Here is a 57,671-nt window from a genome sequence, read left to right as displayed (position 1 = left end):
GGACCGTCCCCGTCGACCTGCCAACTCCCGCCTAGACGGCCCGCATACAACGACTTGACCCGATGGGTGATCGAACTTGCGTTAGCCCACACCTGCGCGGCTTGGGCGGGTGTCTGGCCTTCTTCCCAGAGCATCGCGGCCAAGGCGCTGTCGAGCATCAGCTCGCACGTGATGGCGAGACTCAGTACCGACGCTCGGCGGTCGCCCGCAGAGTGCTCTGCATACGCGCGAGCAAAGTGATCGTTGATCAGCGCGCTGATACTGCCGCGAGTGAGTTGCACGAAAATCCTGCCAACCCCTGCCGGGTCGATTGACGGCACTGACGCCAGCCTTGCAGGCAGGTGATCCAGCAAGATAGCGGTCTGCGCCGGGTCGAAGCTGATCTGCCCGCCGCCTACCATCTCACCGAACGAGGCAGGCACGATCGGGTTCAGTGCCCGATAGTGCAGCTCGGGAATCGGGGCCCGGGAGAGTATCCGCGAAGATCGCACAGAGTCGGCGATCAGCCAGTGAGCAAGCGTCAGCGGATCCACCTTGCCGTCGTGCGGCGGGGTGAGGGCCGCGGCGCGGTTCTTGACCGGGATCAGGACAACCACAGCCGAGCGCTTGCGACCGTAGTCATCACTGGGCCGTGGAGCCGGCTGCGGCTCCCCGCCGGTGATGTGGGCTAGCGCAGCGGATGCAACCGTCGTGTCCTGGATGACAGGGTCAGTCTTTTCGGCCGCCACCGACCACACCGTCAAGCATCTGAGCGGCAGCTGCATCCACGCGTCGTCGAACTCGGCTGGCGCTACCCCGCGGATTCGCAAGTACTCGGCGTCGACGCCGATTGGTATGGCCTGGGGTTCCAGCGGAAGCAGGAACGGCAGCACGAACGAGAACGCGACAACCCCCTTGAACCGCCGGTGTGGGTTATCCCGATCCGCGTTAATCGATTGTTCCGGTGCAGCGGCGCCGTCGGTCACAATCGCAATCGTCGCACGGGTCGGCGACACCACCGGCTGTCTTCCGACGCTGCAGGACCGTACATAAAGATTGCGCAGGAATCCAGTCGGTGCGTGAACAGTGGGAAGCAGCGGCATCGACTAGCCGACAAGAAATTTGTGAACGGAATTGTGAACGAAACCGGGCGAAACCGCCGGGATCCGGCCGAATGATGCTCTGCGCGTGAGACCTTCAGTGCGCTCTGAGCCGCAGATTTGAGACTGATCGACCGCCTCGAACGACCGAGCGATGAGGTCATAACCCAGAGGTTTCGCGACCTGGACGACGGCCGAGGAAAATACCGGAAGTCGGTGACCCCGGCGAGTCTTACAGTTATGTGATCCAGCCTCGCTGCGGATTGAAGGGGAATAACCGCCATGGAGGAAATCGACGAGGACAAGTGGCTCACCCGCCAAGAACTCGCAGACCGGTACGGGCTGCCGGTCAAAACCCCAGCCGAATGGGCGACGAAAGGCACCGGGCCACGTTTCGCCAAAATCGGACGACACGTGCGACGTAATTGATTGGGAAAGAACGCGATTCAACGAGAACGAGCGCCCTTCGGCTTAACTACGATAGGTCCATGTTCGACATATCTGTGCGGCCGGTGGAGACGGCTGCAGCTGCCCTACTAGCCCAACGCTGATGGCTGGCAGGCCTTCGCTGCGGATCGGGCAGCACGGCAAGGTGAAACGCATCTATGTCGGCGGGGGAGTGTGGCTGGCGAGGTGTCGCTACCGCGACACCGACGGCGTGACGCGGATCGTCCAGCGCGTCGGCCCCGCAGACGAATTCGACAAATACGGAAAGCTCGCCGAGGACGCCCTGACCGAGGCCATCGCGGAACGGCGCCCGCCGAGCGGCCCGGACGCGATCGGGCTCGACACGCGAATCATGGCTTTGATCGAGCAACACATCACGCGCCTGGCCGAAGACGGCCGGTCGGTACGAACGCTAGACACCTACCGCTACGACGCAACCAAGCTCGCCAAGTTCATCGCCGGCGTGCGTGTCGGCGGAGCGACCCCGGCACGCATTGACGCCGCCCTCAGGTCGATGCGCAACGCTCACGGCCCCACGATGGCGCGCCGTGCGCGCACCCTCTTGCGGGGCGCGCTTCAACTCGCGGTGCTGAACAACGTCCTCGGCACCAATCCGGTGCGCGATGTGCAGTCGATCAGATCCAAGGCGGCTCCCAAAGGCGCCTCGGCGCTCACGGCCGACCAAGTACGGGATTTGCTGACGAAGGTGCGAGCATCCGAAGAATGCCAACGGCGCGACTTGGTCGACCCGATCACCCTGTTGCTCGCGACCGGCCCCCGCCGCTCCGAGCTCCTGGCGTTGCGGTGGAGCGATTTTGACGCCGATGCCGGCACCGTCGCCGTAACCGGCAAGGTGGTGCGCCAGAGCGGTGTCGGCCTGACGCGCATCGACGAGACCAAGACCGCCGCCGGGCGCCGGACCATTCCGTTGCCGTCGTTCGCCGTGATGGTTCTCAACGACCGCCGCAAGCGCCCGTTCATCGGCCAGCAGGAGACGATCTTTGCGTCCAGCAGCGGAACGCTTCGTGACCCGGAAAACTTCAACACCGCGTAGCGCATGGTGCGCGAGGGGCTTGGGATGCCGAACGTGACGTCGCACAGCTTCCGCAAGACCGTGGCAACGCTCATCGATGACGCGGGCCTTTCGGCGCGGATCGGTGGGGACCACCCCGGCCACGCCAGGGTGTCCATGACCCAGGACCGGTACATGTCCCGCGGGCGCGTCCACAACCAGGTCGCCGACCTGCTGGATCGCGCCGTCACGGACATAAACGATGAATAAACGATGACCGCCATTCTCAGAGGCCTCAAAATCACCTCTGACCAGTGCCCCCGGCACGACTCGAACGTGCGACCTAGGGATTAGAAGGCCCTTGCTCTATCCACCTGAGCTACGGAGGCAATGTGCAGGTCAGTCTATCGAACGCGACACGCCGAAAGACTGGCTGAACGCGACGCGCCCGAAAAGTCTTCCGCCGCCGCACTTATCGGTTATGGTGTGAAACCTCGACACACGCACAACACCGGTTGATCATCAGCCGTTAACCGCAACGAAGCGTGTGCATAGCCGTCGAGGGGTGCGTTGTTATGAGCGTGGCCTTGAACCTGACTTCGCGGTGCTCGGAGGCCGGCGCGCAGGCGCTGCGACTGGCGGCTGACGCCAGGGACACGTACCGCGCAGGTGCGCTGTTGCTGCGCGGCTCGCCGTTTGCGGTCGGCTGGTTTGCCGGCTGGCTCTCCGCCGAATTTCCCCCGCACGTGGTGACCGGGCACGCGTTGTCCCGGGTATCGCCGCCCGCCATCGGCCGTGTCGGTGCCTCGTGGGCCGCGCAAAAAGCCGACCAAGCCCTCACCGCGGCGTTGGTCGACTGCTTCGGGCCGGACTTTCGTGATCTTGTTCGCCACCCGGCCTATGTCCAGTCCGAGGGTGCGCCGCGCGGCGGGCTGCTGCGCAGGCCCGGGCCACACCGCCGGTACGCCGCGGAGACGTCCGACATCTCCTACGGTCCCGGCGGCAGCGAACACCTGCTGGACATCTGGCGGCGTCACGACCTGGCGCCCGGCCGGCGCGCACCGGTGCTGATTCAGGTCCCCGGCGGGGCGTGGTCGGTCAACGGCAAACGCCATCAGGCCTACACGCTGATGAGCCACATGGTCGAGCTCGGCTGGATCTGCGTCTCGATCAACTACAGCAAGAGCCCACGCTGCACATTTCCCACGCACCTCATCGACGTGAAGAGGGCGATCGCGTGGGTCCGCGAGAACATCGCCGACTACGGCGGTGATCCTGACTTCATCGCAATCACCGGTGGGTCGGCGGGCGGTCACCTGGCGTCGCTGGCCGCGCTCACCCCGAACAATCCGACGTTCCAGCCCGGCTTCGAGGACGCGGACACCACCGTCCAGGCCGTCGCGCCCTATTACGGCGTCTACGACTTCACCGACTTCGAGAACATGCACGAGATGATGCTGCCGTTCCTCGAGCACTTCGTACTCAAATCCCGCTACAGCGAGAACCCTGAGCGCTTCAGGGCGGCGTCGCCGATCACCTACGCGCACAGCGACGCTCCGCCGTTCTTCGTGCTGCACGGCGAGAAAGACGAACTGGTTCCCACCGGCCAGGCTCGGGTCTTCTGCGCGGCGCTACGGGATGCCGGGGCCGCCACGGTGGGCTACGCCGAACTCGCCAACGCGCACCACGCGTTCGACATCACCCCGACGGTGCGGTCGCGGTTGGCCGCCGGGGCCGTCGCCGACTTCCTGGGCATCGTCTACGGCGGCCGCGCCGGCTCGCTGGCGCGTTCGTTGCCGCTGTCGGCGACTTCGGCCAGCTGAGCAGGGGCCGCTTTGCTGCCTTGATGCCGACTGGATCGCGCCTTTCACCAGCGCGGCAAGCCGACTAGCGTGGGTTGGGCAATCCGGTTTGCGGGTCCCAGACAGGAGGCTTGGTCAGCGGTGACAACGTTGGCGCGTCGAGTTCGCGATCATGGCTGAGTCGGGCGACGAGATTCGATTGTCCGACGAGCTCGGGCCGGTGGACTATCTGATGCATCGGGGGGAGGCGAACCCCCGGACCCGGTCCGGGATCATGGCGCTCGAACTCCTCGACACCACACCGGACTGGGATCGGTTCCGGACCCGATTCGAAAACGCGTCCCGGCGGGTGCGCCGGTTGCGCCAGAAGGTCGTCGTACCGACGTTGCCGACGGCGTCACCGCGCTGGGTCGTCGATCCGGACTTCAACCTCGACTTCCACGTGCGACGGGTGCGGGTGTCCGGGTCAGGCACGCTGCGCGAGGTGTTCGACCTAGCCGAGGTGATCCTGCAATCGCCGATGGACATCTCGCGGCCGCTGTGGACCGCCACCCTGGTGGAGGGCCTGGCCGACGGCCGGGCGGCGACGCTGCTGCACGTCAGCCACGCGGTCACCGACGGTGTCGGCGGCGTCGAGATGTTCGCTGAAATATATGACCTCGAGCGCGAGCCGCCGGCCAGGCCGACGCCGCCGCAACCCGTTCCGCAGGACTTGACGCCCAATGACCTGATGCGCCAAGGCATCAACCGCCTGCCCCTGGCGATCGTCAACGGTGTCGTGGGCGCCGTGTCCGGGGCGGTGTCGGCGGCCGGCAAGGCGGTGCTGGACCCGGTTTCCACGGTCGGCGGAGTGGTCGGCTACGCCGTGTCGGGCATGCGGGTGATGAACCGCGCCGCCGAGCCGTCGCCGCTGCTGCGCCGCCGCAGCCTCGCCACCCGCACCGAAGCGATCGACATTCCGCTTTCCGACCTGCACCGGGCCGCGAAAGCCGGTGGGGGATCGATCAACGACGCCTACCTGGCCGGCCTGTCGGGCGCCCTGCGCCGCTACCATGTGGCGCTCGGCGTGCCCATCAGCACGCTGCCTATGGCGGTGCCGGTGAGCCTGCGTGCCGACGCCGACACGGCCGGCGGCAACCGCTTCACCGGCGTCAACCTGGCTGCGCCGCTGGGCACCGCCGATCCGGTCGCCCGGATGAAGAAGATCCGCGCCCAGATGACGCAGCGCCGCGACGAGCCCGCGATGAACATCATCGGCTCCATCGCCCCGGTGCTCAGCGTGCTGCCTACGCCGGTGCTGGAGGGGATCACCGGCTCGGTGATCGGCTCCGACGTGCAGGCCAGCAACGTCCCGGTCTATCCCGGCGACACGTACATCGCCGGCGCAAAGGTCTTGCGGCAGTACGGCATCGGCCCGCTGCCTGGGGTGGCGATGATGGTGGTGCTGATTTCCCGGGGCGGCTGGTGCACGATCACCGTGCGTTACGACCGGGCCTCGGTGCGAAACGAGCCGCTGTTCGCCCAGTGCCTGCTGGAGGGCTTCGACGAGATCCTGGCGCTGGCGGGTGATCCGGCGCCGCGCGCGGTGCCCGCCTCCTTCGCCGAGCCGGCCGTCTCCGCGCGATCGGTGGCGAGTTCATGAGCCCCTCGCAAGGGCAGGCCAAAAACGGTGGCGCGCAAAAGCAAACGGCGGGCGACATGCGGTTGCCCGGCTCGGTCGCCGAGATCATGGCCAGCCCGCCCGGGCCGAAGATCGGCGCGTTTTTCGACCTGGACGGCACGCTGGTCGCCGGGTTCACCGCCGTCATCCTGACCCAGGAGCGGTTGCTGCGCCGCGACATGGGGGTGGGCGAGCTGCTGAGCATGGTTCAGGCCGGCCTGAGCCACACCCTGGGGCGCATCGAGTTCGAAGACCTCATCGGCAAGGCCGCCGCGGCGCTGGCCGGGCGGCTGCTGGACGACCTGGAGGAAATCGGCGAGCGGCTCTTCGTGCAACGGATCGAGTCGCGGATCTACCCCGAGATGCGCGAGTTGGTGCGCGCGCACGTGGCCCGCGGCCACACCGTGGTGCTGAGCTCGTCGGCGCTGACCATTCAGGTCAACCCGGTGGCGCGCTTCCTCGGGATATCCAACATGCTCACCAACAAGTTCGAGACCAACGAGGACGGGATACTCACCGGCGGTGTGCAGAAGCCGATCCTGTGGGGGCCGGGCAAAGCCGCTGCCGTGCAACGGTTTGCCGCCGAGCACGGCATCGACCTGAAGGACAGCTACTTCTACGCCGACGGCGACGAGGACGTCGCCCTGATGTATCTGGTCGGCAATCCTCGGCCGACCAACCCCGAGGGAAAGATGGCCGCGGTGGCCAAGCGCCGCGGCTGGCCGATCCTGAGATTCGAGAGCCGGGGTCGGCTCGGTCTGCAGCGGCAGTTGCGAACGCTCGCCGGCTTCAGTTCGATGTTCCCGGTCGCCGCCGGCGCCGTCGGCATCGGAGTGCTGACCCGCAGCCGTCGGCGCGGCGTGAACTTCTTCACCTCCACCTTCTCCCAGTTGTCGCTGGCGATCGCCGGGGTGCAGCTCAACGTCATCGGCCAGGAGAACCTGACCGCGCAGCGTCCGGCGGTCTTTATCTTCAACCACCGCAACCAGGTTGACCCCGTCATCGCGGGCGCGCTGGTGCGCGACAACTGGGTCGGCGTCGGTAAGAAGGAACTGCAAAAAGACCCGATCATGGGAACGCTCGGCAAGCTGGTCGACACCGTGTTCATCGACCGGGACGATCCGGTCGCCGCGGTCGAGACGATGCACACGGTCGAGGACCGGGCCCGCAACGGGCTCTCCATCGTGATCGCGCCGGAGGGCACCCGGGTCGATACCACCGAAGTGGGGCCGTTCAAGAAGGGGCCCTTCCGCATCGCGATGGCGGTGGGAATCCCGATCGTCCCGATCGTCATCCGCAACGCCGAGATCGTCGCCGCGCGAAACTCCACCGTCATCAACCCCGGCACGGTCGACGTCGCGGTGTTCCCGCCAATTCCCGTCGACGACTGGACCGTGGAGACGCTGCCCGACCACATCGCCGAGGTGCGTCAGCTCTATCTGGACACGCTGGCCAACTGGCCCGTCGATGAACTGCCCGAGGTCGATCTGTACGCCGAGAAGAAGGCGGCGAAAAAGGCCCAGGCGCCGGCGAAGAAGGCGGCCGCCAAGAAGGCTGCCGCGAAAAAGGCGCCCGCCAAGAAGGCCGCCGCGAAAAAGGCTGTCGCGAAAAAGGCTGCGCCCAAGGCAAAGCCGGCGAAGGCGAACCCGAACGAGTCTCAGGTGGCGCTCAAAGACGGTGAGGCGCAACGGCCCAGCGGGCAGGGAACCGTCAGCGGGGAGTCGCCGGGTGCCGCGCCGAGAGGGCGGCAGTGACCAAACCGGCCGCGGATATCAGCGCCGTCGTCGCCGCACAAGACTCGCTGATATTGGCGTCCATGGCCTCTCCGGTTGAGCGGGAGCTGGTCATGGCGTGGGTGGGTCAGGAGCGTGCCGGCAACCCCGACGCGACGTTCGAGGTGTTGGCGCTGCCCGAAGAAAACGCGCCGCCCACGGCGCTACCCGCGCTGGTTGAGCGGCTCGAATCCGAATCCAACGACGACCGCTCGGTCGTTCCCGTGCGGGTGTTCTGGCTGCCGCCCGCCAATCGCGGTCGGATCGCCAAGCTCGCTGGGCTGCTCCCGGGCCAGGATCCCTACCACCCCAACCCACGTCAGCAGCGGCACATCATTCGCAATGACCCGCTACGCGCGCGGGTGGTGGCCGGCGAGCCGGCGAAGGTTTCCGAATTGCGCCAGCAGTGGCGCGACACCACCGTCGGCGAAGACAGACACGACTTCGCGCACTTCGTCACCCGTCGGGCCATCTTGGCGCTGGAACGCGCCGAATACCGGATCCTGGGGCCGCAGTACAAGTCGCCGCGCCTGGTCAAGCCAGAGATCTTGGCCTCCACGCGTTTTCGTGCCGGCCTGAAAAAGATCCCGGGGGCCACCGTCGAGGAAGCCGGCAAGATGCTCGACGAACTGTCCACCGGGTGGAGCCGGGTGTCCGTCGACCTGGTCGGCGTCCTGGGCAGGGCGCTCAGCCGCGGATTCGACCCCCAGATCGACTATGACGAGTACCAGGTGGCCGCCATGCGCACCGCGCTGGAAACCCATCCCGCCGTGTTGCTGTTTTCGCACCGGTCCTACATCGACGGCGCGGTGGTGCCGGTGGCGATGCAGGAGAACCGGTTACCGCCGGTGCACGTGTTCGCCGGCATCAACCTGTCCTTCGGGGTGATGGGTCCGCTGCTGCGCCGTGCCGGGACGATCTTCATCCGCCGCAACATCGGCGACGACCCGCTCTACAAGTACGTCCTGCGCGAATACGTCGGCTACATCGTCGAGAAGCGGTTCAACCTGAGCTGGTCGATCGAGGGCACCCGCTCGCGCACCGGAAAGATGTTGCCGCCCAAGCTCGGTCTGCTCTCGTACGTCGCCGACGCGTACCTGGACGGCCGCAGCGAAGACATCCTGTTGCAGCCGGTGTCGATCGGCTTCGACCAGCTGCACGAAACCGCCGAGTACGCCGCCTACGCCCGCGGCGGCGAGAAGACACCGGAGGGCGTCGTCTGGCTCTACAACTTCATCAAGGCGCAGGGCGAGCGCAACTACGGCAAGATCTACGTGCGCTTCCCCGAAGCGGTCTCGATGCGGCAGTACCTCGGTCCGCCGCACGGGGCACGGGCGCTGGATGAGGACGCCAAAAGGCTTGCGCTGCAGAAGATGTCTTTCCAGGTTGCGTGGCGGATCCTGCAGGCGACCCCGGTGACGGCGACGGGCTTGGTGTGCGCGCTGCTGCTGACCACCCGCGGCGCGGCGTTGACGCTCGGCCAACTGCACCACACCCTGCAGGACTCGCTGGATTATCTGGAGCGCAAGCAGACCCCGATGTCCACGAGCGCCCTGCGGCTGCGCCGGCGCGACGGAGTGCTCGCCGCGGTCGACACGCTGTCCAACGGACACCCGATCACCCGCGTCGACGGCGGCAGGGAACCGGTGTGGCGCATCGCACCCGAGCAGCAACACGCCGCCGCGTTCTACCGAAACTCGTTGATCCACGCCTTTTTAGAGACCTCGATCGTCGAGCTGGCGCTGGCGCACGCGCGGCGCGTCACCGATCCTGATGGCGACCGCGTCGCCGCGTTCTGGGCGCAGGCGATGCGGTTGCGGGATCTGCTGAAGTTCGATTTCTATTTCGCCGACTCGGCGGCGTTCCGGGACCACATCGCCGAAGAGATGGCGTGGCACGACGACTGGGAAGCGCACGTCACCGCCGGCGGCGACGAAATCCGCGCGATGCTGTTCGCCAAGCGTCCGTTGATGGCGGAAGCCATGTTGCGGGTGTTCTTCGAGGCGTACGAGATCGTCGCCGACGTGTTGCGCGACGCGCCGCCCGACGTCGGGCCCAAGGAGCTGAGCGAGTCGGCGCTCGGGGTGGGCCGGCAATATGTGGCGCAGACCAGGGTCCGCAGCAGCGAATCGGTATCGACGCTGCTGTTCGCCACCGCGTATCAGGTCGTCGTCGACCAGGATCTGGTCGCGCCGGCCCCCGACCTCGCCGAAAGGCGGACCGCTTTCCGCCAAGAGCTGCGCGACATCCTCGAGGATTCCGAGTACGTCGGCCGGATCGCCCGCGAGCAGTTCATCGCCCGCGAGGCTCGCGCGCGACGGGAGCGGCTGGACGGCCAAGCTCGGTAGTTGGCCGCGCCCAATACGCTGGGTGCATGAGCGTTGACCGGCCGGTGGCCACCCGCGCGGCGCGGGTGTGGCCGGTGTTGATCGGCGTCGCGGTGCTTGCGGGCTGCACGGCCGCGGGAATCGGGGCGCTCTCGTTGGCCGGCGCGCTGACCGCCACGGGATTGCCCGACCCCGGCCCGGCGACCACGCTGGGGCTGCCATTCGTCCGCGCGGTGGGGGAGATCGCCGCGGTGCTGGCCGTCGGGTCGTTCCTGTTCGCGGCGTTTCTGGTGCCGCCCCAGGGCAGCGGCGTCCTCGATGTCGGTGGCTATCGCGCGCTTCGCCTCGGGACTGTCGCGTCGGGGGTTTGGGCGGTGTGCGCCGCCCTGCTCGTCCCGCTGACCATCTCCGACGTGTCCGGTCACCGCGTAGCCGACCTCAACCCGGGCACTATCTGGTCGCTGGCCGGCTTGGTCAACACCGCCTCGGCCTGGCGCTGGACCGCGATCCTGGCCGCGGTCGTCACCCTGGCGAGCCTGTCGGTGCTGCGCTGGTCGTGGACGCCGCTGCTGCTGGCCGGATCGCTGGTGACGCTGGTTCCGCTCGGGCTGACCGGTCATTCGTCGGCCGGCGGTTCGCACGACTTTGCCACCAACAGCCTGCTGATCCACCTCGTCGCCGCCTGTGTGTGGGCCGGCGGACTGCTCGCCCTGCTCGCCCACGGGCTGCGCGACGGTGACCACCTGGGCCTGGCGGCACGCCGGTTCTCGACACTCGCGCTGTGGTGCTGGGTGGCGATGGCGCTCAGCGGAGTGGTCAACGCCCTGGTGCGGGTGCTGCCGTCCGACCTGTTGACGACCGGGTACGGGCGGCTGGTCGTCGCCAAATTCGTCGCACTGTGCGCGCTGGGCGCACTCGGCTGGCGCCAGCGGCGCTCGGGAGTGGTTGCGCTGCAAGGAAATTCGAGTCGGTCCCAAGCGCGCCGACTCCTGATCAAGCTCGCCCTGATCGAGGCCGCGGTGTTCGGCCTGACGTTCGGCATCGCCGTCGGGCTGGGTCGCACCGCGCCGCCACCGCCCCCGGCCCGGCTGCCCACCATCCCGGAAGCCGAGATCGGCTACGACTTCGACGGACCACCCACCGCGGCGCGCATCCTGCTCGACTGGCGCTTCGACCTCATCTTCGGCACCGCCGCGATCGTGTTCGCCGCGCTGTACGTGGCCGCCGTGCTGAGGTTGCGCCGCCGCGGCGATCACTGGCCGCCGGGGCGGACCGTGTCCTGGCTGCTGGGCTGCCTGACCTTGCTGTTCGTGACCTCGTCGGGCGTCGGTCGCTACATGCCGGCGATGTTCAGCATGCACATGGTCGCGCACATGGGCCTGTCGATGCTGGTCCCGATCTTGCTCGTGTTGGGCGCCCCGGTCACCCTGGCGTTGCGGGCGCTGCCCGCCGCCGGGCGCGACGGCCCGCCCGGCCTGCGCGAGTGGCTGCTGGCCGCGCTGCACAGCCACGTGTCGCGGTTCCTCACCAACCCCGTGGTCGCGACGGTGCTGTTCGTCGCCGGTTTCTACGGGCTGTATCTGTCGAACCTTTTCGACACCACGGTGAGCAGTCACGCGGGGCACCTGGCGATGAACGTCCACTTCCTGCTCAGCGGCTACCTGTTTTATTGGGTCGTCATCGGGGTGGACCCGACGCCGCGTCCCATCCCGCCGCTGGCCAAGGTCGGCGTGGTGTTCGCATCCCTGCCGCTGCACGCGTTCTTCGGGGTGGTGCTGATGGGCTGGCGGAAGGTGCTCGGCGCCGACTACTACCGCTCACTCGGCCTGAGCTGGCACACCGATTTGCTGGGAGACCAACGATTGGGCGGTGGAATCGCCTGGGCCGCAGGCGAAGTACCGCTGGTGATCGTCATGATCGCGCTGCTCGTGCAGTGGGCGCGCAGCGACAGGCGCACCGCCCGGCGCCTGGACCGCGCGGCCGACATGGACGACGACGCCGACCTGGCCGCCTACAACGCGATGCTGGCCGAGCTGGCGCGGGGGGAAACGCCCGGGCGTAGTGGGAGTCCGCGAGCGTAACCACACTGCGAAATACCGGGCAAATTTTCGCAGGGACGTTACGCTCGCGGGGCCTCGCCGCGATCGCGTGGCATCCGCCCCGCCTAGGTGTAGCGGTACCGGGTGCCTGGCGGCTCTGCAGGTCATCGCGACGACGCGGTAGACGAGGCGATGCTCCTGGGTAATCCGCCGAGACCAAGCGCCGGTGGCGATCACAGCGAGCGAGGCGCGTAAGAACCTCTTTCGTCTGATTGAAAAGGTGAACGCCGACCGGATGCCGGTCGAGATCACGTCGGAACAGGTACGCCGTCTCCTGCCACGCTTCCCAGTCGTCCGCGGACATCAGCATGGCGCGACCTGCCCGACAGTTGTTGACCCCGTTCCCTTAGTCGGTGAAGTCAACTCGCGGGTCATGGCCTCGGTCGAGAGCGAAGACTTGCACAGCGGCTGACTTTCCTTTCAGGGCATGGAAGCCACGGTCGATGAGCCCGGGCGGTCGAGACTCCAATGCGTCGACGCATTGCTGGGTGAGAAGAATTGCGTCTCCAGTGGTTTTTGTGAGCTGTTCGACGCGGGCAGCGACGTTGACGGTGTCACCGATCAGGGTGAACTCGAGCTTGCCGCCGCCGCCAATAGTGCCAGCGATCACCGCGCCGGTGTTGATCCCGATGCCGATCTCCAGGGTCCCGCCGAATCGCTCAGCGACAAGACGGTGAATCAGGACAGCGGCGCTCACGGCGGCGTCGGCGTGATCTGCGAGGTCATTGGGGGCGGCGAAGACCGCCAGAGCCCCATCACCGAGGAACTTGTTGACATGCCCCCCTGCGTCCATGACAGCCGGCACCATGATCTCGAACAGCGCGTTGAGGCGAGAGACAGCGTTTTCGGGGGTGTTCGCCTCGGCGAACGGGGTGAAGTCGCGAACGTCAACGAACATCACTGTCACCTCGCGCCGCTCGCCGGTGAACACGTCGTCACCCTGTTCGAGCAGCCGCGCCGCAAGGGCGGGGCCAACGTAGGTGCCAAATGCGGCCTGAAGGCGTTGCCGCTCAGCCAAACCGGCCTGCATGCGGTTGAACGATGCCGCCAGCGCACCGAGGTCGTCATCCTGCACCACCGGCACCCGTTGGCGGTAGTCGCCGGCCGCGACACGTTTGGTTGCTTCGGTGAGCTCACGAATGGGTCGCAAGGACGGTGAGAAGGAGGCGCCGACGGTCATCGGCACCCCGAAGACAAGGGTTAGCGCGCATCCGATCACCACGGATGCTACGGGGACCTCACTAACCCGATTGAATACAGCCGCCACCATCGCCCCCCCAACCGTGAAGACGAACGCGACCGCGACCACAAGCATGTCCGACCAAACGGCGAACGTCGGGCGGGAGCGCGGCAGCGAATCACCGATGCTCATGTCACCGGCGATGGCGATCCTGGCAGGTCGTAGTGCGGCTTCCGCGAAGCTGTGCACGGCTATCACCTGTATGCCCGCGCCGTAGGCGGCGCCGAGAATTCCGTATTGGACCAACCGTGACCATGTCGCCCCCACAGCCGCACCGACAACAACCAATATCACCGTTAGCGCAACGGCATTGCTCACCAAGGCTCGGGCAACCGTCCGCCGAGCCCAGGTATACGTGGCCTCCAGTGCCTTCGCTCGATCGACCTCAACGCCCGCTGCGCACTGCTCCGCAAGGCGGATGTCTCCAAGGCCGGGAAGTAACGTCACATACACCGGCAGCAGCAGGCCGACAGCCGTGATGGCCGCCGCTTCGAGGTAGCGATCCGACTTCTCTAACGCAACAACGACAAACGACGGAACAAGGTAGACCGGCAGCAAGAATTGGAAGACGATCGCCCAAAGCGCCCATGAGTACCGCGACCCATACCTGTCCCACACAAACTGCCACAAGCGACCCATGCCAGCGAGATTAAACGTCCGCCAAGTTAACGACTTCAGTAAACCTGGAAGTGTTGACGATTCCGCGGACAGCGCCAAAGACGATCTGAGATGTGCGCGCAGATGTTGGGTGCGGTGGGCGGAACCTATCGCTGCTTTCAATCTCAGGAAACGACACAACATTTCGGACGCCCGGCTCGGTCAAGTGATCCCAGCCAAGCAGCCTGGTAGTTGGTCTTGAAATCCCCAATCCGGACAAAACGGGGAACTATCCACAGTCACGGTTTTTTTCACACGGGCAGCGGGTGCGAGCGGTATTGCGCCGGGTCCGTCGGTAGTGCCGGGGTCAATGGTCACCACAGAGCGAAATGCAATCGAGAAAGGGAATTGAGCCCATGTTTGAAACACCGCTTACGGTCGTCGGCCACATCGTCAACAACCCCGAACGCCGACAGGTCGGTACCCAGGAGGTCATCAAGTTCCGCGTCGCCAGCAACTCCCGGCGGCGCACGGCCGACGGCGGCTGGGAGCCGGGCAACTCACTGTTCATCAACGTCAATTGCTGGGGCAAGTTGGTCACCGGCGTGGGTGCCGCCTTGGGCAAGGGCGCGCCGGTGATCGTGGTGGGCCACGTGTACACCAGCGAGTACGAGGACCGCGACGGCAATCGCCGCTCATCGCTCGAGATGCGCGCAACGTCGGTCGGGCCGGACGTGTCGCGCGCGATCGTGCGCATCGAGAGACCGGGCTACACCGGTCCGACGACCGCGGACGCGGCGCCGTCCACCGCAGCAGCGGCCGATGGCGCCGCTGAGGACACCGATGCCGAGGACAGCGTCGAGTCCGACGATTCGGCAGCGCTGCCGCTGACGGCTTAGCTGCGGGATCGGCGCCGCGGCGCGATGCCTAGGATGGGCGGCGAGATCTCTCTCAAAGACCAGAAAGGCAAAACCGCGGCATGGCTGAGTTCATCTACACGATGAAGAAGGTCCGCAAGGCGCACGGCGACAAGGTGATCCTGGACGACGTCACGTTGAGCTTCTTCCCGGGCGCCAAGATCGGTGTCGTCGGCCCCAACGGCGCCGGCAAGTCGAGCGTCTTGCGGATCATGGCCGGCCTGGACAAGCCCAACAACGGCGAGGCGTTCCTGGCCACCGGCGCCAGCGTCGGCATCCTGCAGCAGGAGCCGCCGCTGAACGAGGAGAAGACGGTCCGCGGGAACGTCGAAGAGGGCCTGGGCGACATCAAGGTCAAGCTCGACCGCTTCAACGAGGTGGCCGAACTGATGGCCACCGACTACTCCGACGAGCTGATGGAGGAGATGGGCCGGCTGCAGGAGGAGCTGGACCACGCCGACGCGTGGGACCTCGACTCCCAGCTCGAGCAGGCGATGGATGCGCTGCGCTGCCCGCCGCCCGACGAGCCGGTCACCAACCTGTCCGGCGGGGAGCGGCGCCGCGTCGCGCTGTGCAAGCTGCTGCTGTCCAAACCGGACCTGCTGCTGCTCGACGAGCCGACCAACCACCTGGACGCCGAGAGCGTGCAGTGGCTCGAACAGCACCTGGCCGCGTACGCGGGGGCGATCCTGGCGGTGACCCACGACCGCTACTTCCTGGATAACGTCGCCGAGTGGATCCTCGAGCTCGACCGCGGCCGCGCGTATCCCTACGAGGGCAACTACTCGACCTATCTGGAGAAGAAGGCCGAGCGGATCGCCGTGCAGGGCCGCAAGGACGCCAAGCTGCAGAAGCGGCTGACCGAGGAGCTGGCCTGGGTCCGCTCCGGCGCCAAGGCGCGCCAGGCCAAGAGCAAGGCGCGCCTGCAGCGCTACGAAGAGATGGCCGCCGAGGCGGAGAAGACGCGCAAGCTCGACTTCGAGGAGATCCAGATCCCGGTGGGGCCGCGGCTGGGCAACGTGGTCGTCGAGGTCGACCATCTCGACAAGGGCTACGACGGGCGCACCCTGATCAAGGACTTGTCGTTCACGCTGCCGCGCAACGGCATCGTCGGCGTCATCGGCCCCAACGGGGTCGGCAAGACCACGCTGTTCAAGACCATCGTCGGCCTCGAGCAGCCGGACAGCGGCACGGTCAAGGTCGGTGAGACCGTCAAGCTCAGCTACGTGGACCAGACCCGCGCCGGCATCGATCCCAAGAAGACGGTGTGGGAAGTGGTCTCCGACGGGCTGGACTACATCGAGGTCGGCCAGAACGAGATCCCGTCCCGGGCCTACGTGTCGGCGTTCGGTTTCAAGGGGCCCGACCAGCAGAAGCCGGCGGGCGTGCTGTCCGGCGGTGAGCGCAACCGGCTGAACCTGGCGCTCACGTTGAAGGAGGGCGGCAACCTCATCCTGCTGGACGAGCCGACCAACGACCTCGATGTCGAGACGCTGAGCTCGCTGGAGAACGCGCTGGAGAAGTTCCCCGGCTGCGCGGTGGTGATCAGCCACGACCGCTGGTTCCTCGACCGTACGTGCACGCACATCCTGGCGTGGGAAGGCGACGAGGACAACGAGGCCAAGTGGTTCTGGTTCGAGGGCAACTTCGGCGCGTACGAGGAAAACAAGGTGGAACGCCTCGGAGTCGACGCCGCCAGGCCGCACCGAGTGACCCACCGCAAGCTGACGCGCGACTAGTGTCAGGGCTGCCCCGCTGAGAAGTGGGGCAATCGGGCGCGGGCCCCGCGACGATGCGGCCGGGACGGCGGCTGAGGAGTGGGGCGATGGGCAGAGTGGCATCCGTCGCGAGTTGGGAGCAATCGGCATGACGATCGATCCCGGTGCTAGGCAGGATCTCAAGCCGTGGACCACGTTCACCACGAGTGACGACATCCCCGACTGGATCGCGAACGCCTACATCGAGAGCTATCGCGGTCCCCGCGGCGACGAACCGGGCGCGGCTGAACCCGGTCCCGTCGACCCCGCGGCCATGGTGACCCCCGCCATGCTGCGCGCGCACTATCGCCTGGCCGAGTGCCGATCGCAGGGCAGGAGCTGCGTCTGTGTGCACCCGGCCGACGATCCCGACGGATTCGGGCCCGCCCTGCAGGTCGTCACCGATCACGGCAGCATGCTGTTGGACTCCGTCACGGTGCTGCTGCACCGGCTGGGAGTCGCCTACGCCGGCATTATGACCCCGGTGTTCGACGTGCACCGCGACTCGGTCGGCGACCTGCTCAGCGTCGAACCGAAACCGCCCGGCAAATCGCAATACGACGGCGAGGCGTGGATCTACGTCCCGCTGTCGCCGACCGTCGACAGCAAGGTCCTCGCCGAGGTCGAACGGCTGCTGCCCAAGGTGCTGGCCGACGTCGAGCAGGTCGCCACCGACGCCGCCTCGATGATCAGTGCCCTGAGCGAGCTCGCCGAGGCCGTCCACATCAACGCCGACGACCGATTCTCGGCGCCCGACCGCGAGGACGTCGCCCAGCTGCTGCGCTGGCTGGGCAACGGAAACTTCCTGCTGCTCGGTTATCAACGCGCCCGGGTGCACGACAACGTGGTCTCCGCCGACGGCGCGACCGGCCTCGGGGTCCTGCGCACCCGCACCGGTTCGCGCCCGCGACTGACCGACGAAGACCACTTGCTGGTCCTGGCCCAATCCGTGGTCGGCAGCTACCTGCGCTACGGCGCCTACCCGTACGCGATCGCGGTTCGCGAATACGCGGACGACGGCCAGGGCGGCAGAGCGGTCTTCGAGCACCGCTTCGTCGGACTCTTCACGGTCGCCGCCATGAACGCCGACGTCCTGGACATCCCGACCGTTTCGAGCCGGGTCCGCGAGGCGCTCGCGATGGCCGACGGCGACCCCATCCACCCCGGCCAGTTGCTGCTCGACGTCATCCAGACCGTCCCGCGCTCGGAGCTGTTCACGCTCAGCGCCGAACGGCTCCTGACGATGGCCAAAGCGGTGGTGGACCTGGGATCGCAGCGGCGCGCCTTGCTGTTCCTGCGCGCCGACCGGCTGCAGTACTTCGTCTCGTGCCTGGTCTATGTGCCCCGCGATCGCTACACCACCCCGGTGCGCCTGCAGATCGAGGACATCCTGGTCCACGAATTCGGCGGCACACGACTGGAATTCACCGCGCGCGTCAGCGAATCACCGTGGGCGCTGATGCATTTCATGGTCCGGCTGCCCGAGAACGCGACGGCCGTCGACGTCTCGGAAGCCAACCGCATCCGGATCCAGGGGCTGCTCAGCGAAGCCGCGCGAACGTGGGGCGACCGCCTGATCGCCGCCGCGGCCGAGGTCTCCGACGGACCCGTCTCGCACGCCGACGCCGAGCACTACGCCGCCGCCTTCTCCGAGGTCTACAAGCAGGCCGTCACGCCCGACGACGCCATCGAGCACATCGCGATCATCGAAGAGCTGTCCGATGATTCGGTCAAGCTGGTGCTCTCCGACCGCGGCGAGGACGCGGCCGCCCAGCTGACCTGGTTCGTGGGTGGTCACACCGCCTCGTTGAGCCAGCTGTTGCCGATGCTGCAGAGCATGGGCGTCGTGGTCCTCGAGGAGCGCCCGTTCACCGTCACCCGGCGGGACGGGCTGGCCGTGTGGATCTACCAGTTCAAGATCCAGCCGCACCCGACGATCCCGCTGGCGACGACGGCGGCCGAACGGCAGTCCACCGCGGAGCGATTCGCCGACGCGGTCACCGCCATCTGGCAGGGACGCGTCGAGATCGACCGCTTCAACGAGCTGGTGATGCGCGCGCGGCTGACCTGGCAGCAGGTCGTGCTGCTGCGCGCCTACGCGAAATACCTTCGGCAGGCCGGCTTTCCGTACAGCCAGTCCCACATCGAATCGGTGCTGAGCGAGCATCCGTCGACCGTGCGGTCCCTCGTCACCTTGTTCGAGGCGCTCTTCGATCCGAGGGCGTCCGCTGCCAAGGGGTCGCCGACCGGTCGCGACGCACAAGCGGCCGCCGCCGCGGTTGCAGCGGACATCGACGCCGTGGTGGGCCTGGACACCGACCGCATCCTGCGCGCGTTCGCGTCGCTGGTGCAGGCCACGCTGCGGACCAACTACTTCGTGACCCGCGAGGGATCCGCCCGCGCCCGTAATGTGTTGGCGCTCAAGCTGGATGCGCAGCTGATCGACGAACTTCCGCTGCCGCGGCCAAAGTTCGAGATCTTCGTGTACTCGCCGCGAGTGGAGGGCGTGCACCTGCGGTTCGGCCCGGTGGCGCGCGGGGGCCTGCGCTGGTCCGACCGCCGCGACGACTTCCGCACCGAGATCCTGGGTTTGGTCAAGGCGCAGGCGGTGAAGAACGCCGTCATCGTGCCGGTCGGGGCGAAGGGCGGATTCGTCGTCAAGCGGCCACCACTGCCGTCGGGTGAGGCCGCCGCCGACCGCGACGCCACCCGCGCCGAGGGCGTCGCCTGCTATCAGCTGTTCATCTCCGGCCTGCTCGACGTCACCGACAACGTCGATCACGCAACGAAAAAGGTCAGCCCGCCGCCCGAGGTGATCCGCCGCGACGGCGACGACGCCTACCTAGTGGTGGCCGCCGACAAGGGCACCGCCACGTTCTCCGACATCGCCAACGACGTCGCCAAGTCCTACGGGTTCTGGCTGGGCGACGCGTTCGCGTCCGGCGGGTCGGTCGGCTACGACCACAAGGCCATGGGCATCACCGCCAAGGGCGCCTGGGAGGCCGTCAAACGCCATTTCCGTGAGATGGGCGTCGACACCCAGACCGAGGACTTCACTGTCGTCGGCGTCGGCGACATGAGCGGCGACGTGTTCGGCAACGGCATGCTGCTTTCCAAGCACATCAAGCTGCTCGCCGCCTTCGATCACCGGCACGTCTTCTTGGACCCGGACCCCGACCCGGCGGCGTCGTGGCAGGAACGGCGGCGGATGTTCGACCTGCCGCGGTCCAGCTGGGACGACTACGACAAGTCGCTGATCAGCGAGGGCGGTGGGGTATACAACCGCGACCAGAAGGCCATCCCCATCAGCCCGCAGGTCCGCGAGGCGCTGGGCATCGACAGCGACGACGTCACCGAGATGTCCCCGCCCAACCTGATCAGAGCGATCCTGCAGGCGCCCGTCGACCTGTTGTTCAACGGCGGCATCGGCACCTACATCAAGGCCGAATCCGAGTCCGACGCCGACGTGGGCGACCGCGCCAACGATCCGGTGCGCGTCAACGCAAACCAGGTGCGCGCCAAGGTCATTGGCGAGGGCGGCAACCTGGGGGTGACCGCGCTGGGCCGCGTCGAATTCGACCTGTCGGGCGGGCGGATCAACACCGACGCGATGGACAACTCCGCCGGCGTGGACTGTTCGGACCACGAGGTCAACATCAAGATCCTGATCGACTCGCTGGTCACCGCCGGCAAGGTCAAGGCCGAGGAGCGCAAGGAGCTGCTGGAGTCGATGACCGACGAGGTCGGGCGGCTGGTGCTGCTCGACAACGAGGACCAGAACGACCTGATCGGCACCAGCCGCGCCAACGCGGCCAGCCTGCTGCCGGTGCACGCGATGCAAATCAAGTACCTCGAAGACCGCGGCATCAACCGCGAGCTGGAGGCGCTGCCGTCGGAGAAGGAGATCCACCGGCGCATCGATGTGGGCATCGGGCTCACCTCGCCCGAGCTGTGCACGCTGATGGCCCACGTCAAGCTGGCGCTCAAGGAGGAGATGCTCACCACCGAACTGCCCGAGCAGGATGTCTTCGCATCCCGGCTGCCGCAATACTTCCCGACGCCACTGCGCGAACGGTTCACCCCGGAGATCCGCGGCCACCAGCTGCGCCGGGAGATCGTCACCACCATGCTGATCAACGACCTGGTGGACGCCGCGGGCATCAGCTACGCGTTCCGGATCACCGAGGACGTCGGCGTCGGGCCGATCGACGCGGTGCGCACGTACGTCGCCACCGACGCCATCTTCGGCGTGAGCGAGATCTGGCGGCAGATCCGCGCCGCGAGCGTGCCCGTCGCGCTGTCGGACCGGCTGACCCTGGATACCCGACGGCTGATCGACCGCGCCGGACGCTGGCTGCTCAACTACCGGCCGCAGCCGTTGGCCGTCGGCGCCGAGATCAACCGGTTCGCCGCGAAGGTTAAGGAGCTGACGCCGCGGATGTCGGAGTGGCTGCGCGGCGACGACAAGGCCATCGTCGAAAAGGAAGCCGCCGAATTCGCCTCGCAGGGCGCACCGGAGGACTTGTCTTACATGGTGGCCGCCGGCCTGTACCGCTACAGCCTGCTCGACATCATCGACGTCGCGGACATCACCGAAATGGACAGCGCCGAAGTTGCCGACACCTATTTCGCCTTGATGGACCACCTGGGCACCGACGGCCTGCTGACGGCGGTTTCGGAGTTGCCCCGCCACGATCGCTGGCAATCGTTGGCGCGCTTGGCGATTCGCGACGACATCTATGCGTCGCTGCGATCGCTGTGCTTCGACGTGCTGGCCGTCGGCGAGCCCGACGAGAGTGGTGAAGAGAAGATCGGCGAGTGGGAACACATCAGCGCGTCCCGGGTGGAGCGGGCCCGCCGCACGCTCAGCGAGATCCAGGAAAGCGGGGCAAAGGATCTCGCGACGCTGTCGGTGGCTGCCCGGCAGATCCGCCGGATGACCCGCACCAGCGGCAGGGGATCGTCGAGTTGAGCGTTGGCTTCGTTGCGCCGGTGCCCGTGCGCTGGTCGGACATCGACATGTACCAGCACGTCAATCACGCCACCATGGTCACCATCCTCGAAGAGGCGCGGGTGCTGTTCCTCAAGGAACCCTTCGCCGCCGACGTCACGACCATCGGGTTGCTGATCGCCGACGTGCGCGTCACCTACAAGAGCCAGCTGCGCCTGGCCGATTCGCCTCTGCAGGTGACGATTTGGACCAAACGACACCGGACGGTCGACTTCACGCTCGGCTACGAGGTGCGCTCGGTCAACGCCGATCCGGCGTCCAAGCCCGCCGTCATCGCCGAGACGCAACTGGCCGCCGTGCACATCGAGGAGCAGCGGCTGTTTCGGCTTTCACCCCAGCATCGGGAGTATCTGCAACGGTGGCTCAGGGAATAAGCGGGGTAGCCGAGCGCGGTGTGTGGTTGCGTGACGCCACCCACCGCGGGGATCTCGCCACGTTCGTCGATCACGCGATGCGCCTCGACGACGCCGCGGTCATCCGGCTGCGGTCCAGATCCGCCGGGCTGCTGACCGCCTGGGTGGCAACCGGTTTCGGCGTGCTGGCCAGCCGGGTGGTGGTCGGCCGGGTGCGGCCCGACGATTTGTCGGTCGCGGCGGACGGGCTGGCGCGCGGCCTTTCGGCGATGGACGCCGAGGGCTACGTCGATCCGGGCTACGCGATGGACTCAGCATGGCGGGGGGCCCTGCCCCCCGAATCCGGCTTCACCCACCTCGACGACGTACCCGCCCGGGTGATGCTGGACCTCGCGCAGCGCGGCGCGCAACTCGCTAAGGAGCACGGCAGCTCTCATGGCCCCCCGGTGTCGCTGCTCGATCAGGAGGTCATCCGGGTCAGCTCGGCCGAACTCAGCGTGGGCCTTCCGATGCGCTGCGTGTTCGCCTTGACCGCAATGGGTTTCCTGCCCCAATCACCCGATGCGATCGGCGCCGACGAGATGGTCCGGGTTCGGATCCTGCCCAACTGGCTGCGGGTCGACGCCAAGTTCGGCTCGGTGTACCGGCGCCGCACGCACGCGGCGCTGGTGCTGCACTGACGGGCTGGGGCCGCTCAGATCAGCCAGGCCGCCGAGTCCGGCGGCAGCTTGCCGTCGACCAACTGCGCGCTGGCCAGGATCACCTCGCCCGGCGGCAAAGCCATCGGCAGCCGGCCGGCGTTCAGCGCGCATACCAGCGCGCCGCCGTGCCGCTCAAAGATCAGCAGGTCGTCGTCGGCGGCCAGCCATTCGAGCTCGTCGCCGTCGAATTCGCTTCGTTCCCTGCGTAGTTGGATGGCTCGCCGGTAGAAGGACAGCGTAGAGTCGGGATCGTCGAGCTGCTTTTCGACGGTCAGCGCCGCCCAGTCGGCCGGCATCGGCAGCCAGGTGTCGGCGGAGGTGGAGAAGCCGAACGGGGGAGCGTCGCCCGACCAGGGAAGCGGGACCCGGCACTTGTCGCGGCCGCGTTCGGTGTGCCCGGAGCGTTCCCACGTCGGGTCCTGGAGCACCTCCTCGGGCAGGTCCACGACATCGGGCAGGCCCAATTCCTCACCGTTATAGATGAATACGGCGCCGGGCAGGGCCAGCATCAGCATCGCCATCGCCCGCGCCCGGCGCAGCCCGACCTCGCCGCCGCCGTAGCGGGTGACCTCCCGGCCCACGTCGTGGTTGGAAAGCGTCCAGGTCGGGGTGGCGTTCTCAATCGCGGTGGCTTCCAACGAATTCTGGATCGCGTCGTGGATTTCGCGCGCGTCGAAGTCGATCTTCGTCAGCCGGAAATTGAAGCCGAGATGCAGTTCGTCGGGCCGCAGGTACTCGGCCCAGAGGAGGTTGTCCATCACCCACACCTCGCCGATCGTCACCGCCGGCGAGTAGTCGTCGACGATCTTGCGGATTCCGCGGTGAATCTCGTGCACGCTCGGGTGGTTGAAGCGCGGGTCGTCGTCGCTGTGGCTCAACACCTTGACGTCGTCCTTGGCATCGGGCAGGCCCGGCGGCTTGGCCATCCCGTGGGCCACGTCGATGCGGAAACCGTCCACGCCGCGCTCCAGCCAGAAGCGCAGCGTCTTCTCGAAGTCGTCGAAGACTTCGGGGTGCTCCCAGTTCAGGTCGGGCTGCTCGGCGTCGAAGAGGTGCAGGTAGTACTGGCCGGGGTTGCCATCCGGTTCGATCACCCGGGTCCAGGCCGACCCGCCGAACACCGATGTCCAGTTGTTCGGCGGCAATTCGCCGTCGGGACCGCGGCCGTCGCGAAAGTAGTAGCGCTCCCGCGCGTCGGTGCCCGGACCGGCGGCCAGCGCCGCCTGAAACCACGGGTGCGCCGAACTGGTGTGGTTGGGCACCACGTCCATGGTGATCTTGATGCCCCGCTCGTGGGCCGCCGCGATCAGCCGCTCGATCGCGGCCATCCCGCCGAACAGCGGGTCGACGTCCCGCGGGTCGGCGACGTCATAGCCGTGGTCGGCCATCGGCGAAACGGTGACCGGGTTGAGCCAGATCGCGTCGATGCCGAGCTGCGTGAGGTAGTCCAGGCGGGCGGTCAACCCGTCCAGGTCGCCGACGCCGTCGCCATCGCTATCGGCGAACGACCGCGGATAGACCTGGTAGAAGACCGCGCTCAACCACCACGGCTCGGGGCTCATGCTGCTCCGTTCGGTTACTGGGATCAGAACGATGAATTGACCAGCGAGTGCGCGGCCATTTCCAGGTATTCAAGCAACTCGCGGCGGTGTGCGTCGTCCAACGTCTGCGAGTCGATGGAGGCGACGGCGGTGTGCATGCAGCGCAGCCAGGCGTCGCGCTCGATCGGGGTGATCCGGAACGGCGCGTGTCGCATCCGCAGCCGCGGATGTCCGCGCCGGTCGGAGTAGGTGCGCGGGCCGCCCCAGTACTGCTCGAGGAACATCCGCAGCCGCTCCTCGGCGCCCGCCAGGTCGTCCGCGGGGTACAGCTGAGAGAGAATCTCGTCCTCGGGGACCTGCGCGTAAAACCGCGACACGATCGCATTGAAGGTTTCGGCACCGCCGACGGCGTCGTAGAAGCTCACCTGATCCATCCCCTCCATTGTGGTGCATCGCCGGGTTGGCAAGGCCGTACGGGCCCGCCTCGCGCCTTCTGTTCACCGGTTTGTCACGGCGCGCACCAGCAATAAGGGTGCGTTTGGCGGCGAATCATGGTGGACTATCGGCGGAGGATCTATGGCGCATGGCAAGAGACGCCGCAGCCACCGCAGTTCCGGTGCCGCGGCAGGGTTAACCGGGCCCCCAACCGCGTCACCCCTGCATAGCGTCGATACCCACCCGCCTACCCGCCACGAAACCGCGTCCATCTGGAGCCGGCGGCGGGTGCTCCTGCTCAATTCCACCTACGAGCCGCTGACCGCGCTGCCGATGCGGCGGGCCATCGTCATGGTGATCTGCGGCAAGGCGGACGTGGTGCACGACGACCCGGCCGGGCCGGTCATCCACTCGGCGACCAGGTCGATCGTGGTGCCTTCGGTGATCCAGCTGCGGTCCTACGTGCGGGTTCCCTACCGGGCGCGCGTGCCGATGACCCGCGCCGCCCTGATGCACCGCGACCGTTTCTGCTGCGCCTACTGCGGGGCCAAGGCCGACACCGTCGACCACGTGGTGCCGCGCAGCCGCGGCGGTGACCACTCCTGGGAGAACTGCGTGGCGTGCTGTTCGACCTGCAATCACCGCAAGGGCGACAAGCTGCTCGCCGAATTGGGCTGGGCGCTGCGCCGCGCGCCGTTGCCGCCCACCGGGCAGCACTGGCGGCTGCTGTCGACGGTCAAGGAGCTGGACCCGTCCTGGGCCCGGTACCTCGGCGAGGGCGCGGCCTGACCAATCCCGTGTCCAAGTGTGCGGGTGCATCACCCGGTGGGATACGGTTTGCGTCGTGAGCCCTGGAGAGATTCACCTGTACTTCATCGGAATCCCGCTGGCGCTGGTTGTGGTGCTTTCCCTGCTGATCTGGCGGCACAAGGGGCCCCACCCCGCGACCTACAAGATGTCGGAGAAGTGGACGCACCCGCCGATCCTGTGGGCCGCCACCGACGAAGACGTCGGCGGCGCGCATCACGGACACGGCACGTCGGAGTTCTCGGTGGGAGGTGGCGCCAGTGGCACCTGGTGAGGTTGCGACGATCGAGCGCAGCGAGCTGCCCAAGGGTTCGGTGATCACCACCAGCGGCCGGATTTCGGGCGTCACCGAGCCGGGTGAGCTGTCGGTGCATTACCCGTTTCCGACCAAGGACCTGGTCGCCATCGACGATGCGCTGAAGTACGGCTCGCGGGCGTCTCGGGCGCGGTTCGCCATCTACCTCGGGGACCTGGGCAGCGACACCGCCGCGCGGGCCCGCGAGATCTTGGCCAAGGTGCCGACGCCCGACAACGCGGTGCTGCTCGCCGTGTCGCCCGACCAGTCCGTCATTGAGGTGGTCTACGGCTCGGCGGTCCGCGGTCGTGGCGCCGAGTCGGCCGCGCCGCTCGGGGTGGCCGCCGCATCGTCGGCGTTCGAGCAGGGCCACCTGGTGGACGGGCTGGTCAGCGCGATCCGCGTGCTCAGCGCCGGGATCGCACCGGCCTAGCCTCTCCGCCCACCACGCGAGGGCGCGCAAATGTACGCCGAATGCGGCGTGTCGGCGTGCAGACACGCGCGCTCGCCGGGGAGCCCGATCAGGACGCGTCGAACGTGCGGGCGCGCAGCGACCGCTTGACCCCGGCCTGACCTTCCAGCACCAGGCGCCGCAGGGCAGGCGGAATCTCCGGGTCACTCAGAAACTCGTCCGCGGCCGCGACGCCGGCCTCGCTGATGTCCCAGTGCGGGTAGAGGCCGATCACCACGGTTTGGGCGACCTCGCTGGAGCGCCGCGCCCAGACCCCGGGGATCGCGTCGAAGTAGCGCGCGGTGAACGGCTTGAGCAGCTCGTGTTGTCCCGGCGGGGCGATGCCGGCGATGATCGATCGGGCCGTGATGTTGGCCAGTGTGTCGTCCTCCATCACCGTCGTCCAGGCCCGCTCCTTGACCTCGAGTTGGGGCCGTGCCGCCGCCGCTTGGGCACCGTGGCGCTTGCCGGCGGCGGTCGGGTCACGCCGCACCTCGGCGTCGATGAACGGTGTCGCGGACCCGTCGGCGTCGATCTCGCCGGCGGCGGCCAGCGCGGTCACGATGCGCCAGCGCAGGTCGGTGTCGATCTCCAGCCCGGCCAGACCCCGCTCGGCCGGGTCGTGATCCAACAGGTCGGCCAGCGTCACGACGTGCCGCGTCGACAGGACGGACGTGCACAGCGTGTTGACGAACGCGAGCTGGTGGTCCGATCCGGGCGCCGCGGCGCGGGCCAGCTCCAGCAGCCGGTCGGCGAACTGCGGCCAGCCGTGCTCGCGCGCCCAGGCCGGCTCGGCGTAGGACGCCAGCGCCGTCTGGGCCTGCATCAGCAGCCGTTGCGCCACCCCGACCTCCGTTTCGGCCTGCACGCCGCCGGAGACCAGCGCCACGAAATCGCGGGCGCGCAGCTCGGCCTCGCGGGTCATCTCCCACGCGGCCGACCACACCAGCGAGCGCGGCAGCGGCTCGGCGATGTCGGCGATCCGCTCCAGCGCGGTCTGCAGCGACTGGCTGTCCAGCCGCAGCGAACAGTAGGTCAGGTCGTCGTCGTTGACCAGGATCAGCTTGCCGCGCGAAACCCCAACCAGGGCAGGCACTTCGGTGTCCGGGCCCTCGACGTCGAGTTCCTCGCGGTGGACCCGCACCAGCTTGCCGGCGCCGCCGGGATCATCTTCGTCGTAGATGCCGATCGCCAGCCGGTGCACCCGCGTCTCGCCCGCGCCGGGCGCGGCGCCGCTTTGGCGCACCACGAACCGGGTGAACTTGCCGTCGGCGTCGACGTCGAAGTCGGGGCGCAGCGTGTTCAGGCCGGTGGTTTTCAGCCACTGCTGACCCCAGTCGGACAGGTCGCGACCGGACGCCTTTTCCAGCGCGGCGATCAGGTCGCCGAACGTGGCGTTGCCGTACGCGTGCGTGCGGAAGTAGTCGCGCAGCCCGGCCAGGAAGTGCTCCAGCCCGACGTAGGCCACCAGTTGCTTGAGGACCGACGCGCCCTTGGCGTAGGTGATCCCGTCGAAGTTCACCTCGACAGCGGCCAGGTCGGGGATCTCGGCCGCGATCGGGTGCGTCGACGGCAACTGGTCCTGGCGGTACGCCCACGACTTCTCGACGGTGGCGAACGTCGTCCACGCCTCGGTGAATTCGGTTGCCTCGCTTTGGCACAACACCGACGCGAAGGTCGCGAACGACTCGTTGAGCCACAGGTCGTCCCACCACGTCATGGTGACCAGGTCGCCGAACCACATGTGCGCCATCTCGTGCAGCACCGTCTCGGCGCGCCGCTCGTAGGAGGCCCGGGTGACCTTGCTGCGGAAGACGTAGTCCTCGAGGAAGGTCACCGCCCCCGCGTTTTCCATGGCGCCGGCGTTGAACTCGGGCACGAACAGCTGGTCGTACTTGCCGAACGCGTAGGGCAGGCCAAAGTTCTTGTGGTAGAAGCCGAATCCCTGCTTCGTCTGGGTGAACAACCGCTCGGCGTCCATGAAGTCGGCCAGCGAGGCCCGGCAGTAGATGCCCAGCGGGATCTCGCCGTGTTCGTCGGTGTAGGAGTCCCTCCACTCGGCGTACGGGCCGGCGATCAGCGCCACCAGGTAGGTGCTCATCCGCGGGGTGGTGGCGAAGGTGTGTATGCCGTCCTCCACCGATACCGTCGCGCCGTTGGAGATCACCTTCCAGTGTTTGGGCGCGGCCACCCGCAGGTCGAACGTCGCCTTGAGGTCGGGTTGGTCGAAGCACGCGAACATGCGCTTGGCGTCGGCCGTTTCGAACTGCGAATACAGATAGACCTCGTCGTCCACCGGGTCGACGAAGCGATGCAGCCCCTCGCCGGTGTTGGAGTAGCGGCAGTCGGCGTCGACGACGAGGACGTTTTGCTTCTCGAGCCCGCGCAGCGCGATGCCGGTCGATTCGTCGTATCCGGACACGTCGAGGTCGCGGCCGTTGAGGGTCGCGCTGCGGATGGCGTCGGCGGCGACGTCGATGACGGTGTCGGCGCCGGCGAGCGCCTCGAACGCCACGGTGGTGGTGGACCGGAAAGTCCGGTCGCCCGGGGCGCCCGAGCCGTCGGTGACGTCGAGGCTGATCCGGTAGCTGTCAACGGTGATCAGGGCCGCGCGTTCGACGGCCTGGTCACGGGTGAGGTTGGGAAGGGCCACGCGTCCAACTTAAACGTGTTGGTGAACGCCTGGTAACCGGAGCGACGGGGCGGGAACACGCGCCGCGCGACTACGGTTGTGCTGAACGGTGATCTGACCGTATCTGCTCTCGAGGAGAGGACCGCGCTATGTCCGAGAAGGCCAACGAGAAAAACCGAGCCGATTTCTGGTTCGATCCGCTGTGTCCCTGGTGCTGGATCACGTCGCGCTGGATCCTCGAGGTGGAGAAGGTCCGCGACATCGAGGTGCACTTCCACGTCATGAGCCTGGCCATCCTCAACGAAAACCGCGAAGGCCTGTCCGACAAGTACCGCGAGATGATGAAGCACGCCTGGGGGCCGGTGCGGGTGGCGATCGCCGCCGAGCAGGCCCACGGCGCCAAAGTGCTGGACCCGCTGTACACCGCCATGGGCACCCGGATCCACAACGAGGACAACAAGAACCTCGAGGAGGTCATCAAGCTCTCGCTGGCCGACGCCGGCCTGCCGGCGGAGCTCGCCGAGGCCGCGCAGAGCGAGGACTACGACGAGGCGTTGCGCAAGAGCCACCACGAGGGGATGGACGCGGTCGGCGACGACGTCGGCACGCCGACCATCCACGTCAACGGTGTGGCGTTCTTCGGGCCGGTGCTCTCGAAGATCCCGCGCGGCGAGGAAGCGGGCAAGCTCTGGGACGCCTCGGTGACCTTCGCGTCGTATCCGCACTTCTTCGAGCTCAAGCGGACCCGTACCGAGAAGCCCGAATTCGACTAGACCCTCGACTGGCCCCGGTGGGCGCGCGGCTGTAAAGATGGCGGGCATGCGCGTCTACCTGGGTTCCGACCACGCCGGATACGAGCTCAAGCAGCAGATCATCTCCCACCTCAAGGAATCCGGGCACGAGCCGATCGACTGCGGCGCGTTCAGCTACGACGCCGAGGACGACTACCCGGCCTTTTGCATCGCGGCCGCGACGCGCACGGTGGCCGACCCGGAGAGCCTGGGCATCGTGCTCGGCGGGTCGGGCAACGGTGAGCAGATTGCCGCCAACAAGGTGCCGGGAGCGCGCTGCGCGCTGGCGTGGAGCGTTGAGACCGCAACCCTGGCGCGCGAACACAACAACGCGCAGTTGATCGGCATCGGCGGCCGCATGCACACCGTCGAGGAGGCGTTGACGATCGTGGATGCCTTCCTGAGCGCGCAATGGTCGAAAGCCGAACGCCACCAACGGCGTATCGACATCCTCGCCGAGTACGAACGCACCCACCAGGCGCCGCCGGTGCCCGGCGCCCCGGCTTAAGAGATGCCCGAAGGGCACACCCTGCACCGGCTGGCCCGGCTGCATCAGCGCCGGTACGGCGGGGCGGCGGTCGCGGTGTCCAGCCCGCAGGGCCGGTTCGCGGACGCGGCGGCCGTCGTCGACGGTCGGGTGCTGCGGCGCACCAGCGCGTGGGGCAAGCACCTGTTTCATCACTATGACGGCGGCCCCATCGTGCACGTGCACCTCGGGTTGTACGGCGCCTTCACCGAGTGGGAGCGGCCTCACGATGCGCCGCTGCCGGAACCGGTCGGGCAGGTGCGGATGCGGATGGTCGGTGCCGACTACGGCACCGACCTGCGCGGTCCGACGGTGTGCGAGGTCATCGACGAAGGTCAGGTCAGCGACGTCGTGGCCAAGCTCGGTCCCGACCCGTTGCGCAGCGACGCCGACCCGGCGTGGCCGTGGGCTCGAATTAGCAAGTCACGCAAGCCCATTGGCGCGCTGCTGATGGACCAGACCGTGATAGCCGGCGTGGGCAACGTCTACCGCAACGAGTTGCTGTTCCGCCACCGCATCGATCCGTTCCGGCCCGGCCGCGCGATCGGCGAGGCGGAGTTCGACGCGGCGTGGACCGATCTGGTGGCGCTGATGAAGGTCGGTTTGCGCCGCGGCCAGATCGTCGTTGTGCTGCCCGAACACGACCACGGCCCGCCGTCGTACCGGCAAGGGCGGCCACGTACCTACGTGTACCGGCGCGCGGGGGAGGCGTGCCGCGTGTGCGGCGGACCGATCCGCACCCAGGTGCTCGAGGGCCGAAACGTGTTCTGGTGCCCCAACTGCCAGAAGTGACAGAGCTCACGGGGCTTCGGAGCGGTAAACACGCAGGTGCTTCGACTGACAGGAAACCCTAAGCAAGAAACGCTTGCGTCTACTGTTTCGGCGGGGCGGCGCTCGGGTATTGGTTGGATCCGTGAAACTCCTTCCACGTTTAGTTGCAACCGTTTTCGCGATTTTCGTCGGTCTGGGCCTGGCGGGGCTGGGCGCCGCCACCGAGGCGCAAGCGCAGCCCGGGCCGTTCCCGCAATGGTGCCCCGGGGACTTCTGGGATCCGGGCTGGGGAGACAACTGGGACCGCGGGCACTGCCATGACAACTGGCGCGGGCCGGGCCCCAACCCGCACCCCGAGCCGTGGCGCGGCCCGGGTGGACCGGGCGGCCCCGGCGGCCCGGGTGGACCGGGCGGCCCCGGTTGGGACCATCGCTGACCCGTTGACCGAATGACCGCGCCCCGCCGGCAACGGGTCGGCGGGGTGCGGTCTTACGTTTGGGCGCGCTCGAGGACGCCCAGCGCGGCGTAGACCTCGTCGCTGAGCGCGACGCTCCGCGGGTCGGCGTTGGCCTTGGTCGCGTCGAAGCGATTCATCACATACGCGTAGCCGATCCGGTGCTCGAGGTCGACAAACCCGAATGAGCCACCCAGGCCGCCGTGCCCGAAAATGCGGGGGTTGGGGCCGTTGACGCACCGCTGGTTGAGCATGTAGCCCAAACCCCAGCCGTGGTCGGCGACGCGGGGGCCCAGCACCAGGTCGGTTTCGAAGCCACCCTGCGACACCCGCACCCGTTCCATATGCTCACGGGTCAGCAGCCGCTCCTGCGCGAGCGCGTTATAGAACGTCGCCAGTCCCAGCGCCGACACCTGGCCGTTGGTGCCGGGGAATTCGAGCTGGCGCCACAGCTCCAGGTCGTGCGAGCCGAGTTCGTCGTCGGGGGCGAAGCCCATCGATATCGACAGCGCCGCCTTGGGGTGTTCGGTCAGGCTCGTCGGGTAGCCGGGCGCCTGCGCCTCGGCCAGCAGATCCCGGGCGTGCGGCTTGTTGACACGCTCGGCGCAGCGCCGTTGCTCGGCGGGCGACAGGCCGATGTGGACGTCGGCGCCGAGCGGTTCGGCGATCTCGGTGCGTAGGTACTCACCGACGGTGCGGCCCGTGACGCGGCGGAACACCTCACCGAGGATGAAGCCGAACGTGGTCATGTGGTAGCCCTGCGCGGTGCCGGGCTCCCACCACGGTTCGGCGGCGGCGAGCTGCCCGCAGACGAAGTCCCAGTCGGCGACGTCCTCCCAGCGCATCCGGGTGCGCGGCCCGATGACGCCGGAGCGATGGCTCATCACCATGGCCAGCGTGATGGCTTCCTTGCCCGCCTGTGCGAACTCGGGCCAATAGCGCGCCACCGGCGCGTACAAGTCCAGCTCGCCGCGGTCGGCCAGCTGGTGGATGCAGGTGGCCGTCATCCCCTTGGTGCCCGACAGGACCGTCGTCAGGGTGTTCTGTTGCCAGGGCCGGGTGCGGGCGGCGTCGGCCCAGCCGCCCCACAGGTTGACGACGAGCTCCCCGTCGACCCACACCGCGACGGCCGCCCCAACCTCTCCCTGCAGCACGAAGTTGCGCTCGAACGCGTCGCGCACACCGACGAAGTCGGAAGCACATGAGCCCTTCAGTTCGACGTCGCTCATGGCGCCTTTCTGTCGAGCAAGCATTAGCCCGAGCGGGCGACGGGAATCGAACCCGCGTAGCTAGTTTGGAAGACTAGGGCTCTACCATTGAGCTACGCCCGCAAGTTTTAGTCGAGCGAGACTGTATCTGGCGGCGAACATCAAATCTAATCGAAGCGGTTTTGTGATCGCCCCGTGAGGTCCCGCACGTCTTGACGGTCGCTGCGGAGCCGACGGCCACCTTTGCGTTGAAGGGCCGTAGGATCTGCGAGGTCAGCGCGGGGTGTAGCGCAGCTTGGTAGCGCATCCGCTTTGGGAGCGGAAGGCCGCAGGTTCAAATCCTGTCACCCCGACCGATACTGCGCCGATCCACCGAATACCGAGGAGCACACCCGTGAAGAGCAGCGTCGAGCAGTTGAGCCCCACCCGGGTGCGCATCAACGTTGAGGTGCCGTTCACCGAACTCGAGCCCGATTTCCAACGCGCCTACAAGGAGCTGGCCAAGCAGGTCCGGCTGCCCGGGTTTCGGCCCGGCAAGGCGCCGGCCCGGCTGCTCGAGGCCCGTTTCGGCCGCGAGGCGATGCTCGACCAGGTCGTCAACGACGCGCTGCCGGCCCGGTACGGACAGGCGGTCGCCGAGGCCGAGGTCGAGCCGATCGGCCAGCCCGAGATCGAGGTCACCAAGAAGGAGTACGGCGAGGAGCTGGCGTTCACCGCCGAGGTCGACGTGCGTCCGAAGATCACCCTTCCCGACCTCGGCTCGCTGAAGGTCTCGGTCGACCCGATCGAGGTCAGCGACGACGACGTCGACGCCGAACTGGAGTCGTTGCGCGCGCGGTTCGGCACCCTGAAGGGAGTCGAGCGCCCGGTTGCGCTCGGCGACTTCGTCTCGATCGACCTGTCGGCCACCGTCGACGGCGAGGAGGTGCCCAACGCGGCCGCGGAGGGCCTGTCGCACGAGGTGGGCTCCGGCCGGCTCATCGCGGGCCTGGACGACGCGCTGGTCGGCCTGTCAGTCGACGAGTCCAAGGAGTTCACCGCGAAGTTGGCGACGGGGGAGCACGCCGGCAAGGACGCACAGGTCACCGTCACCGTCAGGTCGATCAAGGAACGCGAACTGCCGGAGCCCGACGACGAGTTCGCCCAATTGGCCAGCGAGTTCGACACGATCGACGAGCTGCGGTCCGACCTCCGCGAGCAGGTGGGCCGGGTCAAACGCGCCCAGCAGGCGGAGCAGATCCGCGACGCCACGATCGACGCGATTCTCGAGCAGGTCGACGTGCCGCTGCCCGAGGCGATCGTGAAGGCTCAGGTCGACAGCGCCCTGCACAACGCGCTGCACAGCTTCGAGCACGACGAGGCCAAGTTCGCGGAGGCGCTGCGCGAGCAGGGCAAGTCGCGCCAGCAGTTCGAGGTCGACGCGCATAACGCCGCCGAGTCGGATGTCAAGAAGCAGCTGTTGTTGGACGCGCTGGCCGACGAACTGGAAATCCAGGTCGGCCAGGAGGACCTGACCGAGCGACTGGTGATGACGTCCCGGCAGTACGGCATCGAGCCGCAGCAGCTGTTCACCTATCTGCAGGAGAACAACCAGCTGGGGGCCATGTTCGCCGACGTGCGCCGCGGGCTGGCCGTCGCGGCGGCGGTGGAGGCGGCGACCGTCACCGACACCGACGGCAACACCATCGACACGAGCGAGTTCTTCGGCAAGCGGGGCGAAGCTTCGGACGAGGCCGCGGAGGCTTCGGACGACGCCGGCGCGGTCGAGGCGGCCGACGAGGCTGAGGATTCCGAGGACGCCGATGAAGCCGCTGAGGCCGACGACGAGGCGAAGTGACCCGCGATGACGCTGTGAGCGAACGGGCCCATTTCAGGGGGCGCGCGACCGGCACACGGCGGGCTTGGTTGGTTAGGGTCGGAACAGAGAAGAACTCGAGAAAGCAGGTAACCCAGTCGTGACTGACATGCGTTCGCCCTCGCAGGGGCTCAACCTCACGGACTCGGTCTATGAGCGCTTGCTCTCCGAGCGCATCATCTTCCTGGGTTCGGAGGTGAACGACGAGGTCGCCAACCGGCTCTGCGCGCAGATCCTGCTGCTCGCCGCGGAGGACGCCGACAAGGACATCTCGCTCTACATCAACTCCCCGGGCGGATCGATCAGCGCCGGGATGGCGATCTACGACACCATGGTGCTGGCGCCATGCGACATCGCCACCTACGCGATGGGCATGGCCGCCTCGATGGGCGAGTTCCTGCTCGCCGCCGGCACCAAGGGCAAGCGCTACGCGCTGCCGCACGCCCGGATCCTGATGCACCAGCCGCTGGGCGGGGTGACCGGCAGCGCGGCCGACATCGCCATCCAGGCCGAGCAGTTCACGGTCATCAAAAAGGAGATGTTCCGGCTCAACGCCGAATTCACCGGCCAGTCCATCGAACGGATCGAGGCCGATTCCGACCGCGACCGCTGGTTCACCGCCCAGGAAGCCCTCGAATACGGTTTCGTCGACCACATCATCACCCGCGCCGCCCACATCACCAACGGAGAAGCCCAGTGAATCCCGAAACGCAACCCCAGGCGCGGTACATCCTGCCGTCGTTCATCGAGCACTCCAGCTTCGGTGTCAAGGAGTCCAACCCGTACAACAAGCTGTTCGAGGAGCGCATCATCTTCCTCGGCGTGCAGGTCGACGACGCGTCGGCGAACGACATCATGGCGCAGCTGCTGGTGCTGGAATCGCTCGACCCGGACCGCGACATCACCATGTACATCAACTCGCCCGGCGGCGGGTTCACCTCGCTGATGGCGATCTACGACACCATGCAGTACGTGCGCGCCGACATCCAGACCGTGTGCCTGGGCCAGGCCGCGTCGGCGGCGGCGGTGCTGCTGGCCGCCGGGACGCCGGGCAAGCGGATGGCGCTGCCCAACGCCCGCGTGCTGATCCACCAGCCGTCGCTGTCCGGCGTGATCCAGGGCCAGTTCTCCGACCTGGAGATCCAGGCCGCCGAGATCGAGCGGATGCGCACGCTGATGGAGACCACGCTGGCCCGCCACACCGGCAAGGACGCGTCGGTGATCCGCAAGGACACCGACCGGGACAAGATCCTGACGGCCGAAGAGGCCAAGGACTACGGGATCATCGACACCGTCCTGGAATACCGCAAGCTCTCCGCGCAGACCGCCTGACACCTCGCCGAGCCTGTAATGCTGCAGGGAAAGTCCGAGTAGCGCGCGGCGAAATTACAGGCTCGGTGCAAGCGCCCTCGCCACTTCGGCGATGTCGGCCGGCCCGACGCGGCAACACCCGCCGACGATGCGAGCACCGGCGGCCGCCCACTGGCGCGCCAGCTCTGCGTCGAACCGCGACGGCCCGACCCACGCGCTTCCGTCCCAGCGCTCGCCGCTGTTCGGGTAGACGATCACCGGCTTGCCGACGGCGCGGGCCATTTCGATCGCGGGCAGCACGTCCCCGGGCGCGCAGCAGTTGACGCCGATCGCCACGATCTCCGGGACGCCGGCGGCCACCGCGAACGCCTCGGCCAGCGGTTGTCCGGCGCGGGTCGTCGTCCCGTCGATGGTGTAACTGAGCCACGCCGGCACGCCCGCGGAGCGGACCAGATCGACCAGCGCCTCGGCCTCGTCGACGTCGGGCACCGTCTCGCACGCCAGCACGTCGGCCCCGGCGGCGCCCAGGACCTCCAGGCGGGGCCGGTGCCAGCGCCGCAACTCCGCGACCGACAGGCCGTAGCGTCCGCGGTATTCGGAGCCGTCGGCGAGCGCGGCGCCGTACGGGCCGACGGAGGCGGCGACGATCAGCCCGCCCGCGCCGGTTTCGGCGCGCGCCGCCTTCGCCAGCTCGACGCTGCGGCGCAGCAGGCCGGCCGCTTCGTTCCGGTCGATTCCGCGAGCCGCGAAACCGTCGAACGACGCCTGATAGCTGGCCGTGGTCGCGATCGCGGCGCCGGCCCGGAAAAACGCGGCGTGCACGGCGACGATCTCCTGCGGCGCGTCCGCCAGCAGCTTGGCCGACCACAGCGGGTCCGAAAGATCGTGCCCGCGGGCCTCCAGCTCGGTGGCCAGGCCGCCGTCGCTAATCAGTACGGACTCGGTTGGCCCTCCAAAACCGAAAGCCAATCCCACCCGATAACTGTAGGGTTGTGGCAGCCCACTGGACTCGATCGGGTAACGAGCGCGACACGCCAAAAACACGGATTGCGCGTCTCGGCGAGTGAGGGGCGCCGTCTGCCTATATGTTTCATGCAGACAACGGACATGAATACCAACGACGCGATTCGGCGGTAATGGTCGCGGGGGGCCCAAGCAAGCGGGTAGCGTCGGGGAATACATGCGGCACAGCACGACGAACGGCGAACAGGAAGTAGGCCCTCAGCACCATGGCGCGCATCGGAGACGGCGGTGACCTGCTTAAGTGCTCGTTCTGCGGGAAGAGCCAAAAGCAAGTCAAGAAACTCATTGCTGGCCCCGGTGTGTACATCTGCGATGAGTGCATAGACCTCTGCAACGAGATCATCGAAGAGGAACTCGCCGACGCCGACGACGTCAAGCTCGACGAACTGCCCAAGCCCGCCGAGATCCGGGAGTTCCTGGAGGGATACGTCATCGGGCAGGACACCGCCAAGCGCACCCTGGCCGTCGCCGTCTACAACCACTACAAGCGGATTCAAGCCGGGGAGAAGGGCCGCGACTCACGCTCCGAGCCCGTCGAGCTGACCAAGTCCAACATCTTGATGCTCGGCCCCACCGGCTGCGGCAAGACCTACCTCGCCCAGACGCTGGCCAAGATGCTCAATGTGCCGTTCGCCATCGCCGACGCCACCGCGCTCACCGAGGCCGGTTACGTCGGCGAGGACGTCGAGAACATCTTGCTCAAGCTGATCCAGGCCGCCGACTATGACGTCAAGCGCGCCGAGACCGGCATCATCTACATCGATGAGGTCGACAAGATCGCCCGCAAGAGCGAGAACCCGTCGATCACCCGCGACGTGTCCGGCGAGGGCGTCCAGCAGGCCCTGCTGAAGATCCTGGAGGGCACCCAGGCGTCGGTTCCCCCGCAGGGCGGCCGCAAGCACCCGCACCAGGAATTCATCCAGATCGACACCACGAACGTGTTGTTCATCGTCGCGGGTGCGTTCGCCGGGCTGGAGAAGATCATCTACGAGCGGGTCGGAAAACGCGGCCTGGGCTTCGGCGCCGAGGTGCGCTCCAAAGCCGAGATCGACACCACCGATCACTTCGCCGACGTCATGCCCGAGGACCTGATCAAGTTCGGCCTGATCCCGGAGTTCATCGGGCGGCTCCCGGTGGTCGCGTCGGTCACCAACCTGGACATGGAGTCGTTGGTCAAGATCCTGTCCGAGCCGAAGAACGCGTTGGTCAAGCAGTACACCCGCCTGTTCGAAATGGACGGCGTGGAGCTGGAGTTCACCGACGACGCGCTGGAGGCGATCGCCGACCAGGCAATCCACCGCGGCACCGGCGCCCGAGGTCTGCGCGCGATCATGGAAGAGGTCCTGCTGCCGGTGATGTACGACATCCCGAGCCGCGACGACGTCGCCAAGGTCGTGGTGACCAAGGAGACGGTGCAGGACAACGTCCTGCCGACGATCGTGCCGCGCAAGCCGTCGCGCAGCGAACGCCGCGACAAGAGCGCCTAAGCAATTCCCTGATTCCGGCCGCCTGAAGCTTTGAACAGCCCGGCCGAGGTCCCGCGGCGCCTGGCGCGTGGGCTGGACCTGCTCAACTTTTTGCTGGCCGATGTTCGCGACGGGTTGGGCCCGTACCTGTCGGTCTACCTGCTGGTGACCCATCACTGGGACCAGGGGTCGATCGGGTTCGTCATGGCGGTCGGCGGCATCGGGGCGATCGTCGCTCAGGCGCCGGCCGGCGCGCTGGTCGACCGGACGACGGCCAAGCGGGCGGTGATCATCGCGGGCGCGCTGACCGTCACCGCCGGATCGTTGGCGATGCCGTTGTTTCCGGGCTTCTACTCGATCTCGGTGCTGCAGGCTCTCACCGGAATCGCGGGCTCCGTCTTCGCGCCGGCGTTGGCCGCGATCACCCTGGGTGCGGTTGGCCCTCGTCTCTTCTCGCGGCGGGTTGGGCGCAACGAGTCGTTCAATCACGCGGGCAACGCGTCGGCCGCGGCCGTCACCGGTGCCTTGGCTTACTTCCTTGGGCCCGCGGTGGTGTTCTGGGTGCTCGCCGCGATGGCGGCCGGCAGTGTCGTTGCGACCCTGCGGATTCCGGCCGACGCGATCGACAACGACGTGGCGCGGGGCATGGACCACACCCCGGGCGAGCCGCACCAGCAGCCGTCGCGGCTAACGGTGCTGCTGCACAATCGCCGGCTGATGATTTTCGCCGTCACGGTCATCGCCTTTCACTTCGCCAATGCGGCGATGCTTCCCCTGGTCGGCCAACTGTTGGCGTTGCACAACAAAGACGTCGGGACCGCGCTGATGGCGGGGTGCATCGTGGCCGCGCAGGTCGTCATGGTCCCGGTCGCCTACCTGGCCGGGGCCAAGGCCGATTCCTGGGGGCGCAAACCCATTTTCTTGGTCGGATTCGCGGTCTTGGCCGCGCGTGGATTTCTCTACACCTTGTCCGACAACTCGTACTGGCTGGTGGGCGTGCAACTGCTCGACGGCGTGGGGGCCGGTGTGTTCGGCGCGTTGTTTCCGCTCGTCGTGCAGGACGTGACACACGGAACCGGCCGGTTCAACATCAGCCTGGGCGCGGTGACGGCGGCGACGGGCATCGGCGCTGCGGTCTCGAACCTGGTTGCCGGCTCGATCGTGGTGGCGGCCGGCTACGACGCCGCCTTCGCCTTCCTCGGTGCCCTGGCCGCCGCGGGCCTCGTGTTGTATCTCGTCGCGATGCCCGAGACGGCGCCGCGTTCGCAGCGCATGCCGGGCAGGCGACGAACGTGACCAATACCACAGTTTCGCTGCCTACGCACCAGTAGCCCGCGCTGACTTCGGCGTTTAAGCGTAAATCCGCTGCATGCAATGCTTTCGAGACGCCCATGCTTCTCTTAAAGAAGTGCCATAATTGGTACTACTAGTGACACACAAGCTTGTGGGCCAGGGAGCCGCCCCAGCGGGCGTACCCTAATGCTCCAGCGCGAAGTGCCTATCCGGTTAACGAATGGAAGGCGGATAAGTGGATCCGAACGGCAGTGGGGCCGGGTCTGATTCTCCCAATGGCTCCTCTCGCAATGGGTCGGACCGCCAGCGTCTAGAACAAGTTGTCATTCGATTTGCCGGGGACTCCGGCGACGGCATGCAGCTGACCGGCGACCGGTTCACCTCCGAGGCAGCCCTTTTCGGCAACGACCTGGCGACCCAGCCGAACTATCCCGCCGAGATCCGCGCCCCCGCAGGCACATTGCCCGGGGTTTCGTCGTTCCAGATTCAGATCGCCGACTACGACATCCTGACCGCCGGCGACCGCCCCGACGTCCTGGTCGCGATGAACCCGGCGGCGCTCAAGGCCAACATCGGCGACCTGCCGCGCGGCGGAATGGTCATCGCGAATTCCGACGAGTTCACCAAGCGCAACCTGACCAAGGTGGGCTACGTGACGAACCCGCTGGAGACCGACGAGCTCGAGGAGTACGTCGTGCACTCCGTCGCGATGACGACGCTGACGCTCGGGGCCGTCGAGTCGATCGGCGCGTCGAAGAAGGACGGCCAGCGCGCCAAGAACATGTTCGCGCTCGGCCTGCTGTCGTGGATGTACGGGCGGCCGATCGAGACCAGCGAGCGGTTCATCCGGGAGAAGTTCGCCCGCAAGCCCGACGTCGCCGAGGCCAACGTGCTCGCGCTCAAGGCGGGCTGGAACTACGGCGAAACCACGGAGGCGTTCGGGACGACGTATGAGGTCTCGCGGGCGGTCCTGCCGTCGGGCGAATACCGCCAGATCTCGGGTAACACCGCGCTGTCCTACGGCATCGTCACGGCCGGCCAGCTGGCCGGGATCCAGGTCGTGCTCGGCAGTTACCCGATCACGCCGGCCTCGGACATCCTGCACGAGCTGTCCAAGCACAAGAACTTCAACGTGATCACCTTCCAGGCCGAGGACGAGATCGGCGGCATCTGCGCGGCGATCGGCGCGTCGTACGGCGGCGCCCTCGGCGTCACCAGCACCTCCGGCCCGGGCATTTCGCTGAAGTCCGAAGCGCTGGGCCTGGCCGTGATGACCGAGCTGCCGCTGCTGGTCATCGACGTTCAGCGGGGCGGCCCGTCGACCGGCCTGCCCACCAAGACCGAGCAGGCCGACCTGCTGCAGGCGCTGTACGGCCGCAACGGGGAGTCCCCGGTGGCGGTGGTCGCGCCGCGTTCGCCGTCCGACTGCTTCGAGACCGCCATCGAGGCGGTGCGCATCGCGGTGTCCTACCACACCCCGGTGATCGTGTTGTCGGACGGCGCGATCGCCAACGGCTCGGAGCCGTGGCGCATCCCGGATGTCGGCTCCCTGCAGCCGATCACGCATGCCTTCGCCAAGCCCGGCGAGCCCTTCCAGCCGTACAACCGCGACCCGGAGACCCTCGCCCGGCAATTCGCCGTCCCCGGCACCCCCGGGCTCGAGCACCGCATCGGCGGCCTGGAAGCGGCGAACGGCTCCGGCAACATCTCCTATGAGCCGGTCAACCACGACCTCATGGTCCGGATTCGGCAGGCCAAGATCGACGGCATCGCGGTGCCCGACCTGGAAATCGACGATCCGACGGGGGACGCCGAGCTGCTGCTGATCGGGTGGGGGAGCTCGTACGGTCCGATCGGCGAGGCCTGCCGGCGCGCCCGGCGCAAGGGCATCAAGGTCGCGCACGCGCATCTGCGCAACCTCAGCCCGTTCCCCGCGAACCTCGGCGACGTGTTGCGGCGCTACCCGATGGTGGTGTGCCCGGAGATGAACCTGGGTCAGCTGGCGCTGATCCTGCGCGGCAAGTACCTGGTGGACGTGCAATCGGTCACCAAGGTCCAGGGTGTGGCCTTCCTGGCGGACGAGATCGGGCGTCTGATCCGCGCTGCGCTGGGCGGCACGCTGGCCGAAATCGAGCAAGACAAGAAGATGGTCGCCAGAATGGCGGCAGCAACGGTTGGAGCGGGAGCTAGCGAATGACGGACCTGATCGGCACGGACCTCGGGGTGACCCCGAGGCTGTCCAAGAACGACGGGGTCCCCACGCTGTCGGCGGAGGACCCGCCGCAGAAGGGCAAGGACTTCACCAGCGATCAGGAGGTCCGTTGGTGCCCCGGCTGCGGTGACTACGTCATCCTCAACACCATCCGCAACTTCCTGCCCGAGTTGGGTCTGCGCCGCGAGAACATCGTGTTCATCAGCGGCATCGGCTGCTCCAGCCGGTTCCCGTACTACCTCGAGACCTACGGGTTCCACTCGATCCACGGCCGCGCGCCGGCCATCGCGACCGGCCTGGCGCTGGCCCGCGAGGACCTCTCGGTGTGGGTGGTCACCGGCGACGGCGACGCTTTGTCGATCGGCGGCAACCACCTGATCCATGCGCTGCGCCGCAACGTCAACATCACCATCCTGCTGTTCAACAACCGGATCTACGGGCTGACCAAGGGCCAGTACTCGCCGACGTCGGAGGTCGGCAAGGTCACGAAGTCGACGCCGATGGGCTCGCTCGACCAGCCGTTCAACCCGGTGTCGCTGGCGCTGGGCGCCGAGGCGACCTTCGTCGGCCGCGCGCTGGACTCCGACCGCGCCGGCCTGACCGAAGTGCTGCGCGCCGCCGCCGAGCACCGGGGCGCCGCCGTCGTCGAAATCCTGCAGGACTGCCCGATTTTCAACGACGGTTCCTTCGACGCGCTGCGCAAGGAGGGCGCCGAGGAGCGGGTGATCAACGTCCGCCACGGCGAGCCGATCGTGTTCGGCGCCAACGGCGAATACTGCGTGGTGAAGTCGGGCTTCAGCCTGGAGGTGGCCAAGACGGCCGACGTGCGCACCGACGAGATCGTGGTGCACGACGCGCATGCCGACGACTCGGCCTACGCGTTTGCGCTGTCCCGGCTTTCGGACCAGAACCTCGACCACACCGTGCTGGGCATCTTCCGCAACATCAGCCGGCCCACCTACGACGACGCGGCGCGCGCTCAGGTCCACGCTGCACAGGCGTCGAAGCCATTCGACTCCGCCGCGCTGCAATCGCTGCTGCGCGGGCGCGACACCTGGACCGTCGACTGACATGGCCGACCAGGGACCCGACACAGTGCCACTGGCCGGGGTGATAGTCGCTGGAGGCGAGTCGCGCCGCATGGGCCGCGACAAGGCCACGCTGCCCGGGCCCGGTGGATCCGGCACGCTCGCCGAATACGTCGTCGGCATCGTCGCGCAACGCTGCGAGCCGGTCTTCGTGATGGCCGCCCCGGGGCAGCCGCTGCCGTCGCTGCAGGCGCGCGTCGTGCGCGACGAGGTGCGGGGGCTGGGACCGCTGTCGGCGACCGGGCGGGGATTGCGCGCGGCCGCGGAGGCCGGCGCCCGGTTCGCATTCGTCTGCGCCGTCGACATGCCGCTGCTGACCGCCGAACTCATCGACGACCTGGTCCACCTCGCCACCGAAACCAACGCCGAGGTGGTGTTGCCGTGGGACGGCCGCAGCCACTACCTGGCCGCGGTGTACCGCACCGATCTCGCCGATCGGGTCGACGCGCTGGTCGCCGCCGGCGAGCGCAGAATGAGCGCCCTGATCGACGCCTCGGATGCGCAGCAGATCGTGCTGCCGGATTCGCGCGCCCTGACGAACGTCAACACCGACGCCGAGCTGCGCGCGGCGACGCAGGCGCGCGTCTGACGCCGAGCGGTACCGTCATTTAATTGGCGACCGACGCGCTATTCGATGAATCGTTTCGCCTAAATTCGGCGATTGTCTTGGCATGACAGCCATAGTCCGTCGTTATCTGCGCAACGCGGCCCCCCGCCGCTTCTCCGATTCGTCGAATCGCCTTGGTGCGGAGTGGTTTTCAGGATCTGGCCAATGAAACCTCGACTCCGCCGATTCGGCAATCCATTACGGGCGTGGCAAATTGTACACGGGGTATCGAAAGTGGTTGGCGCAGTTGCTAACTGGATTTCGATTGCCAAATCCCATGTTGGGCAGCAACTTTCACTCGATGATGTACGTCTACGTCTGTTCCGGCGTGTCGGAAGCGATCTCGCGTATTGTGTTGTACCCTGCGCCGGTTCACCGTCGCGGCCCAGATGGCAAAATCCGCGCTCCGGAGGGGTCGCCGAACCAGCAAACACGTGTGCCAGCTCACAAAAAGGGCGTGATTCGGCTCACGATCCGGTTGCGATTTCGCCTGATGGGCACCGCGCCAAAATGCGCGACTGACCTGCAGAGATGATTCCGCGATCGCGGCGTGATCGGCTCGTTACCCAACCGAGATATCCGATTTCCGAAGATGACGAACGCCCGTGGGTTTCGTACGGTCCCTGGTAGCCCGAAACGGGTTAACGGATAAGTAATCGAAAATTGAAAACACGGACCCGCGTGCGAGCGGGGCTGCGGACGGCATGTAAGCGCCGCGGCCCGGGGTAGGACCCCGCCGGGCAGATCGAGAGCCCGCCGCTGTCGTGCCCGAACGAGACGGCACGTCCCCGAGCACCTTTTCGGCACCAACCAAACCTTCGACCCACTCCGGTGGGTCTGCTTTGGCGCGCGCACCGCGAAAGGAAGAAATTTGAAGAACGTCCGCAAGACGCTCATCCTCGCCGCGATCACCGGCAGTTTGGTGGCGGTACCCTCCGCCAACGCGGAACCGATGGGCTTTGACCCGAACGTTCCCCCCGTCGGAGCCCCCGACGCGCCCCCGGCGCCGGCTCCGGACGCCCCGCCGGCAGCTCCGGCGGCCTTCGACCCCAACGTTCCGCCGCCGGCGGCCCTTCCGGACGCCCTGGCGCCGGTTGACGTGCCTCCCGCGCCGGCGCCCGACGCGCCGCCGCCTCCCGCGCCGGACGCGCCGCCGCCTGCCGCGCCGGACGCGCCGCCGCCCGCGCCCGTGGGCTTCGACCCGAACGTTCCGCCGCCGCCGGCGCCGGACGCTCCGCCCCCGCCGCCGGTTCACAAGGCGTACAGCGTGAACTGGGACGCCATCGCGCAGTGCGAGTCCGGTGGCAACTGGGGCATCAGCACCGGTAACGGCTTCTCCGGTGGTCTGCAGTTCACCTCGAGCACCTGGCACGCCAACGGTGGCTCGGGGTCCCCGGCCAGCGCCTCCCGCGAAGAGCAGATCCGGGTGGCCGAGAACGTGCTGCACTCGCAGGGCATCGGCGCCTGGCCGGTCTGCGGTCGCCGCGGCTGACCTGAGCCGTCAATAGAGGTACAAGTAGTGCCGGGCCATCGCGCCCGGCACTACTTGTTTTGGGGGTTTCGACCGCGGGCGTAGCGTCGGGCCGGTGACCGCAACGACGCGCGAATTCGACATTGTCTTGTACGGGGCGACCGGCTTTGTCGGTCGGCTGACCGCCGAGTACCTGGCGCGCGCCGGAGCCGGCGCGCGGATCGCCCTGGCGGGCAGGTCGCCGGACCGACTAAGCGCGGTCCGCGACAGCTTGAGCGAATCGGCGCGGGACTGGGCCGTCCTGACCGCCGATGCCGCGTCGCCCTCGACCCTGGACGAGATGGCCGCCCGAACCCAGGTCGTCGTCACGACGGTCGGGCCCTACACCCGCTACGGGCTGCCGCTGGTGGCGGCGTGCGCGGCGGCGGGCACCGATTACGCCGACCTGACGGGTGAGGCGATGTTCGTGCGCGAGAGCATCGATCTGCACCACAAGCAGGCCGCCGACACCGGTGCCCGCATCGTGCATGCCTGCGGTTTCGACTCCGTCCCGTCGGATCTGACCGTGTACGCGCTGTACCGGGCGGCGCCGGACGACAGTGCCGGCGAGCTGGGCGACACCCATCTCGTGGTGCGCTCGCTGCGCGGCGGCCTGTCCGGCGGCACCGTCGCGTCGCTGCTCGAGGTGCTGGACACCGCCTCGAACGACCCCGAGGCCCGTAACCTGCTCAACGACCCGTACACGTTGAGCTCCGACCGCGGCGCCGAACCCGAACTGGGCCGCCAGCCCGACCTGCCGTTGCACCGCGGTCGTGACCTGGCGCCGGAACTGTCCGGCCTGTGGACCGCGGGATTCATGATGGCGCCCTACAACACCCGAATCGTGCGGCGCAGCAACGCGTTGCTGGACTGGGCGTACGGCCGGCGGTTCCGCTACGACGAGAACATGAGCGTCGGGTCGTCGCCCCTCGCGCCGGTGGCATCGGCCGTCGTCACCGGTGTGGGTAATGCGACGTTCGGGCTGGGCAGCCGCTACTTCCGGTTCCTGCCGCGGGGCCTGGTCGAGAGGGTCGTCCCCAAGCCCGGCACCGGTCCGAGCGAGGCCGTCCGCGAGCGCGGCTACTACCGGATCGAGACCTACACCACCACGACCAGCGGCGCCCGCTACGTGGCGCGCATCGAGCAGCGGGGAGACCCGGGCTATAAGGCCACCGCGGTGCTGCTGGGGGAGTGCGGCCTGGCCCTCGCGCTGGACCGCGACAAGCTTTCCGATCTGTCCGGCGTGCTCACGCCCGCGGCCGCGATGGGCGACGCGCTGCTGGCGCGACTGCCGGTCGCCGGCGTGTCGCTGCAGACCGAACGGCTGGCCTGATCCGGGTTGCCGCAACGGCTTTCGATCGGGGGCCCCTGGGTCTAGTGTCGTAATCGACTTGGCTCTACTCGAGAAGGTGGACACACCGATGGCCGGTCTCGACGATCTGTACTCCCAGATTCCCACTGCTGACATCGCGAACAGGCTCGGCGCCGACGAAGGCGACGTCGACAACGCTGTTCACACCCTGGTGCCGGCCCTGCTCGGCGGCCTGCAACAGAACTCTGACGATCCCGAGCACGCCAGCCGGATCGAGTCCATGGCAACAACCAGTCAAGCCGCGCGTGGCCTGCTCGACGCGGGCGGCGGCGAGGGCGACGGGCACCAAGCGGTCGCGACGCTTTTCGGTGGCAACGATGCCGACCAGGTCGCGTCGGCGCTGGCCGATCGGGGTGCCGGCGACCGTGAGCTGCTCAAGCAGTTGCTGCCGGTGGTGCTGCCGATTGTGTTGGCATACATCGGAAAACGGCTCGGCTCGGGCGGGGAGAGCGGCCCGTCGAAGAAAGAGGCATCTTCCGGCGGCCTGGGTGAAGTCCTGGGCAGCATCCTCGGTGGTGGCTCCGGCGACAAATCCCTCGGCGGCATCCTCGGCAGCGTGTTGAGCGGCAAGGGTGGCGCGCTCGGCGATTTCCTCGGCGGCCTGCTCGGCGGCAAGAAGTAGTCCCGGCTGTTCACGGGCAGTTCCCGGACGATTTCGATTGCGTCGGGTTCACGGCTGCCCAAGGCGAACCAGGATGAGTAGGTTTGTCCTTATCGGACAAGGGAAATGACGTCCGACCCCAATCGGCCGGACGGCGACAACGAGAGGGGAACGAAGTGTCGGACACACTCACCGCGGGACAGAAGCTGGTGCGGGGCGAAGCGCTCACCTCACACAACGGCGCCTACACCCTGACCTTGCAGGACGACGGCAACCTGGTGTTGGCCGCGCGCGGTCAGGCGCTCTGGGCCACCGGGACCGACGGCCAGGATGTGGTGCGGGCCGAGGTGCAGCCCGACGGCAATTTCGTTGTGTACACGGCCGACAAGCCGGTGTGGCACACCGCCACGCAGGGCAAGAAGGACGTCAGGCTCGTGCTGCAGGACGATCGCAACCTGGTGCTCTACGCCGCCGACGGCGCGGCCTGGTCGACCAAGACCGAGACCGACGCGCCGCCGCCCCCGGCACCCGACGCCGCGGCGGCCACCGAGGAAGCGCCCGGCATCGACGAGCCGGTCGCCGAAACCGCCGTCGAAGAGCCCGCAGCCGAGGCTGCTGCCGAACCAGAGCCGGAACCTGCCGCGCGGACGTACACCGTCGAATCCGGTGACACCCTGTGGGCCATCGCCGAGCGCTTCTACGGCGACGGCAGCAAGTATCAGGTGATCGCCGACGCCAGCGGCATCCCCAACCCCGACCTGATTCAGCCCGGCCAAGTGCTCACTATTCCCTGATCGCTGGGGACGGCGTTAGCGGTCGGATCCGCTTGACCAGCGGATTCGACCGCTTACGCGCGGGCAACCGAGTCTCCCTAGAATTGACCGGTGACCGCCACCCCCCACCCCGCTGCCGACCAGCTCCCCAAGTCGTGGGATCCGGCCGCGATGGAGGACGCGATCTACCAGAAGTGGCTGGACGCGGGCTACTTCAAGGCCGACGCGAGCAGCTCCAAGCCCGCCTACTCGATCGTGCTGCCGCCGCCCAACGTCACCGGCAGCCTGCACATGGGCCACGCGCTGGAGCACACCATGATGGACGCGCTGACCCGGCGAAAGCGCATGCAGGGCTATGAGGTGCTGTGGCAGCCGGGCATGGACCACGCGGGCATCGCGACGCAAAGCGTGGTGGAAAAGCAGCTCGCGGTCGACGGCAAGACCAAGGAGGACTTCGGCCGGGAGCTGTTCGTCGACAAGGTGTGGGACTGGAAGCGGGAGTCCGGCGGCGCCATCGGCGGCCAGATGCGCCGCCTCGGCGACGGCGTGGACTGGAGCCGCGACCGCTTCACCATGGACGAGGGCCTCTCGCGCGCGGTGCGCACCATCTTCAAGCGGCTCTACGACGCGGGTCTGATCTATCGGGCCGAGCGGCTGGTGAACTGGTCACCAGTCCTCGAGACGGCGATCTCGGACCTCGAGGTGAACTACCTCGACGTCGAGGGCGAGTTGGTGTCGTTCCGGTACGGCTCGCTGGACGACGCCGAGCCGCACATCGTGGTCGCCACCACCCGGGTGGAGACGATGCTCGGCGACACCGCGATCGCGGTGCATCCCGACGACGAGCGGTACCGCCACCTGGTCGGAACCAGCCTGCCGCACCCCTTCGTAGACCGTCCGCTCCTCATCGTGGCGGACGAGCACGTCGACCCCGAATTCGGCACGGGCGCGGTCAAAGTCACGCCTGCGCACGACCCCAACGACTTCGAGATCGGGCTCCGGCACGAGCTGCCGATGATCTCGATCATGGACACCAAGGGCCGGATCGCCGACACGGGAACGCAATTCGACGGGATGGACCGATTCGTGGCGCGGGTCGCGGTGCGCGAAGCGCTGGCGGCGCAGGGCCGAATCGTCGAGGAGAAACGGCCCTACCTGCACAGCGTCGGGCATTCGGAGCGCAGCGGCGAGCCCATCGAACCGCGGCTGTCGCTGCAGTGGTGGGTTCGGGTGGAATCGCTGGCCAAGGCCGCCGGTGACGCGGTTCGCAACGGGGACACCGTGATTCACCCCGCCAGCCTGGAGCCACGCTGGTTCGCCTGGGTCGACGACATGCGCGACTGGTGCATCTCGCGCCAGCTGTGGTGGGGCCACCGCATCCCGATCTGGTACGGGCCCGACGGCGAGCAGGTGTGCGTCGGTCCCGACGAGGCGCCGCCGGAGGGCTGGGAGCAGGATCCCGACGTGCTGGATACCTGGTTCTCCTCCGCGCTGTGGCCGTTCTCCACGCTGGGTTGGCCGGCGGAGACCCCCGAGCTGGAAAAGTTTTATCCGACAAGCGTTTTGGTGACCGGCTACGACATATTGTTCTTCTGGGTCGCGCGGATGATGATGTTCGGCACCTTCGTCGGCGGCGACGACGCCATCACGCTCGGCGGCCGCCGCGGCCCGCAGGTGCCGTTCACCGACATTTTCCTGCACGGGCTGATCCGCGACGAGTTCGGCCGCAAGATGAGCAAGTCCAAGGGCAACGTTATCGACCCGCTGGATTGGATGGAGGCGTTCGGGGCGGACGCCCTGCGGTTCACGCTGGCCCGCGGCGCCAACCCCGGTGGCGACCTGTCCGTCAGCGAGGATGCCGTCCGGGCCTCGCGCAACTTCGGCACGAAGCTGTTCAACGCCACCCGCTATGCGCTGCTGAACGGGGCCGCGCTCGCGGAGCTACCGGCCCATGACGACCTGACCGACGCCGATCGATGGATCCTCGGGCGCCTGGAAGAGGTTCGCGCAGAAGTGGATTCGGCCTTCGACGGCTACGAGTTCAGCCGCGCCTGCGAATCGCTGTATCACTTCGCGTGGGACGAATTCTGCGACTGGTACGTCGAACTGGCCAAGACGCAGCTCGCCGAGGGCCTCGCCCACACCACCGCCGTGCTGGCCGCGGTGCTCGACACGTTGCTGCGGTTGCTGCATCCGGTCATCCCGTTCCTCACCGAGGCGCTGTGGCAGGCCCTGACCGATCAGGAGTCGCTGGTGATCGCCGAGTGGCCCAAACCGTCGGGCGTCACCCTGGATCCCGTTGCCGCGCAACGGATCGCCGACATGCAGCGGCTGGTCACCGAGGTCCGCCGGTTCCGCAGCGACCAGGGTCTGGCCGACCGGCAGAAGGTGCCCGCCCGGCTGGCCGGTGTGGAAGCCTCCGACCTGAGCGGCCAGGTGGCGGCGGTCACGTCGCTCGCGTGGCTCACCGCGACGGAGCCGAATTTTCAGCCGTCCGCGTCGGTGGAGGTGCGTCTGTCCGGCGGCACCGTCGTCGTCGAACTCGACACGTCGGGCACCATCGACGTCGCCGCCGAGCGCCGGCGCCTGGAAAAGGATCTGGCCGTGGCGCAAAAGGAGCTGGCGTCCACGGCCGCCAAACTGGGCAACGCCGACTTCCTCGCCAAGGCGCCCGACCAGGTCGTCGCCAAGATCCGCGACCGTCAGCGCGTCGCCCAGGAGGAAACCGACCGGATCAACGCCAGGCTGGCCGCGCTGCAATGACGTTGGAGCCGCCCGAGCGGGCCACCAGCGCGGCTCCCACACCGGATGAGATCGCGTCCCTGTTGCAGGTCGAGCACCTGCTGGACCAACGCTGGCCGGAGACCCGCATCGAGCCCAGCCTGACCCGGATCAGCGCCCTGATGGACCTGCTGGGGTCGCCGCAGCTCGGGTATCCGTCCATCCACGTCGCGGGCACCAATGGCAAGACCTCGGTGGCGCGCATGGTCGACGCCCTGGTGACCGCGCTGGGCCGGCGCACCGGCCGGACCACCAGCCCCCACCTGCAATCGGCGGTCGAGCGCATCGCCATCGACGGGCAGCCGATCAGCCCGGCCCAATACGTGGCGACCTACCGCGAGATTGAGCCGTTCGTGCAGATGGTCGACGCGCAGTCACAAGCCGACGGTGGCCCGGCGATGAGCAAGTTCGAGGTCCTCACCGGAATGGCGTTCGCCGCGTTCGCCGACGCGCCCGTCGACGTGGCGGTGGTCGAGGTGGGCATGGGCGGCCGCTGGGACGCCACCAACGTGATCAACGCGCCGGTCGCGGTCGTCACCCCCGTCGGCATCGACCACGTGGAATACCTCGGCGGCGACCTCGCCGGGATCGCCGGCGAGAAGGCCGGCATCATCCATCAGGCGCCCGAGGGCGCCCCGGACACCGTCGCCGTCATCGCGCGGCAGGCGCCGGAGGCCATGGAGGTGCTGCTGGCCCAGGCCGTGCGCGCCGACGCCGCGGTCGCCCGCGAGGATTCGGAGTTCGCGGTGTTGGGCCGCCAGGTCGCGATCGGCGGGCAGGTGCTGCAGCTGCAGGGCCTGGGCGGGGTCTACTCGGACGTCTACCTGCCGCTGCACGGCGAACACCAGGCCCACAACGCGGTGGTGGCGCTCGCGGCGGTCGAGGCCTTCTTCGGGGCGGGCGCGCAGCGACAGCTCGACGTCGAGGCGGTCCGGGCCGGTTTCGCCGCGGTCACCAGCCCCGGCCGGCTGGAACGACTGCGCAGCGCGCCGACGGTGTTCATCGACGCCGCCCACAACCCGGCCGGGGCGACGGCGCTGGCGCAGACGCTGGCCGGCGAGTTCGACTTCCGGTTCCTGGTCGGCGTGCTGAGCATCATGGCCGACAAGGACGTGGACGGCATCCTGGCCGCGCTGGAGCCCGCGTTCGATTCGGTCGTCGTGACCCATAACGGCTCGCCGCGCGCGCTGGACGTCGAGTCGCTGGCGCTGGCCGCCCGTGAGCGGTTCGGGCCCGATCGCGTGACGACGGCGGAAAACCTGCGCGACGCGATCGACGTCGCGACCGCCCTGGTCGACGAGGCGGCCACGGAAATCGGTGAGGCGGAATCGTTTTCGGGCACGGGGATCGTCGTCACCGGCTCGGTGGTCACCGCCGGGGCCGCGCGGACCCTGTTCGGTAGAGACCCGCAATGACAGACCAGAGTCCCGACCCCTGGAAGAGCTTCGGCGGCGTGATGGCCGCGACGCTGGTCCTGGAGGCGATCGTGGTGCTGCTGGCGATCCCGGTGGTGGGCGCCGTCGGCGGCGGTCTGAACGCCGCGTCGCTGGTCTATCTGATCGGCCTGGCCGTCGTTTTGATCCTGCTGGCCGGGCTGCAGCGCCGGCCGTGGGCGATCTGGGTGAACCTGGCCGTGCAGGTGGTGCTGCTCGCCGGTTTCGCCATCTACCCGGGGGTGGGATTCATCGGCGTGCTGTTCACCGGGTTGTGGGCGCTGATCGCGTACTTCCGGGCCGAGGTCCGGCGGCGTCAGTCGCCGCCAAGCTAGACGCGAATCGGTTCTGTACGCTGTCCGCCGTGACCGAACGGACCCTGGTATTGATCAAGCCGGACGCCGTCGAGCGGCATCTGATCGGCGAGATCATCGGCCGCATCGAGCGGAAAGGCCTCACCATCGCGGCGCTGGAGCTCCGGCACGTCAGCGAAGAGCTGGCCGGCCAGCACTACGCGGAGCATGAGGGCAAGCCCTTCTTCGGATCGTTGCTGGAATTCATCACCTCGGGGCCGGTGGTGGCGGCGATCGTGGAGGGGCCGCGCGCGATCGCAGCGTTTCGGCAGGTCGCGGGCGGTACCGACCCGGTGGACAAGGCCACGCCCGGCACCATCCGGGGCGACTTCGGGCTGGAGACGCAGTTCAACCTGGTGCACGGGTCCGATTCGGAAGATTCCGCCAAGCGCGAGATCGCGCTCTGGTTTCCCGGAATTTAGCGCCGGGGCGATCCGGGCCACACCGGGGCCCCGGCGGCGTTTGCTGGCGCGCGCGGATCGGGCGCGGGTGGGCACTGGAAGTGATGTGGGATACTGACAGCGGGTGAACGTCGCCGGACCGGTGTCGGACACCCGAATGAAGACTTAGACAAGCGCGACCATCGCGTCCCCGCGATGTTGCGCCGCATGTCAGGCCTACATTCAGTACGGCGCCGAGTGAGTTCTACCTGAGCCGCTCGGGGCGAGACCATCACAAGCCTGGGAGAAGCGACCCGGGCCTATAGCGAAGCCCTCGCGTGGCCGCGTCGAAACGACGCGCCCGGGGGCTAAAGGAGAATACGTGGTAGACAGTGCACCACCCACAGACTCGTCACGAGAGCCGGCCCACAATGAGGACCTGCCCGACCGCCTGAGGGTCCACCAGCTGGCACGAGCGCTGGGAAGCACCAACAAAGAGGTGCTGGCGGCGCTCACCGCGATCGACGGGCGGGACCGCAACGTGCACTCCGGCGTGGACCGCGAGGACGCGATCAAGGTGCGCGAATTGCTCTTCGCCCAACCCCTGCCGAACATCCCGGGCTTCAGCAGCGCGGCCGCCGCACAACAACCGTTGCTGCTCGACGCCTCAAGTGCGGGAAGGGATTACATGCCGTTGTTCGTCGCGCCGCAGCCGGTCGAGATCGGCGGCGAGCGCGACACCGACGACGATTCGGCCGACTCCGACGATTCCGACGGCGACGATGACGAACAGGCCGACCGGCCCGCCAATCGGCGGCGGCGCCGCGGCCGCCGGGGCCGGGGCCGCGGTCGCGGCGAACAGGGCGGCGCCGACGGCCAAGACATAGATGAGGACGCCGACTCCGAGGACGCCGACGAGGAGGACTCCGACGCCGGCGACGACGAGAACGGGTCCTCGGAGGCCGCCAGCCGGCGCCGCCGGCGGCGGCGACGGCGCAAGTCGGGGGCCGGGGACGACGGCGACGAGGGCCCGTCGCCCGACGATCCGCCCAACACCGTCGTGCACGAGCGCCCGCCGCGCAGCGGCAAGAACGGCGACGAGAGCGGCAGCTCAAACGCCGAGATCAAGGGCATCGACGGCTCCACCCGGCTGGAGGCCAAGCGGCAACGCCGCCGCGACGGGCGCGACGCCGGGCGGCGCCGCCCGCCGGTGCTGACCGAGGCCGAGTTCCTGGCGCGCCGCGAGGCCGTCGAGCGGATGATGGTCGTGCGCGACCGGGTCCGCACCGAGCCACCGCATCCCGGCGCGCGCTACACGCAGATCGCGGTGCTGGAAGACGGCATCGTCGTCGAGCACTTCGTGACCTCCGCCGCCTCCGCCTCGCTCGTGGGCAACATCTACCTCGGGATCGTGCAGAACGTGCTGCCCTCGATGGAGGCGGCCTTCGTCGACATCGGCCGCGGCCGCAACGGCGTGCTCTACGCCGGGGAGGTCAACTGGGAGGCCGCCGGACTGGGCGGGTCGGACCGCAAGATCGAACAGGCCCTCAAACCCGGCGACTACGTCGTCGTGCAGGTCAGCAAGGACCCGGTCGGCCACAAGGGCGCCCGGCTGACCACGCAGGTCTCACTGGCCGGCCGCTACCTCGTTTACGTGCCGGGCGCATCGTCGACCGGGATCAGCCGCAAGCTGCCCGACACCGAACGCCAGCGGCTCAAGGAGATCCTGCGCGAGGTGGTGCCGTCCGACGCCGGGGTGATCATCCGCACCGCGTCCGAGGGAGTCAAAGAGGAGGACATCCGCAAGGACGTCACCCGCCTGCAGGAACGCTGGGAGCAGATCGAGGCCAAGGCCGCCGAAACCAAACAAAAGGCCGCCGGCGCCGCGGTGTCGCTCTACGAAGAGCCCGACGTGTTGGTCAAGGTCATCCGCGACCTGTTCAACGAGGACTTCGCCGGCCTGATCGTCTCCGGCGACGAGGCCTGGAACACGATCAACGAGTACGTGAATGCCGTTGCGCCAGAGCTGGTTTCGAAACTCACCAAGTACGAGCCCGCCACCGGGCCGGATGACTCGAGCGGGCCAGACGTGTTCGCGGTGCACCGCATCGACGAGCAGCTCGCCAAGGCCATGGACCGCAAGGTGTGGCTGCCGTCGGGTGGCACGCTGGTGATCGACCGCACCGAGGCGATGACGGTGATCGACGTCAACACCGGCAAGTTCACCGGGTCCGGGGGCAACCTCGAGCAGACCGTCACCAAGAACAACCTGGAGGCGGCCGAGGAGATCGTGCGCCAGCTGCGGCTGCGCGACATCGGCGGCATCGTCGTGATCGACTTCATCGACATGGTGCTGGAGTCCAACCGCGACCTGGTGTTGCGCCGGCTGACCGAGTCGCTGGCCCGTGACCGCACCCGCCATCAGGTCTCCGAGGTGACGTCGCTGGGCCTGGTCCAACTGACCCGCAAGCGGTTGGGAACCGGGCTGATCGAGGCGTTCTCGTCGACGTGCCCGAACTGCGGCGGCCGCGGCCTGCTGCTGCACAGCGATCCCGTGGATTCCGCCCCGTCCAACGGCCGTAAGTCCGAATCCGGTGGCCGCCGGGGCAGGCGGTCGAAGAAGAAGGGCGCCGAAGAGCCCACCGTGGCCAAGGTGCTGCCGGCCCACACGCCCGGGGAACACCCGATGTTCAAGGCGATGGCGGCCGGCACGTCGGGGGCGTCGGAAGCGGCCCAGGGCGACGGGGAACCCGAGGAGTCCTCCGAGGAAGTCACCGCGAAGGTCGACGGCGAAGCCGAAGAGCCGGCCGCCGCGGCGCTGGCCGACACCGAGCCGGAGGACTTTGAGGACAACGGAGACGACAGCGACGACGAGGACGAGGACGACCTCGACGACGATGACGACGACCTCGATGACGAGGACCTAGACCTGGACGACGATGACGACGAGGACGACGACGACGACCTCGACGACGACGATTCCGAGGACCGCGCGGCCGGTGATGCCGGATCGGCTTTCGGCCGTCCGCGCCGTCGCCGCGCCGCGGGCAGGCCGGCCGGCCCGCCGATCCACGTGGACTGACCTGCGTCACCCGAGCGGTCAGGCGAGCCGGTTTGACCCTGTAGCCGCTGGTCACGTACCCTTGGACAGTTGTCGTCAGGCCAGACCGACAAGACTTTGGCCGGCGACGGGCGGGACTCCCGGGTGACCGGCGCGGACCCGCACCCCAGACCCACCACGAACGAGCCGGTGGCACGTGCGCGAAGGAAAGAGGCAGGAGCAACGATGGCGACGTACGCAATCGTCAAGACCGGCGGCAAGCAGTACAAAGTCGCCGTCGGAGACGTCGTCAAGGTCGAGAAGCTGGACTCCGAGCCGGGCGCCAACGTGACGCTGCCGGTCGCCCTGGTCGTCGACGGCGCCAAGGTCACCAGCGACGCCGCCGCGCTGGCCAAGGTCGCGGTGACCGGCGAGGTGCTCGAGCACACCAAGGGCCCCAAGATCCGCATCCACAAGTTCAAGAACAAGACCGGCTACCACAAGCGTCAGGGTCACCGTCAGCAGCTGACGGTCCTGAAGGTCACCGGGATCAAGTAGCGAGGACCACATGGCACACAAGAAGGGCGCTTCCAGTTCGCGCAACGGCCGCGACTCCGCTGCGCAGCGGCTGGGCGTGAAGCGGTTCGGCGGCCAGGTCGTGAAGGCCGGCGAGATCATCGTCCGCCAGCGCGGCACCAAATTCCACCCCGGCGACAACGTCGGGCGCGGCGGCGACGACACCCTGTTCGCCAAGGAATCCGGTGCGGTCGAGTTCGGGACCAAGCGCGGCCGCAAGACCGTCAGCATCGTCGCGGCCGGGCAAATCACCGACTAGGCGTTGCCCGGGCCCGGCCCGGGCGCTGCGTCCGGCGGCGGGCCCCGGCCCGCATCGGCGCCCGCGGTAGTTGAGAGGACCCTCGATGCCCCGGTTTGTCGATCGCGTCGTCATCCACGCGCGCGCGGGTTCCGGCGGTAACGGCTGCGCGTCGGTCCACCGCGAGAAATTCAAGCCGCTCGGCGGCCCCGACGGCGGTAACGGCGGCCGCGGCGGCAGCATCGTGTTGATCGTCGACCCGCAGGTGCACACCCTGCTGGACTTCCACTTTCACCCGCACGTCACCGCGCCCTCGGGCAAGCAGGGGATGGGCAACAACCGCGACGGCGCCGCCGGCGCGGACCTGGAGGTCAAAGTCCCCGACGGCACCGTCGTCCTCGACGAACGCGGCCGCCTGCTCGCCGACCTGGTGGGGGCCGGCACCCGCTTCGAGGCGGCCGCCGGTGGCCGCGGCGGCCTCGGCAACGCCGCGCTCGCATCGCGCGCCCGCAAGGCTCCCGGCTTCGCGCTGCTCGGCGAGCCGGGCCAGGCTCGCGACCTGACCCTGGAGCTCAAGACCGTCGCCGACGTCGGCCTGATCGGGTTTCCCTCGGCCGGCAAATCCTCACTGGTGTCCGCGATTTCGGCGGCCAAACCGAAGATCGCCGACTACCCGTTCACCACGCTGGTGCCCAACCTCGGCGTCGTGTCGGCGGGCGAGCACACCTTCACTGTCGCCGACGTGCCCGGGCTGATCCCGGGGGCGTCCGAGGGGCGCGGCCTCGGCCTGGAATTCCTGCGCCACATCGAGCGATGCGCCGTGCTGGTGCATGTCGTCGACTGCGCCACCGCGGACCCCGGTCGCGACCCGATCTCCGACATCGACGCGCTGGAAGCCGAACTCGCCGCCTACACCCCGACCCTGCAGGGGGACGCGGCGCTGGGCGATCTGGCCGAGCGGCCGCGGGCGGTGGTGCTCAACAAGATCGACGTGCCCGAGGCCCGCGAGCTTGCCGAATTCGTCCGCGACGAGATCGCCGCGCGCGGCTGGCCGGTGTTTCTGGTGTCCACGAT

48 protein-coding genes and 3 tRNA genes (2 of these 51 cut by a window edge) are annotated in these 57,671 nt (G+C 67.9%); 42 read left to right on the top strand and 9 right to left on the bottom strand.

The features are described 5' to 3' along the window. On the bottom strand, nucleotides 1–965 hold the 5' portion of the coding sequence (locus AC5Y4S_RS09135) for a hypothetical protein (RefSeq protein WP_500032302.1). Its footprint begins 319 nt before the window's first position; the window shows 965 of its 1,284 coding nt (coding positions 1–965); the start codon lies at nucleotides 963–965; the stop codon falls past the left edge of the window. Between the two features lie 396 nt (nucleotides 966–1,361). On the opposite strand from AC5Y4S_RS09135, the gene AC5Y4S_RS09130 reads away from it, so the two are divergent. The 3 genes from AC5Y4S_RS09130 (at nucleotide 1,362) to AC5Y4S_RS09120 (ending at nucleotide 2,808) form a co-directional block, all read left to right on the top strand. Further along, nucleotides 1,362–1,508: a hypothetical protein gene (locus tag AC5Y4S_RS09130; RefSeq protein ID WP_500032301.1), complete on the top strand. Its 147-nt coding sequence runs from the start codon at nucleotides 1,362–1,364 to the stop codon at nucleotides 1,506–1,508. 121 nt (nucleotides 1,509–1,629) lie between these two features. After that, entirely contained in the window at nucleotides 1,630–2,580 is a 951-nt protein-coding gene (locus AC5Y4S_RS09125) for a tyrosine-type recombinase/integrase (protein WP_500032300.1), read from the top strand. A 24-nt stretch (nucleotides 2,581–2,604) separates the two neighbouring features. Beyond that, the gene (locus AC5Y4S_RS09120) at nucleotides 2,605–2,808 is read left to right on the top strand and encodes a tyrosine-type recombinase/integrase (protein ID WP_500032299.1); all 204 of its coding nucleotides are present in this window, start codon (nucleotides 2,605–2,607) and stop codon (nucleotides 2,806–2,808) included. 45 nt (nucleotides 2,809–2,853) lie between these two features. Here AC5Y4S_RS09120 and AC5Y4S_RS09115 read toward each other — a convergent pair. Further along, nucleotides 2,854–2,927: transfer RNA gene (locus AC5Y4S_RS09115), tRNA-Arg, on the bottom strand. Nucleotides 2,928–3,113: 186 nt separating this feature from the next. On the opposite strand from AC5Y4S_RS09115, the gene lipQ reads away from it, so the two are divergent. The 6 genes from lipQ (at nucleotide 3,114) to AC5Y4S_RS09085 (ending at nucleotide 12,610) form a co-directional block, all read left to right on the top strand. Next, nucleotides 3,114–4,361 carry an esterase LipQ gene (gene lipQ, locus AC5Y4S_RS09110; protein ID WP_500032298.1) on the top strand — a complete coding sequence of 416 codons (1,248 nt, stop codon included), beginning with the start codon at nucleotides 3,114–3,116 and terminating at the stop codon, nucleotides 4,359–4,361. Nucleotides 4,362–4,512: 151 nt separating this feature from the next. Then, nucleotides 4,513–5,982 carry a WS/DGAT/MGAT family O-acyltransferase gene (locus AC5Y4S_RS09105; RefSeq protein ID WP_500032297.1) on the top strand — a complete coding sequence of 490 codons (1,470 nt, stop codon included), beginning with the start codon at nucleotides 4,513–4,515 and terminating at the stop codon, nucleotides 5,980–5,982. Further along, a complete protein-coding gene (locus AC5Y4S_RS09100) occupies nucleotides 5,979–7,754 on the top strand; it encodes an HAD-IB family hydrolase (protein ID WP_500032296.1) in 1,776 nt (591 codons plus the stop codon). Before AC5Y4S_RS09105 ends, AC5Y4S_RS09100 begins: the two co-directional genes overlap by 4 nt. After that, nucleotides 7,751–10,120 (top strand): glycerol-3-phosphate 1-O-acyltransferase, encoded by a 2,370-nt coding sequence (locus AC5Y4S_RS09095; RefSeq protein WP_500032295.1) that lies wholly within the window; start codon nucleotides 7,751–7,753, stop codon nucleotides 10,118–10,120. The genes AC5Y4S_RS09100 and AC5Y4S_RS09095 overlap by 4 nt, the downstream gene beginning before the upstream one ends. Before the next feature lie 26 nt (nucleotides 10,121–10,146). Further along, nucleotides 10,147–12,180, top strand: coding sequence for a bifunctional copper resistance protein CopD/cytochrome c oxidase assembly protein (locus AC5Y4S_RS09090; protein WP_500032294.1), 2,034 nt, complete (start codon nucleotides 10,147–10,149; stop codon nucleotides 12,178–12,180). Nucleotides 12,181–12,364: 184 nt separating this feature from the next. Continuing rightward, the gene (locus AC5Y4S_RS09085) at nucleotides 12,365–12,610 is read left to right on the top strand and encodes a type II toxin-antitoxin system prevent-host-death family antitoxin (protein ID WP_500032293.1); all 246 of its coding nucleotides are present in this window, start codon (nucleotides 12,365–12,367) and stop codon (nucleotides 12,608–12,610) included. Here AC5Y4S_RS09085 and AC5Y4S_RS09080 read toward each other — a convergent pair. Then, complete coding sequence (locus AC5Y4S_RS09080) at nucleotides 12,545–14,077, bottom strand: adenylate/guanylate cyclase domain-containing protein (RefSeq protein ID WP_500032292.1); 1,533 nt, start codon at nucleotides 14,075–14,077, stop codon at nucleotides 12,545–12,547. The genes AC5Y4S_RS09085 and AC5Y4S_RS09080 overlap by 66 nt on opposite strands. A 374-nt stretch (nucleotides 14,078–14,451) precedes the next feature. Here AC5Y4S_RS09080 and AC5Y4S_RS09075 point away from each other — a divergent pair, with 374 nt between their 5' ends. From AC5Y4S_RS09075 to AC5Y4S_RS09055, 5 genes are all read left to right on the top strand, one after another. Next, entirely contained in the window at nucleotides 14,452–14,934 is a 483-nt protein-coding gene (locus tag AC5Y4S_RS09075; protein ID WP_500032291.1) for a single-stranded DNA-binding protein, read from the top strand. Nucleotides 14,935–15,014: 80 nt separating this feature from the next. After that, nucleotides 15,015–16,691, top strand: a complete 1,677-nt coding sequence (ettA, locus tag AC5Y4S_RS09070; protein WP_068104010.1) for an energy-dependent translational throttle protein EttA — start codon at nucleotides 15,015–15,017, stop codon at nucleotides 16,689–16,691. 127 nt (nucleotides 16,692–16,818) lie between these two features. Beyond that, nucleotides 16,819–21,681 (top strand): NAD-glutamate dehydrogenase, encoded by a 4,863-nt coding sequence (locus tag AC5Y4S_RS09065; protein ID WP_500032290.1) that lies wholly within the window; start codon nucleotides 16,819–16,821, stop codon nucleotides 21,679–21,681. Continuing rightward, nucleotides 21,678–22,094, top strand: a complete 417-nt coding sequence (locus AC5Y4S_RS09060; protein ID WP_500032289.1) for an acyl-CoA thioesterase — start codon at nucleotides 21,678–21,680, stop codon at nucleotides 22,092–22,094. Before AC5Y4S_RS09065 ends, AC5Y4S_RS09060 begins: the two co-directional genes overlap by 4 nt. Then, the gene (locus AC5Y4S_RS09055) at nucleotides 22,091–22,753 is read left to right on the top strand and encodes a DUF8010 domain-containing protein (RefSeq protein ID WP_500033275.1); all 663 of its coding nucleotides are present in this window, start codon (nucleotides 22,091–22,093) and stop codon (nucleotides 22,751–22,753) included. Before AC5Y4S_RS09060 ends, AC5Y4S_RS09055 begins: the two co-directional genes overlap by 4 nt. 14 nt (nucleotides 22,754–22,767) lie before the next feature. Here AC5Y4S_RS09055 and AC5Y4S_RS09050 read toward each other — a convergent pair whose 3' ends face one another. After that, nucleotides 22,768–24,336 carry a glycoside hydrolase family 13 protein gene (locus AC5Y4S_RS09050; protein WP_500032288.1) on the bottom strand — a complete coding sequence of 523 codons (1,569 nt, stop codon included), beginning with the start codon at nucleotides 24,334–24,336 and terminating at the stop codon, nucleotides 22,768–22,770. 23 nt (nucleotides 24,337–24,359) lie between these two features. Next, complete coding sequence (locus tag AC5Y4S_RS09045; RefSeq protein WP_067159296.1) at nucleotides 24,360–24,749, bottom strand: globin; 390 nt, start codon at nucleotides 24,747–24,749, stop codon at nucleotides 24,360–24,362. Nucleotides 24,750–24,891: 142 nt separating this feature from the next. Here AC5Y4S_RS09045 and AC5Y4S_RS09040 point away from each other — a divergent pair, with 142 nt between their 5' ends. The 3 genes from AC5Y4S_RS09040 to AC5Y4S_RS09030 are packed head-to-tail and all read left to right on the top strand — an operon-like array spanning nucleotide 24,892 to nucleotide 26,285. After that, on the top strand, nucleotides 24,892–25,539 hold the full coding sequence (locus AC5Y4S_RS09040) for an HNH endonuclease (protein WP_068104020.1): 648 nt from the start codon (nucleotides 24,892–24,894) through the stop codon (nucleotides 25,537–25,539). A 55-nt stretch (nucleotides 25,540–25,594) separates the two neighbouring features. Further along, nucleotides 25,595–25,831, top strand: coding sequence for an aa3-type cytochrome oxidase subunit CtaJ (gene ctaJ / locus AC5Y4S_RS09035; protein WP_068104022.1), 237 nt, complete (start codon nucleotides 25,595–25,597; stop codon nucleotides 25,829–25,831). Next, nucleotides 25,818–26,285, top strand: coding sequence for a DUF5130 domain-containing protein (locus AC5Y4S_RS09030; RefSeq protein WP_500032287.1), 468 nt, complete (start codon nucleotides 25,818–25,820; stop codon nucleotides 26,283–26,285). The genes ctaJ and AC5Y4S_RS09030 overlap by 14 nt, the downstream gene beginning before the upstream one ends. Nucleotides 26,286–26,373: 88 nt before the next feature. Here AC5Y4S_RS09030 and pepN read toward each other — a convergent pair whose 3' ends face one another. Next, a complete protein-coding gene (pepN, locus tag AC5Y4S_RS09025; RefSeq protein ID WP_500032286.1) occupies nucleotides 26,374–28,956 on the bottom strand; it encodes an aminopeptidase N in 2,583 nt (860 codons plus the stop codon). A 128-nt stretch (nucleotides 28,957–29,084) separates the two neighbouring features. On the opposite strand from pepN, the gene AC5Y4S_RS09020 reads away from it, so the two are divergent. The 4 genes from AC5Y4S_RS09020 to AC5Y4S_RS09005 all read left to right on the top strand — a co-directional run bounded on the left by AC5Y4S_RS09020 (nucleotide 29,085) and on the right by AC5Y4S_RS09005 (nucleotide 31,459). Next, nucleotides 29,085–29,708 carry a mycothiol-dependent nitroreductase Rv2466c family protein gene (locus AC5Y4S_RS09020; protein ID WP_500032285.1) on the top strand — a complete coding sequence of 208 codons (624 nt, stop codon included), beginning with the start codon at nucleotides 29,085–29,087 and terminating at the stop codon, nucleotides 29,706–29,708. Nucleotides 29,709–29,754: 46 nt separating this feature from the next. Continuing rightward, complete coding sequence (locus AC5Y4S_RS09015; protein ID WP_068178381.1) at nucleotides 29,755–30,234, top strand: ribose-5-phosphate isomerase; 480 nt, start codon at nucleotides 29,755–29,757, stop codon at nucleotides 30,232–30,234. 3 nt (nucleotides 30,235–30,237) lie between these two features. Next, on the top strand, nucleotides 30,238–31,044 hold the full coding sequence (locus AC5Y4S_RS09010) for an Fpg/Nei family DNA glycosylase (protein ID WP_500032284.1): 807 nt from the start codon (nucleotides 30,238–30,240) through the stop codon (nucleotides 31,042–31,044). 121 nt (nucleotides 31,045–31,165) lie between these two features. Further along, a complete protein-coding gene (locus AC5Y4S_RS09005; protein WP_500032283.1) occupies nucleotides 31,166–31,459 on the top strand; it encodes an Mtp family mycobacterial-type pilin in 294 nt (97 codons plus the stop codon). A gap of 53 nt (nucleotides 31,460–31,512) precedes the next feature. Here the strand turns inward: AC5Y4S_RS09005 and AC5Y4S_RS09000 are convergent, their stop codons facing one another. Both AC5Y4S_RS09000 and AC5Y4S_RS08995 read right to left on the bottom strand, forming a co-directional pair. After that, the gene (locus tag AC5Y4S_RS09000; RefSeq protein WP_500032282.1) at nucleotides 31,513–32,706 is read right to left on the bottom strand and encodes a serine hydrolase domain-containing protein; all 1,194 of its coding nucleotides are present in this window, start codon (nucleotides 32,704–32,706) and stop codon (nucleotides 31,513–31,515) included. 31 nt (nucleotides 32,707–32,737) lie between these two features. Beyond that, nucleotides 32,738–32,808: transfer RNA gene (locus AC5Y4S_RS08995), tRNA-Gly, on the bottom strand. A 156-nt stretch (nucleotides 32,809–32,964) separates the two neighbouring features. Here AC5Y4S_RS08995 and AC5Y4S_RS08990 point away from each other — a divergent pair. The 4 genes from AC5Y4S_RS08990 (at nucleotide 32,965) to clpP2 (ending at nucleotide 35,872) form a co-directional block, all read left to right on the top strand. Beyond that, nucleotides 32,965–33,038 (top strand) — tRNA-Pro (locus AC5Y4S_RS08990). A gap of 41 nt (nucleotides 33,039–33,079) precedes the next feature. Beyond that, nucleotides 33,080–34,522 carry a trigger factor gene (tig, locus tag AC5Y4S_RS08985; protein ID WP_500032281.1) on the top strand — a complete coding sequence of 481 codons (1,443 nt, stop codon included), beginning with the start codon at nucleotides 33,080–33,082 and terminating at the stop codon, nucleotides 34,520–34,522. 127 nt (nucleotides 34,523–34,649) lie between these two features. After that, the gene (clpP1, locus tag AC5Y4S_RS08980; RefSeq protein ID WP_067159269.1) at nucleotides 34,650–35,240 is read left to right on the top strand and encodes an ATP-dependent CLP protease proteolytic subunit ClpP1; all 591 of its coding nucleotides are present in this window, start codon (nucleotides 34,650–34,652) and stop codon (nucleotides 35,238–35,240) included. Then, complete coding sequence (clpP2, locus tag AC5Y4S_RS08975) at nucleotides 35,237–35,872, top strand: ATP-dependent CLP protease proteolytic subunit ClpP2 (protein WP_067007947.1); 636 nt, start codon at nucleotides 35,237–35,239, stop codon at nucleotides 35,870–35,872. Before clpP1 ends, clpP2 begins: the two co-directional genes overlap by 4 nt. A gap of 54 nt (nucleotides 35,873–35,926) precedes the next feature. Here the strand turns inward: clpP2 and mmuM are convergent, their stop codons facing one another. Then, nucleotides 35,927–36,826 carry a homocysteine S-methyltransferase gene (mmuM, locus tag AC5Y4S_RS08970; RefSeq protein WP_500032280.1) on the bottom strand — a complete coding sequence of 300 codons (900 nt, stop codon included), beginning with the start codon at nucleotides 36,824–36,826 and terminating at the stop codon, nucleotides 35,927–35,929. Nucleotides 36,827–37,080: 254 nt separating this feature from the next. Between mmuM and clpX the strand changes: the two genes are divergently transcribed. The 17 genes from clpX to obgE form a co-directional block, all read left to right on the top strand. After that, complete coding sequence (clpX, locus tag AC5Y4S_RS08965) at nucleotides 37,081–38,361, top strand: ATP-dependent Clp protease ATP-binding subunit ClpX (RefSeq protein ID WP_067159263.1); 1,281 nt, start codon at nucleotides 37,081–37,083, stop codon at nucleotides 38,359–38,361. 30 nt (nucleotides 38,362–38,391) lie between these two features. Then, entirely contained in the window at nucleotides 38,392–39,636 is a 1,245-nt protein-coding gene (locus AC5Y4S_RS08960; protein ID WP_500032279.1) for an MFS transporter, read from the top strand. 232 nt (nucleotides 39,637–39,868) lie between these two features. Beyond that, nucleotides 39,869–41,830: a 2-oxoacid:acceptor oxidoreductase subunit alpha gene (locus AC5Y4S_RS08955; protein WP_500032278.1), complete on the top strand. Its 1,962-nt coding sequence runs from the start codon at nucleotides 39,869–39,871 to the stop codon at nucleotides 41,828–41,830. Further along, the gene (locus AC5Y4S_RS08950) at nucleotides 41,827–42,915 is read left to right on the top strand and encodes a 2-oxoacid:ferredoxin oxidoreductase subunit beta (protein ID WP_500032277.1); all 1,089 of its coding nucleotides are present in this window, start codon (nucleotides 41,827–41,829) and stop codon (nucleotides 42,913–42,915) included. Before AC5Y4S_RS08955 ends, AC5Y4S_RS08950 begins: the two co-directional genes overlap by 4 nt. 1 nt (nucleotide 42,916) lies before the next feature. Next, a complete protein-coding gene (gene mobA, locus AC5Y4S_RS08945; protein WP_500032276.1) occupies nucleotides 42,917–43,522 on the top strand; it encodes a molybdenum cofactor guanylyltransferase in 606 nt (201 codons plus the stop codon). 889 nt (nucleotides 43,523–44,411) lie between these two features. Continuing rightward, complete coding sequence (locus tag AC5Y4S_RS08940) at nucleotides 44,412–45,032, top strand: transglycosylase family protein (protein ID WP_068104046.1); 621 nt, start codon at nucleotides 44,412–44,414, stop codon at nucleotides 45,030–45,032. 94 nt (nucleotides 45,033–45,126) lie between these two features. Further along, the gene (locus AC5Y4S_RS08935) at nucleotides 45,127–46,383 is read left to right on the top strand and encodes a saccharopine dehydrogenase family protein (protein ID WP_500032275.1); all 1,257 of its coding nucleotides are present in this window, start codon (nucleotides 45,127–45,129) and stop codon (nucleotides 46,381–46,383) included. An 88-nt stretch (nucleotides 46,384–46,471) separates the two neighbouring features. Next, nucleotides 46,472–47,044 carry a DUF937 domain-containing protein gene (locus AC5Y4S_RS08930; RefSeq protein WP_500032274.1) on the top strand — a complete coding sequence of 191 codons (573 nt, stop codon included), beginning with the start codon at nucleotides 46,472–46,474 and terminating at the stop codon, nucleotides 47,042–47,044. Nucleotides 47,045–47,199: 155 nt separating this feature from the next. Beyond that, entirely contained in the window at nucleotides 47,200–47,817 is a 618-nt protein-coding gene (locus AC5Y4S_RS08925) for a LysM peptidoglycan-binding domain-containing protein (protein WP_500032273.1), read from the top strand. A gap of 90 nt (nucleotides 47,818–47,907) precedes the next feature. Then, on the top strand, nucleotides 47,908–50,559 hold the full coding sequence (locus AC5Y4S_RS08920) for a valine--tRNA ligase (RefSeq protein ID WP_500032272.1): 2,652 nt from the start codon (nucleotides 47,908–47,910) through the stop codon (nucleotides 50,557–50,559). Next, nucleotides 50,556–51,992: a bifunctional tetrahydrofolate synthase/dihydrofolate synthase gene (gene folC / locus AC5Y4S_RS08915; protein ID WP_500032271.1), complete on the top strand. Its 1,437-nt coding sequence runs from the start codon at nucleotides 50,556–50,558 to the stop codon at nucleotides 51,990–51,992. Before AC5Y4S_RS08920 ends, folC begins: the two co-directional genes overlap by 4 nt. Next, a complete protein-coding gene (locus AC5Y4S_RS08910) occupies nucleotides 51,989–52,345 on the top strand; it encodes a DUF4233 domain-containing protein (RefSeq protein ID WP_068129863.1) in 357 nt (118 codons plus the stop codon). Before folC ends, AC5Y4S_RS08910 begins: the two co-directional genes overlap by 4 nt. Before the next feature lie 29 nt (nucleotides 52,346–52,374). Further along, nucleotides 52,375–52,785, top strand: coding sequence for a nucleoside-diphosphate kinase (gene ndk, locus AC5Y4S_RS08905; RefSeq protein WP_068129860.1), 411 nt, complete (start codon nucleotides 52,375–52,377; stop codon nucleotides 52,783–52,785). A gap of 340 nt (nucleotides 52,786–53,125) precedes the next feature. After that, nucleotides 53,126–55,825 (top strand): ribonuclease E, encoded by a 2,700-nt coding sequence (gene rne / locus AC5Y4S_RS08900; protein ID WP_500032270.1) that lies wholly within the window; start codon nucleotides 53,126–53,128, stop codon nucleotides 55,823–55,825. Nucleotides 55,826–56,029: 204 nt separating this feature from the next. Further along, nucleotides 56,030–56,341: a 50S ribosomal protein L21 gene (gene rplU / locus AC5Y4S_RS08895; RefSeq protein ID WP_067158787.1), complete on the top strand. Its 312-nt coding sequence runs from the start codon at nucleotides 56,030–56,032 to the stop codon at nucleotides 56,339–56,341. 10 nt (nucleotides 56,342–56,351) lie between these two features. Then, on the top strand, nucleotides 56,352–56,618 hold the full coding sequence (gene rpmA, locus AC5Y4S_RS08890; RefSeq protein ID WP_500032269.1) for a 50S ribosomal protein L27: 267 nt from the start codon (nucleotides 56,352–56,354) through the stop codon (nucleotides 56,616–56,618). Between the two features lie 85 nt (nucleotides 56,619–56,703). Further along, nucleotides 56,704–57,671, top strand: partial view of a GTPase ObgE gene (gene obgE / locus AC5Y4S_RS08885; RefSeq protein WP_500032268.1) — the 5' portion only. It continues 475 nt past the right edge of the window; the window shows 968 of its 1,443 coding nt (coding positions 1–968); the start codon lies at nucleotides 56,704–56,706; the stop codon falls past the right edge of the window.

It is taken from the genome of Mycobacterium sp. NGS64 (assembly GCF_059812245.1).
Note: the sequence above shows the minus strand (reverse complement) of the source record. Positions and strands in the feature narration are given on the sequence as shown.

Excerpts from the sequence above, each read along its gene's own strand:
- AC5Y4S_RS09075 (WP_500032291.1), top strand. The coding sequence starts at position 14,452 with ATGTTTGAAACACCGCTTACGGTCGTCGGCCACATCGTCAACAACCCC.
- AC5Y4S_RS09065 (WP_500032290.1), top strand. The coding sequence starts at position 16,819 with ATGACGATCGATCCCGGTGCTAGGCAGGATCTCAAGCCGTGGACCACG.
- clpP1 (WP_067159269.1), top strand. The coding sequence starts at position 34,650 with ATGCGTTCGCCCTCGCAGGGGCTCAACCTCACGGACTCGGTCTATGAG.
- clpX (WP_067159263.1), top strand. The coding sequence starts at position 37,081 with ATGGCGCGCATCGGAGACGGCGGTGACCTGCTTAAGTGCTCGTTCTGC.
- AC5Y4S_RS08930 (WP_500032274.1), top strand. The coding sequence starts at position 46,472 with ATGGCCGGTCTCGACGATCTGTACTCCCAGATTCCCACTGCTGACATC.
- AC5Y4S_RS09050 (WP_500032288.1), bottom strand. The coding sequence starts at position 24,336 with ATGAGCCCCGAGCCGTGGTGGTTGAGCGCGGTCTTCTACCAGGTCTAT.
- AC5Y4S_RS09125 (WP_500032300.1), top strand. The coding sequence starts at position 1,630 with ATGGCTGGCAGGCCTTCGCTGCGGATCGGGCAGCACGGCAAGGTGAAA.
- AC5Y4S_RS09105 (WP_500032297.1), top strand. The coding sequence starts at position 4,513 with ATGGCTGAGTCGGGCGACGAGATTCGATTGTCCGACGAGCTCGGGCCG.
- lipQ (WP_500032298.1), top strand. The coding sequence starts at position 3,114 with ATGAGCGTGGCCTTGAACCTGACTTCGCGGTGCTCGGAGGCCGGCGCG.
- AC5Y4S_RS09040 (WP_068104020.1), top strand. The coding sequence starts at position 24,892 with ATGGCGCATGGCAAGAGACGCCGCAGCCACCGCAGTTCCGGTGCCGCG.
- rplU (WP_067158787.1), top strand. The coding sequence starts at position 56,030 with ATGGCGACGTACGCAATCGTCAAGACCGGCGGCAAGCAGTACAAAGTC.
- AC5Y4S_RS09130 (WP_500032301.1), top strand. The coding sequence starts at position 1,362 with ATGGAGGAAATCGACGAGGACAAGTGGCTCACCCGCCAAGAACTCGCA.
- ettA (WP_068104010.1), top strand. The coding sequence starts at position 15,015 with ATGGCTGAGTTCATCTACACGATGAAGAAGGTCCGCAAGGCGCACGGC.
- AC5Y4S_RS09010 (WP_500032284.1), top strand. The coding sequence starts at position 30,238 with ATGCCCGAAGGGCACACCCTGCACCGGCTGGCCCGGCTGCATCAGCGC.
- AC5Y4S_RS09045 (WP_067159296.1), bottom strand. The coding sequence starts at position 24,749 with ATGGATCAGGTGAGCTTCTACGACGCCGTCGGCGGTGCCGAAACCTTC.
- AC5Y4S_RS08910 (WP_068129863.1), top strand. The coding sequence starts at position 51,989 with ATGACAGACCAGAGTCCCGACCCCTGGAAGAGCTTCGGCGGCGTGATG.
- folC (WP_500032271.1), top strand. The coding sequence starts at position 50,556 with ATGACGTTGGAGCCGCCCGAGCGGGCCACCAGCGCGGCTCCCACACCG.
- AC5Y4S_RS09120 (WP_500032299.1), top strand. The coding sequence starts at position 2,605 with ATGCCGAACGTGACGTCGCACAGCTTCCGCAAGACCGTGGCAACGCTC.
- AC5Y4S_RS09020 (WP_500032285.1), top strand. The coding sequence starts at position 29,085 with ATGTCCGAGAAGGCCAACGAGAAAAACCGAGCCGATTTCTGGTTCGAT.
- AC5Y4S_RS09080 (WP_500032292.1), bottom strand. The coding sequence starts at position 14,077 with ATGGGTCGCTTGTGGCAGTTTGTGTGGGACAGGTATGGGTCGCGGTAC.
- AC5Y4S_RS08950 (WP_500032277.1), top strand. The coding sequence starts at position 41,827 with ATGACGGACCTGATCGGCACGGACCTCGGGGTGACCCCGAGGCTGTCC.
- AC5Y4S_RS09100 (WP_500032296.1), top strand. The coding sequence starts at position 5,979 with ATGAGCCCCTCGCAAGGGCAGGCCAAAAACGGTGGCGCGCAAAAGCAA.
- AC5Y4S_RS09000 (WP_500032282.1), bottom strand. The coding sequence starts at position 32,706 with ATGAGCGACGTCGAACTGAAGGGCTCATGTGCTTCCGACTTCGTCGGT.
- rpmA (WP_500032269.1), top strand. The coding sequence starts at position 56,352 with ATGGCACACAAGAAGGGCGCTTCCAGTTCGCGCAACGGCCGCGACTCC.
- mobA (WP_500032276.1), top strand. The coding sequence starts at position 42,917 with ATGGCCGACCAGGGACCCGACACAGTGCCACTGGCCGGGGTGATAGTC.
- AC5Y4S_RS09090 (WP_500032294.1), top strand. The coding sequence starts at position 10,147 with ATGAGCGTTGACCGGCCGGTGGCCACCCGCGCGGCGCGGGTGTGGCCG.
- AC5Y4S_RS09015 (WP_068178381.1), top strand. The coding sequence starts at position 29,755 with ATGCGCGTCTACCTGGGTTCCGACCACGCCGGATACGAGCTCAAGCAG.